The organism is Aromatoleum buckelii, from assembly GCF_012910785.2.
GTDB classification, from domain to species: Bacteria; Pseudomonadota; Gammaproteobacteria; order Burkholderiales; family Rhodocyclaceae; genus Aromatoleum; species Aromatoleum buckelii.
This window is the reverse complement of sequence record NZ_WTVH02000010.1, coordinates 1,139,462-1,195,967: the sequence shown is the minus strand read 5'-3', so window position 1 is coordinate 1,195,967 and position 56,506 is coordinate 1,139,462. Positions and strand designations below refer to the sequence as shown.

The 56,506-nt window shown below is 66.8% G+C and carries 53 protein-coding genes and 1 tRNA gene (2 of these 54 cut by a window edge); 22 read left to right on the top strand and 32 right to left on the bottom strand.

All coding sequences use genetic code 11. The features are described from left to right. The 4 genes from GO608_RS16275 to GO608_RS16260 form a co-directional block, all read right to left on the bottom strand. Positions 1-983, bottom strand: the 5' portion of a protein-coding gene (locus GO608_RS16275) for a DNA topoisomerase IB (RefSeq protein WP_169198651.1). Its footprint begins 163 nt before the window's first position; 983 of the gene's 1,146 nt are visible here — the first part of the coding sequence; it begins with the start codon at positions 981-983; its stop codon lies off the left edge, out of view. Further along, positions 967-3,246 (bottom strand): glycogen debranching protein GlgX, encoded by a 2,280-nt coding sequence (gene glgX / locus GO608_RS16270; RefSeq protein WP_169198650.1) that lies wholly within the window; start codon positions 3,244-3,246, stop codon positions 967-969. The genes GO608_RS16275 and glgX overlap by 17 nt, the downstream gene beginning before the upstream one ends. 88 nt (positions 3,247-3,334) lie before the next feature. Next, positions 3,335-4,456 carry a mechanosensitive ion channel family protein gene (locus GO608_RS16265; protein ID WP_169198649.1) on the bottom strand — a complete coding sequence of 374 codons (1,122 nt, stop codon included), beginning with the start codon at positions 4,454-4,456 and terminating at the stop codon, positions 3,335-3,337. Positions 4,457-4,591: 135 nt separating this feature from the next. Then, complete coding sequence (locus tag GO608_RS16260) at positions 4,592-5,290, bottom strand: DUF4142 domain-containing protein (RefSeq protein WP_247003228.1); 699 nt, start codon at positions 5,288-5,290, stop codon at positions 4,592-4,594. Positions 5,291-5,716: 426 nt separating this feature from the next. Between GO608_RS16260 and GO608_RS16255 the strand changes: the two genes are divergently transcribed. From GO608_RS16255 to GO608_RS16240, 4 genes are read left to right on the top strand one after another with little or no spacing between them, the layout of a single operon-like run. Continuing rightward, entirely contained in the window at positions 5,717-7,159 is a 1,443-nt protein-coding gene (locus GO608_RS16255) for an RNA polymerase factor sigma-54 (RefSeq protein WP_169198647.1), read from the top strand. Between the two features lie 14 nt (positions 7,160-7,173). Continuing rightward, positions 7,174-7,749, top strand: coding sequence for a hypothetical protein (locus GO608_RS16250; RefSeq protein WP_169198646.1), 576 nt, complete (start codon positions 7,174-7,176; stop codon positions 7,747-7,749). 55 nt (positions 7,750-7,804) lie between these two features. Next, positions 7,805-8,926: a glycosyltransferase gene (locus GO608_RS16245; RefSeq protein ID WP_169198645.1), complete on the top strand. Its 1,122-nt coding sequence runs from the start codon at positions 7,805-7,807 to the stop codon at positions 8,924-8,926. Beyond that, positions 8,923-9,708 (top strand): DUF2334 domain-containing protein, encoded by a 786-nt coding sequence (locus GO608_RS16240; protein WP_247003226.1) that lies wholly within the window; start codon positions 8,923-8,925, stop codon positions 9,706-9,708. Before GO608_RS16245 ends, GO608_RS16240 begins: the two co-directional genes overlap by 4 nt. On the opposite strand, the gene GO608_RS16235 is transcribed toward GO608_RS16240, so the two are convergent. After that, positions 9,692-10,180: a phosphatase PAP2 family protein gene (locus tag GO608_RS16235; protein WP_247003224.1), complete on the bottom strand. Its 489-nt coding sequence runs from the start codon at positions 10,178-10,180 to the stop codon at positions 9,692-9,694. The genes GO608_RS16240 and GO608_RS16235 overlap by 17 nt on opposite strands. A 37-nt stretch (positions 10,181-10,217) precedes the next feature. Next, positions 10,218-11,399 carry a glycosyltransferase family 4 protein gene (locus GO608_RS16230; protein ID WP_247003222.1) on the bottom strand — a complete coding sequence of 394 codons (1,182 nt, stop codon included), beginning with the start codon at positions 11,397-11,399 and terminating at the stop codon, positions 10,218-10,220. A gap of 300 nt (positions 11,400-11,699) precedes the next feature. Between GO608_RS16230 and GO608_RS16225 the strand changes: the two genes are divergently transcribed. The 5 genes from GO608_RS16225 (at position 11,700) to GO608_RS16205 (ending at position 16,869) form a co-directional block, all read left to right on the top strand. After that, positions 11,700-12,275 carry a ferritin-like domain-containing protein gene (locus GO608_RS16225; protein WP_169198642.1) on the top strand — a complete coding sequence of 192 codons (576 nt, stop codon included), beginning with the start codon at positions 11,700-11,702 and terminating at the stop codon, positions 12,273-12,275. Positions 12,276-12,295: 20 nt separating this feature from the next. Beyond that, positions 12,296-14,524 carry a VTT domain-containing protein gene (locus GO608_RS16220; protein ID WP_247003372.1) on the top strand — a complete coding sequence of 743 codons (2,229 nt, stop codon included), beginning with the start codon at positions 12,296-12,298 and terminating at the stop codon, positions 14,522-14,524. Next, positions 14,496-15,311: an endonuclease/exonuclease/phosphatase family protein gene (locus GO608_RS16215; RefSeq protein ID WP_169198640.1), complete on the top strand. Its 816-nt coding sequence runs from the start codon at positions 14,496-14,498 to the stop codon at positions 15,309-15,311. The genes GO608_RS16220 and GO608_RS16215 overlap by 29 nt, the downstream gene beginning before the upstream one ends. 50 nt (positions 15,312-15,361) lie before the next feature. Continuing rightward, positions 15,362-15,760 (top strand): ChaB family protein, encoded by a 399-nt coding sequence (locus GO608_RS16210; RefSeq protein WP_169198691.1) that lies wholly within the window; start codon positions 15,362-15,364, stop codon positions 15,758-15,760. Positions 15,761-16,239: 479 nt separating this feature from the next. Next, complete coding sequence (locus GO608_RS16205) at positions 16,240-16,869, top strand: hypothetical protein (protein WP_211159392.1); 630 nt, start codon at positions 16,240-16,242, stop codon at positions 16,867-16,869. Positions 16,870-16,936: 67 nt separating this feature from the next. Here GO608_RS16205 and GO608_RS16200 read toward each other — a convergent pair whose 3' ends face one another. After that, positions 16,937-17,212: a hypothetical protein gene (locus GO608_RS16200; protein ID WP_169198638.1), complete on the bottom strand. Its 276-nt coding sequence runs from the start codon at positions 17,210-17,212 to the stop codon at positions 16,937-16,939. A 458-nt stretch (positions 17,213-17,670) separates the two neighbouring features. Between GO608_RS16200 and GO608_RS16195 the strand changes: the two genes are divergently transcribed. Further along, positions 17,671-19,218: an NAD(P)/FAD-dependent oxidoreductase gene (locus GO608_RS16195; protein ID WP_247003219.1), complete on the top strand. Its 1,548-nt coding sequence runs from the start codon at positions 17,671-17,673 to the stop codon at positions 19,216-19,218. A gap of 24 nt (positions 19,219-19,242) precedes the next feature. On the opposite strand, the gene GO608_RS16190 is transcribed toward GO608_RS16195, so the two are convergent. Next, entirely contained in the window at positions 19,243-19,416 is a 174-nt protein-coding gene (locus GO608_RS16190; protein ID WP_169117706.1) for a DUF1328 domain-containing protein, read from the bottom strand. A 388-nt stretch (positions 19,417-19,804) separates the two neighbouring features. Between GO608_RS16190 and GO608_RS16185 the strand changes: the two genes are divergently transcribed. After that, a complete protein-coding gene (locus tag GO608_RS16185) occupies positions 19,805-20,167 on the top strand; it encodes a hypothetical protein (protein ID WP_169198637.1) in 363 nt (120 codons plus the stop codon). Positions 20,168-20,179: 12 nt separating this feature from the next. Further along, complete coding sequence (locus tag GO608_RS16180; protein ID WP_169198636.1) at positions 20,180-21,361, top strand: AI-2E family transporter; 1,182 nt, start codon at positions 20,180-20,182, stop codon at positions 21,359-21,361. 72 nt (positions 21,362-21,433) lie between these two features. On the opposite strand, the gene GO608_RS16175 is transcribed toward GO608_RS16180, so the two are convergent. From GO608_RS16175 to GO608_RS16160, 4 genes are all read right to left on the bottom strand, one after another. After that, complete coding sequence (locus GO608_RS16175; protein WP_247003217.1) at positions 21,434-22,684, bottom strand: phospholipase D-like domain-containing protein; 1,251 nt, start codon at positions 22,682-22,684, stop codon at positions 21,434-21,436. Positions 22,685-22,871: 187 nt separating this feature from the next. Then, a complete protein-coding gene (locus GO608_RS16170; RefSeq protein WP_247003215.1) occupies positions 22,872-23,177 on the bottom strand; it encodes a BON domain-containing protein in 306 nt (101 codons plus the stop codon). Between the two features lie 190 nt (positions 23,178-23,367). Further along, positions 23,368-23,745: a BON domain-containing protein gene (locus GO608_RS16165; protein WP_169198633.1), complete on the bottom strand. Its 378-nt coding sequence runs from the start codon at positions 23,743-23,745 to the stop codon at positions 23,368-23,370. A gap of 76 nt (positions 23,746-23,821) precedes the next feature. Beyond that, positions 23,822-23,983 (bottom strand): DUF1328 domain-containing protein, encoded by a 162-nt coding sequence (locus GO608_RS16160; protein WP_041646618.1) that lies wholly within the window; start codon positions 23,981-23,983, stop codon positions 23,822-23,824. 260 nt (positions 23,984-24,243) lie between these two features. Here GO608_RS16160 and GO608_RS16155 point away from each other — a divergent pair, with 260 nt between their 5' ends. Beyond that, positions 24,244-24,402 carry a DUF3309 family protein gene (locus GO608_RS16155; protein WP_169198632.1) on the top strand — a complete coding sequence of 53 codons (159 nt, stop codon included), beginning with the start codon at positions 24,244-24,246 and terminating at the stop codon, positions 24,400-24,402. Positions 24,403-24,509: 107 nt separating this feature from the next. On the opposite strand, the gene GO608_RS16150 is transcribed toward GO608_RS16155, so the two are convergent. Then, the gene (locus GO608_RS16150; protein WP_169198631.1) at positions 24,510-24,935 is read right to left on the bottom strand and encodes a CBS domain-containing protein; all 426 of its coding nucleotides are present in this window, start codon (positions 24,933-24,935) and stop codon (positions 24,510-24,512) included. Between the two features lie 153 nt (positions 24,936-25,088). Here GO608_RS16150 and GO608_RS16145 point away from each other — a divergent pair, with 153 nt between their 5' ends. From GO608_RS16145 to GO608_RS16125, 5 genes are read left to right on the top strand one after another with little or no spacing between them, the layout of a single operon-like run. Then, complete coding sequence (locus GO608_RS16145) at positions 25,089-25,301, top strand: hypothetical protein (RefSeq protein ID WP_169198630.1); 213 nt, start codon at positions 25,089-25,091, stop codon at positions 25,299-25,301. Between the two features lie 17 nt (positions 25,302-25,318). Next, a complete protein-coding gene (locus GO608_RS16140) occupies positions 25,319-26,056 on the top strand; it encodes a cysteine peptidase family C39 domain-containing protein (RefSeq protein ID WP_169198629.1) in 738 nt (245 codons plus the stop codon). Further along, entirely contained in the window at positions 26,053-27,522 is a 1,470-nt protein-coding gene (locus GO608_RS16135) for a RimK family protein (RefSeq protein WP_169198628.1), read from the top strand. Before GO608_RS16140 ends, GO608_RS16135 begins: the two co-directional genes overlap by 4 nt. Next, positions 27,519-28,826: a carboxylate-amine ligase gene (locus GO608_RS16130; protein ID WP_169198627.1), complete on the top strand. Its 1,308-nt coding sequence runs from the start codon at positions 27,519-27,521 to the stop codon at positions 28,824-28,826. The genes GO608_RS16135 and GO608_RS16130 overlap by 4 nt, the downstream gene beginning before the upstream one ends. Next, on the top strand, positions 28,787-29,590 hold the full coding sequence (locus GO608_RS16125) for an N-formylglutamate amidohydrolase (protein WP_169198626.1): 804 nt from the start codon (positions 28,787-28,789) through the stop codon (positions 29,588-29,590). The genes GO608_RS16130 and GO608_RS16125 overlap by 40 nt, the downstream gene beginning before the upstream one ends. Here the strand turns inward: GO608_RS16125 and GO608_RS16120 are convergent. The 5 genes from GO608_RS16120 to GO608_RS16100 all read right to left on the bottom strand — a co-directional run bounded on the left by GO608_RS16120 (position 29,569) and on the right by GO608_RS16100 (position 33,936). Continuing rightward, complete coding sequence (locus GO608_RS16120) at positions 29,569-30,363, bottom strand: hypothetical protein (RefSeq protein WP_247003211.1); 795 nt, start codon at positions 30,361-30,363, stop codon at positions 29,569-29,571. The two genes, GO608_RS16125 and GO608_RS16120, sit on opposite strands and share 22 nt — an antisense overlap. A 225-nt stretch (positions 30,364-30,588) precedes the next feature. Next, the gene (locus GO608_RS16115; protein WP_169198624.1) at positions 30,589-30,933 is read right to left on the bottom strand and encodes a four-helix bundle copper-binding protein; all 345 of its coding nucleotides are present in this window, start codon (positions 30,931-30,933) and stop codon (positions 30,589-30,591) included. 95 nt (positions 30,934-31,028) lie between these two features. Then, on the bottom strand, positions 31,029-31,895 hold the full coding sequence (locus GO608_RS16110) for an SDR family oxidoreductase (protein ID WP_169198623.1): 867 nt from the start codon (positions 31,893-31,895) through the stop codon (positions 31,029-31,031). 62 nt (positions 31,896-31,957) lie between these two features. Then, the gene (locus tag GO608_RS16105; RefSeq protein ID WP_169198622.1) at positions 31,958-32,704 is read right to left on the bottom strand and encodes a ferritin-like domain-containing protein; all 747 of its coding nucleotides are present in this window, start codon (positions 32,702-32,704) and stop codon (positions 31,958-31,960) included. A gap of 71 nt (positions 32,705-32,775) precedes the next feature. Continuing rightward, positions 32,776-33,936 carry a hypothetical protein gene (locus tag GO608_RS16100; protein ID WP_169198621.1) on the bottom strand — a complete coding sequence of 387 codons (1,161 nt, stop codon included), beginning with the start codon at positions 33,934-33,936 and terminating at the stop codon, positions 32,776-32,778. Positions 33,937-34,315: 379 nt separating this feature from the next. On the opposite strand from GO608_RS16100, the gene GO608_RS16095 reads away from it, so the two are divergent. After that, positions 34,316-34,984, top strand: a complete 669-nt coding sequence (locus GO608_RS16095) for an acyloxyacyl hydrolase (protein WP_247003210.1) — start codon at positions 34,316-34,318, stop codon at positions 34,982-34,984. 173 nt (positions 34,985-35,157) lie between these two features. On the opposite strand, the gene treS is transcribed toward GO608_RS16095, so the two are convergent. From treS to GO608_RS16065, 6 genes are all read right to left on the bottom strand, one after another. Further along, positions 35,158-38,499 (bottom strand): maltose alpha-D-glucosyltransferase, encoded by a 3,342-nt coding sequence (gene treS, locus GO608_RS16090; RefSeq protein WP_211159390.1) that lies wholly within the window; start codon positions 38,497-38,499, stop codon positions 35,158-35,160. A gap of 12 nt (positions 38,500-38,511) precedes the next feature. After that, the gene (locus GO608_RS16085) at positions 38,512-40,554 is read right to left on the bottom strand and encodes an alpha-1,4-glucan--maltose-1-phosphate maltosyltransferase (protein ID WP_169198620.1); all 2,043 of its coding nucleotides are present in this window, start codon (positions 40,552-40,554) and stop codon (positions 38,512-38,514) included. After that, a complete protein-coding gene (gene glgB / locus GO608_RS16080; RefSeq protein WP_169198619.1) occupies positions 40,535-42,442 on the bottom strand; it encodes a 1,4-alpha-glucan branching protein GlgB in 1,908 nt (635 codons plus the stop codon). Before glgB ends, GO608_RS16085 begins: the two co-directional genes overlap by 20 nt. A 13-nt stretch (positions 42,443-42,455) precedes the next feature. Beyond that, positions 42,456-42,905: a YgaP family membrane protein gene (locus tag GO608_RS16075; RefSeq protein ID WP_169198618.1), complete on the bottom strand. Its 450-nt coding sequence runs from the start codon at positions 42,903-42,905 to the stop codon at positions 42,456-42,458. A gap of 123 nt (positions 42,906-43,028) precedes the next feature. Beyond that, positions 43,029-44,036 carry an L-histidine N(alpha)-methyltransferase gene (egtD, locus tag GO608_RS16070; RefSeq protein ID WP_169198617.1) on the bottom strand — a complete coding sequence of 336 codons (1,008 nt, stop codon included), beginning with the start codon at positions 44,034-44,036 and terminating at the stop codon, positions 43,029-43,031. A 156-nt stretch (positions 44,037-44,192) separates the two neighbouring features. After that, positions 44,193-45,062, bottom strand: coding sequence for a PRC-barrel domain-containing protein (locus GO608_RS16065; RefSeq protein ID WP_169198616.1), 870 nt, complete (start codon positions 45,060-45,062; stop codon positions 44,193-44,195). A 296-nt stretch (positions 45,063-45,358) separates the two neighbouring features. On the opposite strand from GO608_RS16065, the gene GO608_RS16060 reads away from it, so the two are divergent. Beyond that, a complete protein-coding gene (locus GO608_RS16060) occupies positions 45,359-46,417 on the top strand; it encodes a glycosyltransferase family 9 protein (RefSeq protein WP_169198615.1) in 1,059 nt (352 codons plus the stop codon). Between the two features lie 57 nt (positions 46,418-46,474). Here GO608_RS16060 and GO608_RS16055 read toward each other — a convergent pair whose 3' ends face one another. The 4 genes from GO608_RS16055 to GO608_RS16040 all read right to left on the bottom strand — a co-directional run bounded on the left by GO608_RS16055 (position 46,475) and on the right by GO608_RS16040 (position 49,839). Beyond that, on the bottom strand, positions 46,475-47,965 hold the full coding sequence (locus GO608_RS16055; RefSeq protein WP_169198614.1) for a DUF4254 domain-containing protein: 1,491 nt from the start codon (positions 47,963-47,965) through the stop codon (positions 46,475-46,477). After that, positions 47,958-48,188 (bottom strand): DUF2795 domain-containing protein, encoded by a 231-nt coding sequence (locus GO608_RS16050; RefSeq protein ID WP_169198613.1) that lies wholly within the window; start codon positions 48,186-48,188, stop codon positions 47,958-47,960. Before GO608_RS16050 ends, GO608_RS16055 begins: the two co-directional genes overlap by 8 nt. A gap of 127 nt (positions 48,189-48,315) precedes the next feature. Then, positions 48,316-49,422, bottom strand: a complete 1,107-nt coding sequence (locus tag GO608_RS16045; protein ID WP_169200201.1) for an NAD(P)/FAD-dependent oxidoreductase — start codon at positions 49,420-49,422, stop codon at positions 48,316-48,318. A 327-nt stretch (positions 49,423-49,749) separates the two neighbouring features. Continuing rightward, positions 49,750-49,839: transfer RNA gene (locus tag GO608_RS16040), tRNA-Ser, on the bottom strand. A 212-nt stretch (positions 49,840-50,051) separates the two neighbouring features. On the opposite strand from GO608_RS16040, the gene mltF reads away from it, so the two are divergent. Then, positions 50,052-51,437, top strand: coding sequence for a membrane-bound lytic murein transglycosylase MltF (gene mltF, locus GO608_RS16035; RefSeq protein ID WP_247003207.1), 1,386 nt, complete (start codon positions 50,052-50,054; stop codon positions 51,435-51,437). Positions 51,438-51,441: 4 nt separating this feature from the next. On the opposite strand, the gene serS is transcribed toward mltF, so the two are convergent. Beyond that, on the bottom strand, positions 51,442-52,725 hold the full coding sequence (serS, locus tag GO608_RS16030) for a serine--tRNA ligase (protein ID WP_169200199.1): 1,284 nt from the start codon (positions 52,723-52,725) through the stop codon (positions 51,442-51,444). Between the two features lie 261 nt (positions 52,726-52,986). Here serS and GO608_RS16025 point away from each other — a divergent pair, with 261 nt between their 5' ends. Further along, complete coding sequence (locus GO608_RS16025; RefSeq protein ID WP_169200198.1) at positions 52,987-53,250, top strand: hypothetical protein; 264 nt, start codon at positions 52,987-52,989, stop codon at positions 53,248-53,250. Between the two features lie 27 nt (positions 53,251-53,277). Here GO608_RS16025 and GO608_RS16020 read toward each other — a convergent pair whose 3' ends face one another. The 3 genes in view from GO608_RS16020 to GO608_RS16010 are tightly spaced (at most 13 nt apart) and all read right to left on the bottom strand, a layout consistent with a single transcriptional unit that may run on beyond the window. Further along, positions 53,278-54,606, bottom strand: a complete 1,329-nt coding sequence (locus GO608_RS16020; RefSeq protein WP_169200197.1) for a replication-associated recombination protein A — start codon at positions 54,604-54,606, stop codon at positions 53,278-53,280. Between the two features lie 13 nt (positions 54,607-54,619). Next, positions 54,620-55,270, bottom strand: coding sequence for an outer membrane lipoprotein periplasmic chaperone LolA (gene lolA, locus GO608_RS16015; RefSeq protein ID WP_425532306.1), 651 nt, complete (start codon positions 55,268-55,270; stop codon positions 54,620-54,622). Further along, positions 55,267-56,506 carry the 3' portion of a DNA translocase FtsK gene (locus GO608_RS16010; RefSeq protein ID WP_169200196.1) on the bottom strand. 1,061 nt of this gene lie beyond the right edge of the window, so 1,240 of the gene's 2,301 nt are visible here — the last part of the coding sequence; its start codon lies beyond the right edge, outside the window — the gene reads right to left on this strand; its stop codon occupies positions 55,267-55,269. Before GO608_RS16010 ends, lolA begins: the two co-directional genes overlap by 4 nt.

Sequence of the window (56,506 nt, the reverse complement as noted above, 5' to 3'; positions counted from 1 at the left end):
CGCAGCGCGAGCTCGTTGCGCGACAGGCCGCATACGCCGTCGTCCGCAGCCTCGGCCTCGGGGACGTAATCGTCGAGCACCTCGCCGCCAAGATAGCGGTCGAAGATCACCGGACAGATGTAGCTCGAGCGCGTCACCGCCGCGGTGTTGCCCAGTTCCGCGGCCACCGCCTTGACACAATCGACGAGCACGCGCGACGCCGCGCGGTCGCTGTCGGCCGGACCCGCCGCGGCGAGGAATTCCGCTGCCCGCAACGTTCCGCCCCAGGTACGGAAATCCTTCGCGGTGAAAGGACCGATGGCCTCGCGCAGATACGCGTTGAGATCGGTCGCCTGCACCGCGCGCCGCGTGCCGTGCTCATCCTCGTACTGGAACAGCGCGCTGCCGGGCAGCGCGAGCAGGCGTGCGATGTTGGCGGCGAGGCTGCGGTCGCGCAGCTCCCGGTACTGGTGCACGCCGTGCTTGCCCCGATACGAGAAAACGACGCGCTGGCCTTCGAGGCGCACGTGCCGCTTGCGCAGCGTCGTCAGCCCGTAGCTGCGGTACTGGCGTAGGTAGCTCTCGCTGCCGACGCGGAAATACACGCGATCCAGCAGCCGCGTCAGCAACGCGAGAACTTTGCGGCGCGGCATCCCCGACAGGCGCAAATCGGCAGTCGTGATTTCACGCAGCCTCGGCAGCGCCGCGGCGAAACGCGCCAGCCGGCGCCACTTGCGCATCGCGTTGTTCTGCACGAAGCCGGAGTGATAGCGGTACTGCAGGCGGCCGCGCGCGTCGCGTCCGAACGCCTGCAGTTCGTCGTCCGCGTCGGGGCTGACGAACACATCGGTGTAGGCCGGCGGCACCGCGAGCGATGCGATGCGCGCGAGCCCTTCGGCGTCGCGATATGCCGTGCCGTCCGGCCACACGTAACGGAACCCGCCTTCATCGAGCGGAATGCGGCGCAGATAGCTCGCCTGGAGCACTTCAGTCCGGTTGGGCATCGCCCCCCCTTTGCCCTTCTCCACGACCTTCCCCGTCTCCTTCCGTCTCGTCGACATGCAGGCGTGACCTCGCGCCGCGTGCCGTCAGGCCGACGAGCAACCCGTCGATGAACATCGCCGAGGGCTTGTCCGCCCCCGCCGCGAACAGCAGCAGCGAGCGGGCGCCGATCGCATCCCGGTGGCCGGCCGCGAACGCGGGAAACGCCGGCTCGTCCGGGGAGCCCGTGTCCACGAGGCGCGTCCAGTGCCCCGCGCCCCGCACCTGCGGCAGCGTCCATTCGACCGTCTCATGCCCGGCGTTGACGATCAGCAGCACGATGACGTCGCTGCCCGGGTGCGGCACCACGGTGTGCTGCGCGCGGCCGTCGGCGAGCATGCCGAAGCAGCGCATCTGCGGATCGGCCCACTCCTTCTCTTCCAGTTCGGTGCCGGCCGGGGTCAGCCACGCGACGTCGCGCACCTCATGGGTCGGATGCATCTCGCCGGTCGAGAAACGCCCCGGGCGCAGCACCGGCAGGGCGTCGCGCAGCACTAGCAGGTGGCGTGCGAACGCCAGCAGTCGCCTGCCATTGGCGTCGATATCTGCCCAGTTCACCCAGCTAATGTCGTTGTCTTGGCAGTACGCGTTGTTGTTGCCGCGTTGCGTGCGGCCGAACTCGTCGCCGGCGAGCAGCATCGGCGTGCCGTGTGCGAACAGCAGCGTGGCGAGGAGGTTGCGCTTTTGCCGCTCGCGCAACGCGATGATGTCCGGATCGTCGGTCGGCCCTTCGGCCCCGCAATTCCACGAACGGTTGTCGTCGTGGCCGTCGTTGTTGGCCTCGCCGTTGGCCTCGTTGTGCTTGTCGTTGTACGAAACCAGGTCGTGCAGCGTGAAGCCGTCGTGCGCGGTGATGAAGTTGATGCTCGCCCACGGCCGCCGGCCACGACGGTTGAAGCGATCCGCCGACGCCGCGAGCCGCGTCGCCAGTTCCGGCGCGCGCCCCTCGTCGCCTTTCCAGAACGAGCGCACCGCGTCGCGGAAACTGTCGTTCCACTCGCCCCAGCCCGGCGGAAAGGCACCGACCTGGTAACCGCCGGGGCCGCAGTCCCACGGTTCACCGATCAGTTTGACGCGGTTCAGCACCGGGTCCTGGCGGCAGGCATCGAAGAAACCGCTGCCGGGATCGAAACCGTGCGCCTCGCGGCCGAGGATCGTCGCCAGGTCGAAGCGAAAGCCGTCGACGCCCATCTGCAGCACCCAGTAGCGCAGACTGTCGAGCACCATCTGCAGCACGCGCGGATGGTTCAGGTTCACCGTGTTGCCGGTGCCGGTGTCGTTGATGTAGTAGCACGGCTCGTCCGGGTTCAGGCGGTAGTACGACGCGTTGTCGAGCCCCTTGAACGAGAAGGTCGGGCCCAATTCGTTGCCTTCGGCGGTGTGGTTGTAGACGACGTCGAGAATCACCTCGAGGTCGGCGTCGTGCAGGCGCGCGACCATGTCGCGGAACTCGACGATCGCGCGTCCGGCGAGATAGCGCGGATCGGGCGTGAAGAAGCCGAGCGAGTTGTAGCCCCAGTAGTTGCGCAGCCCTTTTTCGGTGAGATGCGTGTCGTCGACGAACAGGTGGATCGGCAGCAGCTCGACCGAGGTCACGCCGAGCGACTTCAGGTGCTCGATGATCACCGGCGTCCCCATCCCCGCGAAGCTGCCGCGCAGGCGCGGCGGCACCGCTGGGTGGAGCCGCGTCAGGCCGCGCACGTGCGCTTCGTAGAAAACCGTGCGCTCCCACGGCACGCGCGGGCGCTCGGGCAGCGGGAGTTCCGGGGCGGGTGCGACGACGCGCGCCTTGAGCATGAAAGGGGCGCTGTCGCGCTTGTCGAAGCCGTGGCCCGGCTTCTTGCCGCGCAGCTCATACGAGAACAGCGCCGACCCCCACCTGAGCCGGCCGACGACTTCGCGCGCGTACGGGTCGAGCAACAGCTTATGCGGGTTGAAGCGGTGCCCCTGCTCGGGCACGTACGGCCCGTGCACGCGGTAGCCGTAGACGAGTCCCGGCCCGGCGCCGGGAAGGTAGCCGTGCCAGATCTCGTCGGTGAACTCGGGCAGGTCGACGCGCGTGACCTCGATGCGCCCGCTGTCGTCGAAGAGGCACAGCTCGACCCGTGTCGCATGCGCGGAAAACAGCGCGAAGTTGACGCCTTCGCCATCCCAGGTGGCGCCGAGCGGATACGGCAGCCCCTCCTTCATCGAAGCGAGAAAGCCGTGCATCAGGCCCCCCATCATCGCGCCACCTCGCTGTTCGCGGTCGATGTTGCCGGTTGGGATGACTGGGGGGCGGGTCGGTGTTGCGGCACCGTATGGAGGCTGCGGTTCATGGCGTGATCGGCTCCTCGCGCACTGCGGGGCCTTCCGGCATGCCGACGCGCGCCGCCGCAGGCTCGCTCGCCTCCGCGTCGCGCAGCAGCGCCGTGCGCAGCTGGGGCAGGTACTGCGGATAGTCCTGCTGCATGTATGCGATCAGCTGCTCGCGGACCTTGCAACGCAGCTCCCAGCCGTTTCCCGCATCGGCGGTGCTGACGAGCACGCGCAGCTGCATCGCCCGGTCTGACACATCGGTGACTTGCAGCACGCACACGCGCTGATCCCATTCGGGAGCGGCCTCGACGATGCGCTGGAGCTCCTCGCGCAGCGGCGGCATCGGCATGCGGAAATCCACCCACAGGAACACGGAACCGATGAGATCCGACGTCTGGCGCGTCCAGTTCTGGAACGGATGCTGGATGAAATACTCGAGCGGCACGATCAGCCGCCGGTCGTCCCAGATCCGCACGACGACGTACGTCTCGGTGATTTCCTCGACGCGCCCCCATTCGTTCTCGACAATCAGCACGTCGTCGATGCGGATCGGCTGGGTCAGCGCGATCTGCAGGCCTGCGATCAGGTTGCCGAGCACCGGGCGCGCGGCAAAGCCGGCGACGATGCCGGCGAGGCCTGCCGATGCGAGCAGGCTCGCGCCGAGCTGGCGCACGTTCGGAAACGTCATCAGCACCGAACCCACGCCAAGGACGCCGACGATGAACATCGCGATGCGCGCGAGCACCCGGACCTGCGTCTGCACGCTGCGCGCGCGCAGGTTGTCCGCGACAGTGGTCGGGTGACGCAGGGCGACGACATCGGCCGCGGCCGCGATGAGCCGCACGACGAACACCGTCACCAGCAGGATGATCGCGATCGACAGCGCCTGACGCAGGCCGATGAGGAAACCCGCCGGCAGCGGCGCGTCGGCGAGCGAAAGATGAATCAGCAACAACGGAATCAGGAACTGCGACGTGCGTCGCGTATACGCGACGATCCGCTCGGCAAGAACGAACCGCGCTGCCGCACGACGCGCCACCAAGTGCAGCACGAAGTGCAGCGCCAGGCCGGCCAGCGCTGCGCCGACGATCTGCAAAGTCACGGCGATCCATGGATGGCTCGCCAGGACGTCTCTCATCGCCGCCTCCCCCGAGCGACTGGCATGGCGATCGGGCTGCTTTGCGTCGTCCGGCCGCCACCATGCGCTTCAATGATCCACGTGCAGCTCATCGGCCCGTCGGAACGGAGGCCGACAGGGACGTGCTCCCCGCTCTCACTGCGCCGCCGCGCCGGCCGGCTGCAGTTGCTGCGCCAGTTCGAGATGGCTGCGCAGCACGCCCAGCGTCTCTTCGGCGAACGCTTTCAGGTCCGGGTCCTGCGCGTCTTGCGCCTGGCGCTCGAACAGCGTGATCGTCTCCTTGTGTGCGCTCGCGCCGAAGTTTTCGAGGTACGCGCGGTCGAGCTCCGCTCCCGACAGCTTCTCGAGCTGGTCGAGCTTGCCCTGAACCGCAGGATCGATCGTCGTGCTCACCGTCATGCCTTTGCTAGTGGCAAGGCTCTGCAGCTTCTGGTTGGCGTCCGTATGGTCCTTCTGCAGCTTCTCGGCGAAGGCCTTCACTTTCGGATCGGCCCCTTTCGTCGCCGCGAGCCGGCTGGCCTCGACTTCGGCGAGTCCGCGCGACATCGCTTCGGAAATGAACGAACGGTCGGCGCCGGCGATCGGTCCGGCGGTCGGCGCGCCCGGCGCCGCTGCGGTTCCTGCCGCGCTGCCGGCTGTTCCATCCGGCGGAGGCGTCGGCGTCGGCGGCGGGCTCGGCACGGTTGCAGGGTTCACGGGCTCCGGAACGTTCGGAGTGTCGGTCGGATTCGGCGGTGGAACTTCCTCCGCCCGCTCACAGGCGGCCACGCCCACTATCAGGCCGGCGGCGAGCGCAAGAATCTTCGCTCGGGCTTGAATTCGACTTTTTGCCATGGGACCTCCTGTCGTTATTCCGGATCCACCCGTCGCGGGTTCCGTGCGCGGCCATGAGGCCGTGAAAGCTCCTGCACGGGGCGCTCCCCCTGCTCGAGCAGTGAGCAATGATGCATTTCGCGTGCCCGCTTTTAAGGAGGCACGGAAAGCGCGACCCATTTCGGGGGGTTTTCGCATTGCGCGGCGCGGTGTTGCAGCACCGCGAAAGCAACCCCGCCAGTGGGTTGACGGAGCGCGCCGGGCCGGGGCAATTCTTACTCCCGAGATGTAAAACGTGCGTGCGTGAAAGGGCATTGCCGGGAGCGACAGACGCCCCAGAGCGAGGCATCACGGAACCTCCGTTGTCTGGCACGGCTTTTGCGGCGAGACGACGAGCGCCCGACGTAAAAGGGAGGTGCAATTTTTCCCCAGCCAGCAGGAGATGCCATGAGTCTCGGAATGGAACTTCGTTTACGCCAGCACCTGGCGATAACGCCCCAGATCCAGCAGGCGCTTCGTCTTCTTCAGCTCTCGTCACTGGAATTCGCCCAGGAGGTCGAGCAGGCCGTTTCGACGAATCCCTTCCTCGAGGACGAAAACGAAGCTCCGTCAATGCCGATGGAATCGCGCGAAACCACGCCCGCGTCGCCGGTCGAGGGCGACGGGGCGGAGCGGGAACCGGAGGAGCCCCTCCCCGCGCCGGCCTATGACGAGCGGCGGCAGACGCAGTCGCACGGAGACGAAAACGACTGGACCGAATGGACCGAAGCGCCGGTGAGCCTGCGCGAGAACCTGCGCACCCAGCTGCTCCTGTCGCCAATGAGCGAGCGCGATCGCATTCTCGCGCACATGATCGTCGACGAGCTGACCGACGCCGGCTACCTGGAAACGCCGCTCGAAGAGCTTGCGGAGATGATCCTCCCCGAGGAACACGTCGATGTGCGCGAGCTCGGCGCTGCACTGCGCTACGTGCAGCAGCTGGAACCGGCCGGCATCGGCGCACGATCGCTGCAGGAGTGCCTGCTGCTGCAACTGCAGGCGCTCGACCCGGAAACGGTCGGACGCGACCTCGCGCTGGCGATCGTCACCGACCACCTCGAGCTGCTCGCGCACCGGGAATTTCCCCGCCTGCAGCAGCTCCTCGGCTGTAACGAGACCGCGCTGCATACCGCGCGCGCCCTGATCCGCACCCTCGATCCGCGCCCGGGGCGCACGTTCGCGCCCGACAACACGCGCTACGTCGTGCCCGACATCATCGTCAGGCAGGTTCGCGGGCGTTGGGTCGCGACGCTCAACCCGGCGGTTCAGCCGAACGTGCGGCTGAATCGTGCGTATGCCGAGATCGCGGCCGGCCGCAGTTCGGGCGATGCGTCGTTCCACCGCTTGCTGCAAGAGGCGCGCTGGCTGTTGCGCAACGTCGAGCAGCGTTTCAGCACGATCCAGCGCGTCGCGAACGCGATCGTCGCGCACCAGCGCGTGTTCTTCAGCTACGGTGAAGTCGCGATGAAGCCGCTCGCGCTGAAGGACATCGCAAGCGAGCTGAAGCTGCACGAATCGACGGTCTGCCGCGTGACCAACGGCAAGTACATGGCTACGCCGCGCGGTCTGTTCGAGTTCAAGTATTTCTTTTCGCGTCAGCTCGCCACGGACGATGGCGGCACGTGCTCGGCGATGGCGATCCGCGCGCTGCTCAAGGAGCTGATCGCCGCCGAAGATCCCCTGCACCCGCTGTCGGACGCCCAGCTCGCGCGGCTTCTGGCCGAGCAGGGGCTGCGACTCGCGCGGCGCACGGTGACGAAGTACCGCACGCTGATGCGCGTGCCGAGCGTCGAATTGCGGCGCGTCGCGCAGCGGCCGGTGATGCCGGTCGGTGTGCTTGGCAATGCCTGAAACGGAGAACGTCGATGTCGTCGATCATCGTTGGTCACTTTGAGCAGGCCGAACAGCTCGAACACGCCCGCGCAGCGATCGCCGCGCGGGACTTCGCCGCCGACGAATATTCCTCGTACTACCTGAATCCGCCGGGCCAGCACGGCCTGCGACGCTTCGGCGGGGACTCCGCCAGCGACGAGGGCGCGAGCGAGGCCGGCAAAGGCGCAGCGACCACCGCACTGATCGGCGGCGCTGCGGGGCTGGCCCTCGGCAGCATCGGCGGACCGATCGGCGCGCTCGCGGGTGCCGGCGTCGGCGCCTACGTCGGTTCGCTGGCGGGTGCACTGGGCCGCACCCACTCTGCGCATCCCGAACAGGCCAGCGTCGAGCACCCGGCCGAGCCGCCGGCCGGACCGGTGCTGTGCGTGCGCGTCGACCGCCCCGGCAGCGAAGCCGTCGCGGTGTCGGTTCTCACCGACTGCGGCGCGCGGCAGATCGAACGCGCGACCGGGACATGGGCGGAAGGCGACTGGCAGGACTACGATCCGCGCCACCCGGTCGAAATCCTGTATCGTGCGACGCCGTCGGGCGCGCCAACCGGAGCGTGAGCGACAGCGGCGGCGATTTCGATTTCCGCCGGCCCGCCGAACCCGGAGCACGGCGATGCACGTTTGCGACGTGACGATGTTTTATGCCCCGCAAAGCGGCGGCATCCGCCGCTACCTGCAGGAAAAACGACGCTGGTTGCAGGCCCGCCCGCCTTACCGCCATTCGCTGGTGCTGCCGAGCGGAGCCGCAGCGGGCGACGCGTCCGTCACGGAAGTCCCGAGCGTGCCGCTGCCGTTCTCGCACGGCTATCGCCTGCCGATCGCCACGCAACCTGCAGTGCGCGCGCTGGTCGCGCTGCGCCCGGACGTCATCGAGGCCGGCGATCCCTACCATCTCGCATGGGCGGCGCTCGACGCAGGCCAGGCGCTCGGGGTGCCGGTTACAGGCTTCTATCATTCGGACCTGCCGCGCCTCGCGCGCAAGCTCGGCGGCGCCCCCGCCGAGCGGCTCGCGGAAAGGTATGTGCGCCGACTGTACTCGCAGTTCGACGCAGTTCTCGCGCCGAGCGCGTGCATGGTCGAGAGGCTGCGGGCGCTCGGCATCGGACGCGTCCATCAGCAGCCGCTCGGCGTCGACACCGCGGTCTTCCGCCCCGAGCGCCGCGACGAAGCGTGGCGCACGTGCCTTGGAGTGCAACCCGGCGACAGGGTGATGGTTTTCGTCGGCCGATTCGCCCCCGAAAAGAACCTGCCCGACCTGTATGCCGCCCTCGACCGGCTCGGACCGGGGCACGTGCTGGTGCTCGTCGGCAGCGGGCCGGCGGCTGCGCGGTCCGACGTGCGCGTCGTGCCGTTCATCGGCGACGCGCTGCGGCTCGCCAGCCTGATCGCAACCTGCGACGTGTTCGTCCACGCCGGCGACCAGGAAACGTTCGGCCTCGCCGCACTCGAAGCGATGGCGTGCGGCGTCCCGGTGGTGGCCGTGCGCGCCGCTGCGCTGGCGGAACTCGTCGATGACGAGGTCGGCGCAACCGTGCCGCCCCACACGCTGCCCCATACGCCGCGCGGCGTCGCGATCGCCGACGCGATTAGCGCCGTTCTCGCGCGCGACCCCGCTCCGCTGCACCTCGCCGCGCGCCGCCGCGCACGGCACCACGACTGGCAGCGCGTGATGCCTGAAATCGTCGCACGCTACGCGGCGCTGTGCGGCGGAGCGACGCGGGCGCTGGCGTGTTGAGCGACTTCGCGCCTGTCCGCCCGGCCGTCTGCGTTTCGCTCCACGACGTCGCGCCGGCGACTTGGAGCCGCTGCGAGACACTGCTCGCGGCGCTCGCGAAAGTCGCCCCGGTGCCGCGTACCCTGCTGGTCGTGCCGGACTACCATCGGCGCGGCGACGGGTTGGCGCCGTGGTATCGCGCCGCTCTCGCCGCGCAGCTCGAAGCCGGCGACGAACTGACACTGCACGGTCTTTTCCATCTCGACGACGCGCCCGCGCCGACCTCGCTGCGCGACTGGCTGCACCGGCGCGTCCTGACCTGCGGGGAAGGGGAATTCGCCGCCCTGGCCCACGAGGAGGCAGCTGCTCGGCTGCGCGTTGGCGAGGCCTGGTTCCGCGATGCCGGCTGGCCGCTGTACGGCTTCATCGCGCCGGCATGGCTGCTCGGCCCCGACGCCTGGCAGGCGCTCGACCAATCGGCCTTCACCTACACGACGACGCACGGACACTTCCACCTGTTGCACCCGTGGCGCGCAGTGCCCGCACCGTGCATCGTCTACAGCACGCGCAGCCGCTGGCGCCTAGGGCTGTCGCTGGCGCGGAACGCGTGCCTGACGCACCGCGAGGCCCCGCTCGTGCGCCTCGCGCTGCACCCGGACGACGCGCTCCATCCGACCGTCGTGCATCAGGCGCAGCGGCTCCTCGAAAAGCTGCTGCAGGAACGCGTCGCGATGACGAAAATCGGGTTCGCGTTCGCGCTCCGGACCGCGCTGGCATCGGCGCCTTTCACAGCGGCGGCATGAACGCCAGCGACAGCGCCGCGACAGCGCCTCCGACGGCGACGCCGGCAAGCACGTCGCTCGGGTAATGCAGGCCGAGCACGACGCGCACAACCCCGGTCAGCACCGCAAAGAGCACCAGCACCAGACCCAGCGCAGGAAAGTAGGCCGACACGACGATCGCGAACGCGACGGCATGGAGCGTGTGGCCGGACGGGAAGCTGAATTCGTCGAGCGGCGGCGCGCACAGGCGCAGCCCCTGCAGCCGGACGTAGGGCCGCGGGCGGCACGCGCGGCGCTTGATCAGCAGGTACAGCGTCAGTCCCGCGGCACCTACCGCGATCAAGTGCAATGCGCAGCGCGCGCCGAGGGGCCCCTGCAGCACCGCCAGCGCGACAACCAGCACGACCCACGACTCGCCGTCGCCGAGCCGGCTGATCCACCGCGCGCACTGCGTGCAGCGTTCGCGCGCCAGCACGCGATTGAGGGCGACCACGCAGGCGCAGTCCAGCGCCAGCAGTCGATCGAGCCGCTCAGGCCACCGTTGCGACGTCGCCGGTGGGAACATTGCGGGTGGCCTGTGCGGCAAGGTGAGCTTCGAAGCGGTCGAGGATGCGAGGCCACGCGATTTGCTCGGCGACCTGCCGGGCCGCGGCGCCGAACGCCCTGCGCGTGTCGCCGTCCGCCGCCAGCGCGCAGGCCGCTTCGATGAAGCCTTCACTGCCGGCGGGCGGCAGCACGCGCGCGCACACCCCGTCGACGAGGTGTTCGCGCGCGGCCCCGAGGTCGTAGGCGACGATCGGCAGACCGCTCGCCATCGCTTCGAGCGTAACGTTGCCGAACGTCTCGGTCAGGCTCGGGAACAGGAACAGGTCGGCCGAAGCGAAATGCTCGGCGAGGGCCACGTCCCGCTGCACGCCGGTGAAAACCTGATCGGCTGCATCACGCTCGAGCTGTCGGCGCAGCGGGCCTTCGCCGACCCACACGAGCCGTGCGCCGGGATGCGCCTGCCGCACGGCGCGAAACGCATCGAGCACGACAGCAGGATTCTTCTCGGGCGCAAGGCGGCCGACATGGAGCACCGCCAGCTGCCCGGGCCCGACGCCCCAGCTCGCGCGCAGCGCGGCGCTGCGGCGGCGCGGGGAAAAAAGGTCGGTGTCGACACCGCGGCCGACACACGCGAGATGGCGGTAGCCGCAGCCACACAGCTCGTCGGCCAGCGCCGCGGTTGCGACGAAAGTCAGGTCGGTGCGGTTGTGAAAGCTGCGCAGCGTGGCGTCGATCAGTTGCGCGAGATGCCCGAGGCGGTAATAGCCGCTGTATTTCTGGAAATGCGTGCGGTAGTCGCTCGTCACCGGAATGCCGAGTTGGCGCGCTGCAAACAGCGCGGACCACCCGAGCGGGCCTTCAGTGACGATATGCACGACATCCGGCCGAGTCTGCCGCCAGTGCCGCAGCAGGCGCAGCGGCGCCGGCAGCCCCAGTTGCAGGCCCGGATAGCGTGGCAGCGGCAGTCCGCGCACGCACAGCGTATCGGCCCCAGCCGTCGCCGCCGGCATGCCGACGCGATCGGCTGCCTGCCGCGGGCGCACTAGCCCGACGCGATGGCCGCGTTCGAGCAGGTGACGCAACGCTCGTTCGACGGTTAACGCCACGCCGTTGAGCTCCGGGGGATAGGTTTCGGTGACCAGCGCGATCGACAGTGCTGTTTTCATTCGCATTCTCCTCGACTGCGGCGCGGCGTTTCCGCCATTCGTCGGGGCGGAAGCGTTCGAACGCGGGCAAGCCTCATGCCCGGAGCCGAGCCGCCCGGGCCCGGGCACGCTGTTCGCATGGAGCGTCGCGAGGGCCCCGGAACGAAGACGACGAGTCTGGCGAGGTCGTCCAGCGACGCAAGCGTTCGCCGTCCTTCCCCCGGGACGCCGATCGCAGACTGATCCGCTGGAAGCCGGGAGTCGTGTTCGGTGCCGGGTGCCCTCGCTCCGTTTCATTCCCACAATCGACAGGAGCCCTACATGCCCAGCCAGCCCGACCCGCAGACCTCCCCCGCCCCGGCGATGCTGTCCGATGTGAAGACGCTGCGCGAACGCGCGCGACGGCACATCGAGGAAGGCGCGCTGACCGAAAACTACGCTGGCGACCGGGACACGATCCTGCGGCTGCTCAACGAAGCGCTCGCGACCGAGATTGTGTGCATCCTGCGTTACAAACGTCATTACTACACGGCGAAAGGCCTGACATCGGCAAGCGTCGCGGAAGAGTTCCTCGAGCACGCGCACGAGGAAGAGGAGCATGCGGATCGCATAGCCGAGCGGATTACCCAGCTCGGTGGGGAACCGGACTTCTCGCCCGATACGCTCACTGCCCGCAGCCACGCCGAATACATCGAAGGCGCGTCGTTGATCGACATGATCAAGGAAGACCTCGTCGCCGAGCGGATCGCGATCGACAGCTATCGCGAAGCGGTGCAGTACATCGGGGCGACTGACCCGACGACAAGGCGCCTGCTCGAGGACATCCTCGCCGTCGAGGAGGAACATGCCGACGACATGCAGTCGCTGATCGAGCAGATCGGCCGGCGTCCGGGTTGAGGGAGGGCGTCTTGCAACCGGTGGACGCGCCGGCGTTGAATGAAAGCCGGAAACACCGGGATCCCGGGGATAGCCTGTTCCGGCCCGGCGTCAACTGTTTTACCGTCGCGCGTGCAGCCCGGGTCGGGCTGCTCGTTGATGGCGAGGCGTACTTCAAGGCCTTCGCAGCCGCGGCCGAGCGCGCAACGCGCTCGATCCTGATCCTGGCGTGGGACTTCAGCAGCAACACCCGCCTGCACTTCGACCCCGAGACCCGCGACGGCCCTCCGGCCCGCCTCGGCGACTTCCTGAACTGGCTCACGCGGCGCCGGCGCGACCTGCACGTCCATATCCTCGACTGGGACTACCCGCTGGTATTCGGCGTGGATCGTGAACTGCCCCCGACTTACGGTTTCGGCTGGCGCGCGCACCACCAAGTGCACCTTGCCTACGACAACACGCATCCGGTCAGTGGCTCGCACCACCAGAAAATCGTCGTCATCGACGATGCGCTGGCTTTCATCGGCGGTTTCGACCTGACCGAACGACGCTGGGACACCCCCGCCCACAGCCCGGACGAGCCGCACCGCCTGTGCGGCACGGCGCGCTACCCCCCGTTCCACGACCTGATGATGGCCGTCGATGGCCCGGCAGCGCTCGCGCTCGCCGGCATCGCACGCGCACGCTGGCTGGGCGCAACGGGCCACGCGCTGCCGCCTCCGGCACCCCCGGGGGCTAACTCGTCGCGCTGGCCAGCGTCGCTGGACATCGATTTCACCGACATCGATGTCGCGCTCGCGCGCACGTTGCCCGAAACGACGCTGCAGGCCGGCATTCACGAAGTCGAGGCGTTGTACCTCGACACGATCGCCGCCGCCCGCGGGCTGATCTACATCGAGAACCAGTACTTCACCGCGTACCGCATCGGCGAGGCGCTCGCGGCGCGGCTCGCGGAACCGGACGGGCCGGAGATCGTCGTCGTCGTCCGCCTGTTCAGCCACGGCTGGCTCGAGGAGCACACGATGCACGTGTTGCGCACGCGCCTCATCCAGCGCCTGCGCGCCGCAGACCATTACGGCAAGTTCCACATCCTCTACCCTCACATCGACGGCCTCGACGAAAACATCTGCATCGACCTTCATTCGAAGCTGATGATCGTCGACGACGAGATCCTGCGCATCGGCTCGGCGAACCTGTGCAACCGCTCGATGGGGATGGACACCGAATGCGATGCGGCCCTCGAAGCGCGCGGCGACCCGCAGGTGGCTGCGACGATCCACGCGTTTCGCAACGAGCTGCTCGCCGAACACCTCGACGTCGCGCCCCAGCAGGTCGAGGACGCGTTCCGCCAGCAGGGAACGCTGCGCGGTGCAATCGACGCCCTCGCGGGCCGCACTCGCACGCTCAAGCCGATCGAACGCCTACCGGAGTGGTCCGAGACCGTCATCGAACTGGCGAGCGTGGGCGACCCGGCGGCGCCGGTTTCGCTCGACCGCCTGATCGAGGAGTTCAGTCCGGAAGTCGCAGTCGAGGAAGAGGTCGCGCCGCGCGATCGGCGCAAGTTCGTCAAGCGCGTTGCGCTGAAAGTCGGGCTGTTCTTCGCGGTGGTCGGGGCGCTCACCGCGATGTGGCACTACACCCCGCTGGCGGCGTGGGTCGACGCCTCGCGCATCACCGCCTGGGCGGAGGAATTCGCCGGCCGCCCGTGGGCGCCGCTGGTGATCCTCGCTGCCTATACGCCGGCGTGCATCGTGATGTTCCCGCGACCGCTGATCACGCTCGCGGCGGTGGTCGCGTTCGGTCCTTTCCTCGGCTTCGCCTACGCGCTGTCGGGCATCCTGGTCGCGGCGCTGCTGACTTACGTCGCCGGTATGTATCTGCCGCGCCACACCGTGCATAGCTTCGCCGGTCGCCCGCTGCGCCGTGTCACCGAGACACTGCGTCGCCGCAGCCTGCTGGCGGTGACCGCGCTGCGGCTCGTGCCGCTGGCGCCTTTCGCAGTCGAAGGCCTCGTCGCTGCAGCGATCGGCATCCGCCTGTGGCACTTCATGCTCGGCACGCTGATCGGCATGCTGCCCGGCACGCTGGCGACGACGATTTTCGGCGACCAACTCGAAGCCGCGCTGAACGACCCGGCGCAGATCAACTACACCGTGCTCGCCGCTGCCGTCGTCGGCGTGAGCCTGCTGACGCTGGCAGTCCGCCGCTGGCTGGTGAGCCAGCACAGGGAGACCGTACCGCATGGCGACACAGGCAACCGGCCTCGCTAGCTGGCGCAATCTCGACGAGGCCCTCGGCAGCGACTGTCTGAGGATCTCGACGTACAACATCCATCGCTGCATCGGCAGCGATCGGCGCGAGGACGCGTCGCGCGTCGCACGTGTCATCGCCGAGCTGAACTGCGACACCGTCGGGCTGCAGGAAGTCGATAACCGGCCCGACCGCGGCCACGATTCGATGCAGCTGGACTTTCTCGCGCACGCCGCGTCGATGACCGCGATCCCCGGCCATACGATCGTGCGGCACGAAGGCGTGTTCGGCAACGCGCTGCTGACGCGGCGGCCGGTGCTCGGCGTGCGCCAGCACGATCTGAGCTTCAACCGGCGCGAGCCGCGCGGCGCGCTCGAAGTCGACCTCGACGTCGAAGGGGAGGTCGTGCGCGTCATCGTCACGCATCTCGGCCTGCGGCCCGCGGAACGTCGCTTCCAGGTGCAGAAGATGCTGAAGCTGCTGCATCATCTGCCGATGGACCAGATCGTCGTCGTGCTCGGCGACATCAACGAATGGCTGCCGCTCGGCCGTCCATTGCGCTGGCTGCACGGCATCCTCGGCCACGCGCCGGCGGAGCGCTCGTTCCCGGTGTGGCTGCCGATGTTCGCGCTCGATCGCGTGTGGGTGCGGCCGCGCCACAACCTACTGGCGTTCGAGACGCACCGTTCGCCCACTTCGCGCAAGGCCTCCGACCACCTCCCCGTGAAGGCGATCATCGCCACCGGCAGGCGTCCCGTGATCCCGCACGTCCGCGTGCGCGATGCGGCAAGTGCGATGCCGGCATGAAACTTGAACGCAAAACGGTGCGCCGCCAGGAACGTCAGGAGGAACCCGAGATGCCCAGGAATCGACACGTGGAACTGCCCGGCACGCTCAAGCGCTCCCCGCCGAAAGCGCAGCGTACTTACGCGAAGACTCTCAGGAGCGCAGAGGAAGAATACGGTCCGGGCGAGCGCGCGAGTCGCACGGCGATCGCGGCGCTCAAGCACAGCTTCGAAAAAGTCGGCGACCACTGGGAGGCCAAGGCGAAACCCGGCCCGTCCGACCCGCAAGCCCGCCGCAGCACTGCCGACCGGGGCGGCAAGCGCGCCAAAGGCGAGACTTTCGGCGGCGTGGACGTCCTCGGGCATACGCGCCAGGAGCTCTATGAGCGTGCCGTGGCGCTCGGCATCCGCGGACGCTCGCGCATGACCAAGGAAGAGCTGGCGCGCGCGATCGCCTCCAAGCAGGACTGAGGGGTCGGCCTGCCCTCGTCGCGCGCGCATGCGCGCGACGGGTTGGTGCATGCGCTGGCCGCGCGGGTAGGATTTTCCGCGAGCTGTATCTTTTTCACGAAAGCTCGCCTGCCGAACCACGACGCGCAATTCCTCGATCACCTCCGATCCCGGGCGCAGCACCGGATCGGGACACATTTCCCGCTCCTGCCCAAAACGGGCCTCGATGTTGCTATGCAACAGCAACCTTCGGAAGCGAGGGTGACCAGCAGCGAAATGGCCGGATTACGGCCATTTCGCATCTTTCAACTCTGTGCAGGAGTATTCAGATGGCCCAGCAACGGCAAACGAATGAAGACCCTCGTCGACAAACGGCGGAGCGCCCAGGTCGGCAGAATGAAGACGTACGCCAGCAGAGGAACGAGGAGATGAATGCTGAATCCTCTCGCCAGCAAGGACGGCAGGAAAGCTCCGGCGGTCGCGGGCGGGAATCGGTGGACATGGCAGCAACGACGCTGCGCGGGTTCGGCCAGCTGTACGACATGGAGGCGGCAAGCGCGCGCATCTTCATGCGCGCGCAGGCTCGCGCCCTGTCGGCGATGGGTTTTCCCGACTATTCACATTTCTTCGAGCTGGCCGACGAGCGGGCGAAGCGCCTGTTTTCGACCACGACCGACACGCTGCTGCAATCGAATCGCCACGCGAACCGCACCGCCGGAGAGATTCAGCGCCATCTCGGGCGCCTGTGGGAACAGCAGACGATGGATCTGACCGAAGCGTGGCAGACCGGCTTGCAGGAGTTGCAGCATCAGGCGACCGAAAGTCTCGACGATCTCAAGGAACTGGTACGCCAGCAGGCCGATGAGCTTGCAATGGCGACGGATTCCCTCAGCGAGTCGACGCGTGAAACCTTGCGCGAAGGTGGTGAACAGTTCCGGGCGACGGTTCGGGAAGGTTTCGAACGCAGCCGGGAACTCACCAGCCGCCACGCCGAAGCGGCGCGGCGCCAAGGTCAGGAATTCGCTGAAGAGGCGCGTGAAGCAGGCGAGGAAGCGCGGGAAGAAATGTCCCGCGGCAGCGAGGAGGCAACACGCTCCGAGCGTGGTTCACGTTCGCACAAGGCCGCATGACCACCGTGGCACGCTCCTGGAAAATGGCGGGAGCGTGCCACCGGGTGTTGAAAACGGGGAGCGCGGGTTAATTCCCGCGCTTTCGCATCCGCCGCTGCTCGAACGTCGTCAGCGGAACGACTACTGCCGGACTGGCGTTGCAGCTGCGACGGGGAGGCGCTTCCGCCCGACCTCCGGTCAGACCCAAGGTCGCGAGTTCCCACCACAACGCCATCGAAACGAACGGGGCCTCCCACACGGACGGACCCAAGTCCAGCGTGTCATCGGCCTTGCGCGACAGCCAGTAGCCGCCCGAGTGAAAAACCATCGTCACGTCTTCGCTCGGTACACCGGCGTCCGTCATCCTCGCCATCGTGGGCTGCAGTTCTTCGAGGCGGGAGATCAGGCAATAAATTGAACAATGCATAATGGTCCTCGGCGTTCACTCGCACCACGACCTGCGTCTACACGGCGACCGGTGAATTGGCCCTCGCGAGCGCACCCACAGCAAACGCGCTGATTCATCGTGCGGCCGGCTCGGGAGCGCCGGCTCATACTCAGTTCCAGCAGGATTCGAGCCAGCTTCTCTCATATACCCCAGACCGAAGACCCAACTTGGGGCTAGAGTACCGTTACCATTTTTTTGTCACAAGACATGAAAACCAGTATTTCCGCCTGATTTCGCAACTTTTTGCGTGGTGACGACGTATTTCCCGAAACGGATCCTGCACCTCCTGCGCGTCCCGATTTCGCGCTCCCGGGCTGCAGGAACACGTCTTGCCAAAGGGACGGAATTACAATCATTTCCCCTAAGGTACAGCGATGACGGGACTGGCAGCCAACTTTCCGCACGCCTCACTTCCGCACGCCTCACGTCTTCTCGGCCCCGCCCTGTTGAGCGCGTCGCCAGCGTCCTCGCCGACACCGTTCGCCGCGTGGCCCGACGCGATGCAGACCTCTATGGTCGGCGCCGCGCCGCGCACGTATTTCCTCGGCACCCCGGGACAGGATTTTCTGCCCGAGGATGACGAAAGGCGCGACAAACCCACATCGAACCCGGCCTGGCCCGGCGCCTGCGCCGACACCACGTCACACCGCATCGTCATCGTCGGAGGCGGCGCCGGGGGGCTGGAACTGGCAGCGCGTCTCGGCGACGGCGTCGGCCGGCGTGGCGAAGCCGAAGTCGTCCTGGTCGATCCGATGCCTACCCATTTATGGAAGCCGCTGCTGCACGAAGTCGCGGCGGGCACGCGCAGCCCGCACGAACAGGCGCTCGACTACCTGCAGCAGGCGCGACAGCACCATTTCCGCTTTCATCCGGGGCGGATCGAAGGGCTCGTGCGCCACCGTCGCGAAATCTGGCTCGCGCCGCTCGTCGACGAGGAAGGCATCGAGATGGCAGCGCGCCGGCAGCTCAGGTACGACACGCTGGTAATCGCGATCGGAGCCACCGATGACGACTTCGACACACCGGGAGTGCGGCGCCACGCAATTTCGCTCAACAGCGTGGCGGACGCGGAGCACTTTCGCAGCCGGCTGCTGTCGTTGTGCGCCGGCGCCGCCCAGCGCGCCCCGCGGCCAGTCCAGCTGGTGATCGTCGGCGGCGGCGCGACCGGGGTCGAGCTCGCGGACGAACTGACCGGCGCGGTCGAGGAGATCGCCTCGTGCGGGTACCTGCTGCGCCAGGCCGGCGAGCCGGTGAAGATTCGCATGCTCGAAGCGACGGGCCGGCTGCTCGCGTCGCTTCCGGCGGAAGCTGCCGAGCGCATCCATCGCGAACTGGTGCGGCGCGGCATCGACGTGCGGTTGAACCGCCGCGTTGCCGAAGTGCGACCCGACAGTGTGCTGCTTGCCAACGGAGAGGTCGTCGTTGCGGACCTGGTCGTATGGACGGCCGGCATCCGCGGGCCGGAAGTGCTCGCGTCGCTCGGCGCTCTCGACACGAACGAGCGGCAGCAGTTGCTGGTCCGCACGACCCTGCAGACCTTCCGCGACGACAACATTTTCGCCATCGGTGACTGCGCGAACTGCGTCTCGTCCGAAGGCGAGACGCTCGCACCTCCGCTCGCGCGCGCCGCCCAGCAGCAGGCGAAGCTGCTGGCCCGTTCGCTGGAGCGCCGCCTGGCCGGCAAATCGCTGATCCCGTTCCGCTACCGCGAACCCGGCGCGCTGTCGCCAGTACGCAACGAAGCGCCCGGAGGCGATGCGGGCGGCGATCGAAGCGGTATCGGCGGCCTGTTCGCGCGCCTGAGCTACTGGATGCTGTACCGCCGCCACCTGACGGTCCTGCTCGGTGGCATGCGGACGCTGCTGATGACGCTCGGCGAATGGCTGCCGCGGCGTGCGCGGCCGCGCATGAAACTCCACTGAGCGCGGCCGGCGCCGCGCGGAGGCTCAGAACACGAGCACGCCAAGCAAAACGCCGAACACCAGGACGATGAGGAAGATCGCCAGCGCAATGTAGAACAGCACTCTCGCAATGCCCGCGGCTCCTGCCGCGATGCCTGTGAAACCGAGCAGGCCGGCGATGACGGAGATGACGAAGAAGATGATCGCCCACTTGATCATTTTGTTTACTCCTAGTGGCGGATCGGGAGCGATCCGGGAATCGCGACACTGACGACACTGCTTTCGTTTTTTTTGAACGGGAGAACCGGGAGGAATTACCCGCCGACGGGAAGTTTTTCCGCCTTTCGCCCGCATCGGCAGCACGACTTGCGTCCCGCCCGGTACCGCAACCGGCAGCAAACGCCGTACCCATTGAACGTGCTTCGCCGATAGGCATGGAGCTTGCATTCGGACTGGTACGACGAGTTCTAGCGGAGACGACGTCATGCTAGGGGAAATCATAACGACATTTGCCGGGGCCGGTCTTGTCATCGGCGTGGCGCTGGCGGGCGAAACGATCCATCGGACAATCCCTTCGCCCTCAACGCAGGGGCCGCAGCAGGCCTGGATGAGCGCGGCAAAACCGGAGCGCGCAGCGATGATTTCCGGCTCGGGCGACGAATTGCCTTCGCCGCACGATCGCCACAGCGACGTGGCCTTGCCCGAGTTGCCGACCGGATTGGTGGCAGGGCTCATCATCAGTGCGGACATGTTTGTCGGAAATACTGACAGCGACCGGCACACGCTCACCGTCCGCCCTCCGGACAGCAGGCGCGAATTCAAGGCCAAGGTCGTCGGCATGCCGGAGGACGACGCGGGCACGCCCGGCGAGCGAGCGCCGGTCGCTCCCGCGTCGACTCCTCTTTCGGTGTCGCATGGAGGGGTCCCGTCGGGGCTCGACTGGAGAACTCCGGCGAAAATTCGCGCCTGACGAGGCCGCCGCTTGAAACCCGGGCACACGCCGCCAGCGCGCCGCCTCGCACGCGCTGCCGCCCGACCGACCGAAGCTGCCCTGCCCACGCCACCGAGACCCACGCGTGACGCAGACGCCCGTCGTGCGGACCGCTCGATCGTCATCGTCTCGATGGTTCTGCTGCTGGTTGTCTTCGGCCTGCTGGTGTGGACCATCGCCGACGTGTTGCTGCTGGTGTTCGCCGGCATCCTGGTCGGGGTGTTCCTGCGCGGGCTCAGCGATGGCGTGAGCGCCCTCACCGGCCTGTCCGGAACAGTGTCGTTCGGTATCGTGCTCGCGACGCTCGCCGCGGTGCTGGTCGTCGGAGGAGTCCTGTTAGGCAACGAGATGGCGACCCAGCTCGATCAGCTCGGGCCCAGCCTGCACTTGGCATGGGAGAAGTTGCTGAACGGCGTCTACCGCTACGAGTGGGGGCGGATCCTCTTCTCGGAGCGCAACCTCAGCGCGCTGCTCCCCGAGGACGGGAGTTGGCCCACGCTGCTGGGAGGCGCATTCTCGATGACGATCGGTGCCATCGGGGGGTGGTTGATCGCGGTGTTCATCGGGCTCTACGGCGCTGCGGCACCGGCAGTGTATCGGCACGGCCTGCTGCTGCTGGTTCCCGCCCACGCCCGCTCGCGCGCCCGGGAAGTGCTCGATACGGTGACGACGACGATGCGCTGGTGGCTGATCGGCACGTTCGCGCGCATGGCGGTCGTCGGCCTGAGCGTCACCGTCGGCCTGTGGCTGCTCGATATCCAGCTCGCGCTTGCGCTCGGGCTGATCGCCTTCGTGCTCGATTTCGTTCCCTACCTCGGCCCGATCCTTGCCGCGCTGCCCGCGCTGCTCGTCGCGCTCGCGACCGGCCCGAGCGACGCGTTCTACGTGCTGCTGCTCTTCCTTGCCGTGCAGGCCGCCGAAAACTACGTCGTCACGCCGCTGATCGACCAGTACAGCGTGCACTTGCCACCCGCGCTGACGATCAGCGCCCAGGTGCTCCTCGGCGCGTTGCTCGGGGCGCTCGGCGTCGTGTTCGCGACGCCGCTGACGGCGATCGCGCTGGTGCTGGTGCGCATGCTGTACGTCGAGGAGGATGCGGAAACGTCTGCGGGGACGCAGGAGCCGACCCTCTCGTCGCTGCCGCCGCAGGAAACGGGGCCTCCCGGGAGCTGACCGTTCTGCCGAGTGCGGCTACGAAACATTCCGTTCCCGCCCGGCTGCGGGAGGCCGGCTACAGGAGGCTGGCTACAGAAAGTACTCCCAGCGCCGCGCAAGCCATTCGAGCAGCCGGGCCCGCACGCCGCGATCCTTCCACTGCTCGAGCCTCACTTCATGGGAGGCAGATTGGTCGAGGCTGAAGAGCTCTTCCATTTCGTCCGCGAACACGCCGTCGAGCACCAGCACATCGGCTTCGAAGTTATGCACGAAGCTGCGCCAGTCGAGATTCGTCGAGCCGACGCTCGACCACACCCCGTCGATGACCGCAGTCTTCGCATGCAACAGCGCGTCGCGCCGTTCGAAGATACGCACCCCCGCACCCAGCAAGTCCTGATAATGCGAACGACCGGCGTGGAACGGCGCCCAGAAGTCGCTGAACCCCGGCAGCACGAGCCGCACGTCGACTCCCCGTTGCGCCGCGTCGCGCAGCGAGTGCAGGGTGCGTTCGTCCGGCACGAAATATCCGTAGGTCAGCCACGCGCGCTCGCGCGCATGTTCGAGTGCGGACATCAGCGCAACGTACAGTTCGCTGCGTTCCGACACCGGATCGGCGGCCACAAGGCGCATCGCCATGCTGCCGACGGGCTCGGTGAGGCGGTTTTTCGCCTGCCGCACTACCGGAGCCGGGCAGCGCTGGTCGCGCCATGCGTCGTTGAACAGTTCTTCGAACTGCGCCACGACCGGCCCCCGCACCATCACGTGCGTGTCGCGCCATCCCTCGTCGCGCGTCGGGACGCGTCGCTTGCTGCCGAACGAACCGGCGCGATACACGCCGCTGATGTTGATGCCGCCCGTAAAGGCAACTTGCCCGTCGATGACCAGCAGCTTGCGATGGTCCCGGTTGTTGAGGCTCAGTCGCGGATCGCCTGCGAGTTTCAGCGGATTGACTGGGTTGAATTCGCACACTGCGATGCCCGCCGCGGCTAGTCCCTCGAAATAACGGGGAGGGGTTTCGAGCGAGCCGACACTGTCGTACAGGACGCGAACTTCGACGCCCTGCTGCCGCTTCGCCGCAAGCAGACCGGCAAGGCGGTCGCCCTGCTCGCCCGACTCGAGGATGTAGGTTTCAAGATGGACATGGCGCCGCGCTTTCTCGATCGCCTCGAACATCGCCCGGTACGTCGCCGGGCCGTCGATCAGGAGGTGTGCGTCGTTGCCGAGGACCAGCGGCGCTGCGAGGACGTCCTCGACATGCGCGAGATGGTGTACGAGCAGCTCCTTGCCGACCCCGTCGGCTTCGAGCTGTTGTGCAAGCCTGGGCGAGGAATGCGTGCGCACCTCGCCGTCCGCGTGCTGGACGCGAACTTCGACCGAGGTCGGCGAAGCGCGCGCCGCAGGTGGCGCTACGGTGTCGACAGCGGGACCCGTAACGCAGGCCGCGAGCACGAATGGAACAGACAGCGCGCCCCACCCGCTCCCGAAGAATTCGCGCCCGCGGTCGAAGGAAGCGTTTCCGAAGCAGCGTTCAGGACGCCGGCTTGACCCTGATGTCATTCCTGACCGACTTGACGCCAGGGACTTTGCGCGCGATCTCGACCGCACGCTCCGCATCACTGGACTGCGCGACGAAGCCGCTCAGCTGCACCACACCCCGGGAGGTCTCGACGTTCACCTCGCGCGCCTTGACCTGCGGGTCGTCGATCAGTGCGGCTTTCACGCGCGTCGTGATCGTCGCATCGTCGATGTATTCGCCAGTCGATTCGCGTGACCCGCGACCCGCACATGCACTGACGACGGGCAGGGCAAGCGCCGCGAGAGCGGCAGTCAGCATTGTTCTTCTGCTTGTCATTTTCTGTGGTCCTCCGTTCTGGGAAATCACCGGCATCGCCGGAACGACGACACCTTTCACGCTTACCCGGCGCCGAACAGCGCCGCGTTCGCCTCGCCGAAATTCCGGCAAGAGCAACTAGTGCCGGCCGCTGTCCTTTCGTGCTCGCGCATGACAGGAGCCGATATCGGGGTCAGGACGCTGGCGGCGCCTTCAGCGCATTGACCACTTCCTGTACGCCTTCGACCTTGCGGGCAACGGCGTCGGCGCGCGTGATCTGGTTGGCCGGAATGGCCCCGCTCAACGTCACGACGCCGTTTTCCGAGCTGACGCTGATCGAGCCCGCGTCCAGCCCCTCTTCGGCGAGCAGCGCCGTTTTGACCTTCGTCGTAAGGACCGCGTCGTCGACCGCCTGACCGGCGCGGTTGGCGTTCGTCTCCACTCTTTCCGTGGTGTCCGCGGTGGCAGGCGCCGCCCCGGTCGTCGTGCCCGGCTCGGCCGGACGGTCGTCGCATCCTGCGAGGGCCGCAAGGCCCAGGCTGGCAACAAGAATCGGGAATCGAAGCTTCATGAGCAGACCTCCTTTCGATGTCCGCGCTCCGCGCACTCCACCGCAACGGCGCTGCGGTGAGCGCAGGCGCGACGTTCTATTTCTGCATGATCCCGAGGATCAGGGAGATCACTGCGATAACGAGGAAGATGTAGAAAAGGATCTTGGCGATGCCGACTGCACCGCTTGCGATTCCGCCGAACCCGAACAGGGCGGCGACGATCGCGATCACGAGGAATATCGCTGCGTAATACAACATGGGACACCTCCATTCATGCGCAGGGGGAATTTCCCGCTGACGACAGGGAGGAGGCAAACCGCGTGCCCGGAGCGCGGCAGCATCATGGCGTAAATGACATCCGGGAAAATTGCATGATCGCCACCGACGTTGTAACGCTTACATGCACCAACGCGTCCCCCGGACGGGAGGCTGCAGCACCGCTTGAGGCGTTCCGGGCACGGAAGCTGCCTGTCGTGATTACCGCGGCGTGAGCCGCCTGCCTTCAAAGGACGACGATCATGGCCTTATCGACGATACTCCTCATCCTGCTGGTGCTGCTGGTGATCGGCGCGCTCCCTACCTGGGGCTACAGCAGTTCCTGGGGCTACGGTCCGAGCGGACTGCTGGGGGTAATCCTGGTCGTACTTCTGGTGCTGGTGCTGCTCGGCGCTTTATAGAGCATGGAGCGCTCCGGACGCCCAATGAAAACCGGACCCTCTCGAGGGTCCGGTTTCGTGTTGCGGCGCGATTTTTCGTCGTGCCAGCGCAGGCTCCAAGGAGCCCATTAGTGAGTGGAACCGGTGGGTTCCGAAATGCCGCATATCGCTTCGCCCGCAGGCTCGGCGCCTTCGGTGTTTGCGATGTCGGCAAGCGCAACGATCCCCACGAGCCGCTTGTTGCGATCGAGCACGACCAGCCGATGGATCTGCTCGTCACCCATGTTGCGGGCAACGTGAGCGATATCCTCGTCCTCGAAGCAGTATTTGACTTCCTTCGTCATGACGTCACGAACGCGGGTGTCGGGACTCTTCCCGCTCGCAACCGCGCGGACCGTGATGTCGCGGTCGGTCACCATGCCGATGAGCTTTTCGCCATCGTTGACCGGCAGTGCTCCCACGTTCCACTCCGCCATCATGCGGGCTGCGTCCTCGATGGTCTGCTCCGGATCGAGCATTCGCACGTCCATCGTCATTGCCTCGCTTACTTGCATGATTCACCTCCTCAATCAGGAAGCAGGCACCGCCTGCGTCCCTACACAATGCAAAAACGGGGCCCGGAACTCCGGCAGCTCCAGGAGGCCCGTGCGGGCGGGCATGACGTTTGCCTCTCCTGACGATACCTTCCCTTCCCTCTGGAACTCATAATGAAATCAGCCCTGATCGCGATCGGCACTCTTGCCCTGGGCGCCAGCGCCCTGTATTTCCTCGACCCGGCACGCATGCGCGCACGCGTGCGGCGCCTGCCCGTCCCTTATCGCAGTCCGATTTCCATGAAGCAGCGTTCCTCGCCGCCCGCCGAGCCCGGCGAGGTCGAAGAGATCACCGGCACGACCGTGCCGCCGCACTCGGGCTATTGACCGGAGGCTCGCAATCCGTGCTGCCGGCGTCGCTGCGACTGAACGTCGACCTCCTGCCCCAGCCGACCGAGACCACTTGCGGGCCGACCTGCCTGCACGCGGTGTATCGGTACTGGGGCGAGGACATCTCGCTCGATGCGGTGATCAGGCGCACGCGCGCGCTGGTCCATGGCGGCACTTACGCAGTGTTCCTCGCCTGCGACGCGCTCGCGAACGGCTTCGAAGCGACGATCTACACGTACAACCTCACCGTGTTCGACCCGACGTGGTTCCGCGACAAGCTGGACGTTGCCGAGCGGCTGCAGGCACAGCGCGAAGTCAAGGACAACCCGCGCCTGCTGCACGCGACCGAGGGTTACCTCGATTTCCTGCGGCTCGGCGGCCGGTTGCGGTTCACGGACCTCTCGCCGCCGATGCTGCGCGGGCTGTTGCGTCGCCGCCATCCGATCATCACCGGGCTCAGCTCGACGTTCCTGTACCGCACGGCGCGGGAATTCGGCCCGAACGACATTCCGGACGACGTGCGCGGCACGCCGTCCGGGCATTTCGTCATCATCGCGGGCTACGACCGGCCGGCACGCCGGCTGCTCGTCGCCGACCCGTATGGCCCCCATCCGTACGGCGGCATGCGCGAATACTGGATCCGGATGGACCGCGTCATCGCGTCGATACTTCTCGGCATCGTCACCCACGACGCGAACCTACTGGTGATCTCGCCGCGCAAGCCCACGTCTGCCGACCCGGAGCTGCCGTGAATTCACTGATCGTCGTCGAAGACCCCGACGACTGGCCGCTGGGCGAGAGCGGCCCGCCGGTTGTTCCCGCCCGGAGTTACCTGACCGACCCGGCCTACGGCGAAGACCGCTCCGCCCGCGTGTTCAACCTGTGCCAGTCGTTCCACTACCAGAAGCTCGGCTACTACGTTTCGCTGCTCGCCGAGGCGCGCGGACACCGGCCTTGGCCGCCCGCCGGCACGATCGAGGACCTGCAGTCGCAAAACCTCGTACAGGTGCTGACGAGCGAGCTCGCACAGCTCGTCGAGCAGACGCTCGCGCCGCTGAAGTCCGCGCAGTTCGAGCTGAGCGTGTATTTCGGGCTGAACGTCGCGCAGCGCTACAACGTGCTCGCCGGGCAGCTCTTCAAGCTGCTGCAGGTGCCGCTGCTGCGCGCCCGCTTCGAGCGCGTCAAGGGCCACTGGCAGACGCGCTCGATCGACCTCATCGGCATCAACGACATCCCGCCGGAGCATCGGCAGTTCGCATTCGACGCCGCGGCGCGGCACTTTGCGCGGCGCAGCACCGGCCCCCAGAGCGCCGCGCGGCGCTTTCGCATCGCGATCCTGCACAATCCGGAAGAAGCCCACCAGCCGTCCAACGCCCCAGCGCTGCGCAAGTTCGCCGCGGCCGCCACTGCGCTCGGCATGCAGCCCGAGTTCATCCTGCCCGGCGATTTCGGCCGCCTGCCGGAGTTCGACGCGCTGTTCATCCGCGACACCACTTTCGTCCACCATTACACCTACCGCTTCGCACGGCGCGCGAAAGCCGAGGGGCTCGTCGTCATCGACGACCCCGACTCGATCCTCAAGTGCAACAACAAGGTGTACCTGGCCGAGCTGCTCGCCCACCACAACCTGCCGGCGCCGCGCACGCTGCTGATCCACCGCGACAACATCGACCAGATCGTCCCATTGCTCGCGCTGCCGTGCGTGCTCAAGCAGCCGGACAGTTCGTTCTCGGTCGGCGTCGACAAGGTCAGCGATGAAAGGGAACTACGCGCGAAAGTCGCCGAACTGCTCGAGATGTCGGACCTGATCGTCGCGCAGGAGTGGCTGCCGACCGAATTCGACTGGCGCGTCGGCATTCTTGACGGACGGGTGATCTTCGTCTGTAAATATTACATGGCGCATGGCCACTGGCAGATCATCGATCACAACAGCGAAACCGGCCGCAACGAAGGCCCGACCGAAGCGCTCGCGATCGGCGAAGCGCCGGAGGACGTCGTGACGATCGCGCTGCAGGCGGCGAACCTGATCGGCGACGGCTTCTATGGCGTCGACATCAAGCAGAGCGGCAATCGCTGCTGCATCATCGAGGTTAACGACAACCCGAACGTCGACGCCGGCAACGAGGACGGGGTGCTGAAGGACGCGCTCTATCGCGAGGTGATGGGCGTGTTCCTGCGCCGCCTGGAACAGGACCGCAGTGGAGGAAATCCGACATGAGTCCGGAACACCCGACCCACGTCCGCACGAGCCCGCATGGTGCCGGGCAGAGCGGCGAGAGCCGCGCCCCGGTGCTGGATGCGTTCGGCGGCTACGGCGTCGAGATCGAATACATGATCGTCGACCGCGACGGACTCGACGTCCGCCCGATCGCGGATGAATTGCTGTGCCTCGGCGCCGGACATCCTGCCGCCGACGTCGTGCGGGGCGACATGGGATGGTCGAACGAGCTCGCGCTGCATGTGCTGGAGGTCAAGAATCGCGTCCCGTCCGCGACCCTCGACGCGCTGCCCGAAGCTTTCCATGCCGAGATCACCGCGATCAACACGCTGCTCGGGCGGCACGGCGCGCAGCTCCTGCCCGGCGGCATGCATCCGTGGATGGACCCGCACGCCGAAACCCGGTTGTGGACGCACGAGAACTGCACGATCTACAGCACCTACGACCGCATTTTCGACTGCCGCCGCCACGGCTGGGGAAACCTGCAGAGCGTGCACCTGAACCTGCCGTTCGGCGACGATGAACAGTTCGCGCGCCTGCACGCCGCCATCCGCCTGGTGCTGCCGATCCTGCCGGCGCTCGCCGCTAGCTCGCCGATCGCCGACGGGCACCTGACCGGCTTCATGGATTATCGGCTCGAAGTGTATCGCGACCACCAGCGCCAGCTGCCCTCGTCGATCGGCGAGTGCATTCCGCGCCCGAGCGCTTCCCCGGCCGAATACCGCGCGCAGATCCTCGCCCCGATGTACCGCGAGGCGGCCGAATACGGCGACGGCGGCGTGCTGCAGCACGAATGGCTGAACGTGCGCGCGGCGATCCCGCGCTTCGAGCGCAACGCGATCGAGATCCGCGTCCTCGACGTGCAGGAATGCCCGCAGGCAGACTTGGCGATCGCCGCCGTGACCGCGGCCCTGGTGCAGCGTCTCTATGCTTCGTACCACTCCGCTCCCGATGCCGACGCCACGATTCGCACCGCTGCCCTCGTGAGGACGTTTCGCGCGTGCCTGTGCGACGCCGAGCGGACACAGATCGACGACGCGAGCTATCTCGCGCAACTCGGGCTCGACTGCGGCCCCTGCCGGGCGCACGAGCTATGGGCGCGCGTCATCGACCTGCTGGTCGCCGAGGACCGGCTCGCGCCGCGCTGGCACGCACCGCTGCAGCTGATCCTCGAGCGCGGCCCGCTCGCCCGCCGCATCGTCGCCGCGCTCGGCGAGGACGCCGGCCGGCTGCAGATGCGCGAAATCTATCGAGAGCTGGGCGAATGCCTGCGCGACAACCGCCAGTTCGAGGGGACCGCGTAGCGTCCGCGGCAGCGGATGCGGCCGGGAGCGACGGCCGGGTCGCTTTCGTCGTTTCGTGTGAGCACGGCGGCAACCGCGTGCCGGCGCGTTACCGCGAGCTGTTCGCGACGGCGCAGGCGGCACTCGCCAGCCACCGCGGCTACGATCCGGGCGCGCTCACCGTCGCACGCGAGCTGGCGCGGAGGCTGGGTGCGCCGCTCGTCGCGGCGACGACCACGCGCCTGCTCGTCGACCTGAACCGCAGCCCGGGCCATCCCAAACTCCACTCCGAATGGGTTCCCGCGTCGCCCCCCGGCGTCCGCGCGGACATCCGCGCCCGCCACTACCTGCCGTACCGGCGCCAAGTCGAAGAACTCGTCGCCGGCTCGATCGGCCGCGGACAGCGGGTCGTCCATGTCTCGAGCCACAGCTTCACGCCGGTGCTCGACGGCGTCGTGCGCAACGCCGATGTCGGCATCCTCTACGATCCGGGCCGGCCGGGCGAAGTGGCGCTGAGCGCGCGCTGGATCGCGGCGCTTCAGGCGCGCGCGCCGCACGTGAAAGTGCGGCGCAACTACCCCTACCCCGGAAAATCCGACGGATTATGTGCATGGATGCGGCGCCACCACGCTGCCGCCGACTACGTCGGCATCGAACTCGAAGTCAATCAGCGGCATGTCGCGCCCGGGCGCGCCGAGTGGCGCGCGCTGCGGGCTGCGATCATCGCCTCGCTCGCCGAGGCGCTGGAGCTTGAGAAACGCGCTCAGCCCGCAGTCGGCACATGACGACGCGGGGTCGCCGACACGTGACGTTCGTGGCGCTCGGGCACGATCGGGCGGCGCGCACCGCGCGCACCAAGGAGACCGCCACCGGCGCCGGCCAGGAGCGACAGCAGGATCGCCGCGCTCAGCCACGCACTTGCCGCCGACGCAGTCTGAGCGACGTCGATGGGCTCGCCGCCGGCCTGCGCATCGGCTCCGGACGGCGAACGTCCCGTCAGCGCCAACGCCTGCTCGGCGGCACGGTTGGCCTGGTCCGGGTTCATGCCGAAGCGGTTCTGCAGGATATTGACCGCTGCCGCGCGGTCACCGCGTTCGAGGCTCGACAACAGCTCGCCTACGGCCGAGTCGCCGGGCGCTCCGGCTGCCGAAGCTGCCGCCGTCGTCGCCGTATTCGCCGCCATGCCGAACATCCCACCGAGCGCGTTGCCGGTAACCGAACCCGTGAGGATGGCAAAGAACAGCATCGTCGCTCCCCACGACACCACACCGTGCAACATGCCGTCGGAAGTGCGCCGCAGGCCCGACGAGCGGGAAGCCACGTAACCGCCGATGAACGCCGCGATCAGCATGCTGACGGTGTTCCACGTCGCGGCGGCGATCGAGATGCTCTCTCCCTCCGGCCGCTCGCCGGCGCCGACGACGGCAAGACCCGCAGCGATGCCGATCAGGACGAACAGCACATGCACGCCCAAACCGACGGCGAAACCGGCGATGATCGCACTCCAACGGATGCTGTACAGCGGAGTGCCTTCCGGCTCGATGGTTACGCTGCTCACTCGTGCAGGGTCCACGCTTCTGGTTTCCGATCTGATTTCCATGGTCTGTCCTTCCGTTTGTGAGGGTGAAATGCCCGTCCGCAAGCGAACGTGTGATTCCATCAGCAACATCCGTACCGCGTGCGGAAACCCTATCGGGGCAGGCGAAACTCCCCAAAACGGGCGGTCGGGTGACACTCCGGAAGCGCAATTCTTACGCCGCGCTGTAACTTCTACTTACGGCCCTCACACGGAAGTCATTGCTTCGCAACTGTTCTTGCAGCGCTCGCAGGCGAAGATGCATTCCTCCATCTCGTCCAGGTCGCGGCAGCTGCTGATGCACGCATCGCAAATGTCTGCGCAGACTGCGCATACTTGGCGATGCAGCGTCGAGTTGGTCGCCATCACGTTCGCGGCCGTCTGGCAGATCTCCGCGCAAACGATCATCGTGCGTAGATGTTCGGGCTCGACATGGCGGCCGCCTTTCTCGAGACAGTGGCCGGTCGCCATACTGAGGCAGACCATCTGGCAACGCCGGCACAGCTCGATGCAGGCCAGCATTTCAGGCGATAGCGTGGTTTGCTGAGACATCGGAAAATCTCCTTTGGCAAAGGCGCGGCAGTGCCGCCCGTGACGCGGGCCGTTGCAATCGGCGTACCGCGGCCGGTCACGTTCCCGACTGCTCCTTACCCGTTGACGATCTCGCCGCCATTCGGATGCAGCACCTGCCCCGTCATGTAGCTCGAATCGCTGCTGGCGAGGAAGATGTAGCTCGGCGCGACGGCGTCGGGCTGGCCAGCACCGCCCAAAGGCTGCTTTTCGCCGAAATGCTCGACTTTTTCAGCTTCGAAGCTCGCCGGGATCAGCGGCGTCCAGATCGGGCCCGGGGCCACGCCGTTCACGCGTATGCGGCGCTTCGCAAGCGACTGGGCAAGTGACCGCGTGAACGACACGATCGCGCCTTTCGACGCCGAATAGTCGATCAGGTGCGAACTGCCACGGTACGCCGTCACCGACGTCGAGTTGATGATGCAGGCGTCCTCTTTCAGATGCGCCAGCGCGTGACGGGTGAGGTCGAACATCGAGAACAGGTTGGTGCGGAAAGTGCGCTCCAGCTGCTCCCGGGAGATCGCCGCCAAGTCCTCCTGCGGGTGCTGTTCGGCAGCGTTGTTGACCAGGATGTCGAGGCGGCCGAACTTCGCGATCACCTTTTCGACGACGTCCGCGCAGAACGCCTCGTCGCCGACATCCCCGGCCAGCAGCAGGCACTTCGCCCCCTGGGCCTCGATCTGCCGCTGCGTGTGTTCGGCGTCCTCGTGTTCGCACAGGTACACGATCGCGACGTCCGCGCCTTCCTTCGCGAAGCCGATCGACACCGCACGCCCGATACCGCTGTCGCCGCCGGTGACGATCGCGGCTTTACCGGCCAGCTTGCCCGAGCCGCGGTAATGCTTCATTTCGTCTTCGGGGCGCGGCACCATCGGCTCTTCGTGCCCCGGCTGCGTGTCCTGGTGCTGTGCTGGAATCTGCTCAACGGTTGTCTGGTCGCTCATTGCAAGTCTCCGCGTGCGAATCGCGCCACGTCGCGGCCCGCGGCCTGCGATTCATCGGGTGGTCAGCGCGCTTCCCCGAGGACGACCGTCTGCAGCCAGCCGCGGATCTGGCGCACGTGCGCCTTTTCGTTGTCGCGCGCGCTGCGGAACTGGGGCAAGAACTGGTCCTGGTCAGCTTCCGCGGTCAGGCTGATCAGCAGCTCCCAGCTCGCATCGTCGGCAAGCTCGGCGATCAGCATCGCTTCGAGGCAATGCACGAGCGTCGTGCGCGGGTCGGTGAGAACCTGCATCAGGCCGCTGATTGCGACCGCTGAAACCGCCGCGGCGGGTGTCTGCGCGGTCGAGTCCGCGCCGAGCGAATCGAGCGCGGAAGCGAGCACGTGCATGTGCGCCAGCTCGTCGTCGCGCAGGCGCTGCAGATCGTCGACCGAGAACGGCATCCGCTGCTGCGTCGCGAGTGCCGCCGCCTTGTCGATCAGCGCCTGGTAGAGGCGCACGCCGATACGCTCGAAGGCGAGCCGCTCGCCGAGCTTGTCGACCAGCACTTCGGGCTTCCTCGCCCCGAGCTTCGACACCACGGCGGTGAATGCGCTGGTCAGCACGCCCGGCATCGGCACCGAGCCGATGCGTTCGGCTTCGACCGCGTAGTCGCAACGCACGGCGGCCATCTCCTTGCCGTCGGGCATCTCGTCGGGAGCGCTCACTTCCTCCGGCACCCGTTCATCTGCATACAACTGCATGCTGTGGACCGACAGCGGCGAGGATTGCGCACCGGTGCGATTGAAGCCCGGTTCGGTGCCGTCATCCATGATTCTTCCTTCCGCACATTCAGGTTCGTCGAATAACCACCGCAGCAGCGGGTGGATGTCGCGTGTCGAGTTCATGCTGCTTTCAGCGATCGGTTGAGTTCGGTGCCCGACGTCCAGTGATAAGCCGTCGCCACTCGCGTCGAAGGCGACCCGTCGGCGTTGATCCTGCGGCGGTACTCGCGGGATAGGGAACTCTCACGGGCGAGCTTGACGAAATCGACGCCGTTCGCACGCAGGTCGACTTCGGCCGCAAGCACGTCGCGGACGAAGTCGCGCTGGCTCTTGAACTCGAGCGGCGCCGGCAGCGTTCGCGCCAGCACTTCGGCCGGATCGCGCTTCTCGTACTGCCTGAACAGGCCGCACACGTGATGCAGGTGGCCCAGTTCGTAGTCGCAGAAACGCTCCCACATTTCGCGGATGCGCGGATTGCTTTCAGACTGGGCGCAGCTGTAGTAGCCGTAGACCTCGGTGGCCTCATGGAGCAGCCACAGTTCCAGGAAGCTTTGCCGCGGGTCCAGCAGCGAGCCGTACTGTGTCGTGTGCTGCTCCTCGATCGACGCGATCTCCGCGTACAGCTGCCGCGCGACAGGGTCGGCGAACATCGGGCCGATCGTCATGTAATAGTCGTGCGTCTGGTATTCGGCAGCGGTGATCAGGGTCGCGTGCAGCTTCGTCAGGAGTGTGGCGTCACGCCCGTGGGGTAACCGCAGGTCATCGACCGGCGCCCGGTGTCCCTCGACGGTCGGACGGCCCGGGGCGATGTCGGTATGGCCCTGCAGGATATTGTTCGCATCCTTGCCTTCGAGCCGGTCGAGGAGCGCCGAGTAGCGGTAGAGATGGTCGAAATCCTCGAGCAGCCCGAAGCGGTAGACCTGAGCGAGATACGGATCCGGCTCGCGCTGGGCGACCGCTGCGGTCACTTCGACGGCCACCTGTTCGTACGCGATCGTCGTCTCCAGCGGCGAATGATCGGCCGACAACAGCCAGTTCACGGCTGTCGCCTGGTGCTGCTCGATGCGGCGGATCTGGGCGAGCGACTGTCGCAATTCGTTGTTCATCCGCATCCCCATGTGCGACAGCCGCAGCGCGTCGAGCTCGAGCGCGTTCATCAGGAGAATGCGGACGCGCGTGAAAGCCTCGTCGTCGAGCTTGCTGATCGGCTTCCCCGCCATGTCCTTCCACGTCAAAGACTGCTTGTCGATCTGCACCCCTTTGTTTTCCAGCAGGTCCACGGCAATTTCCTCCGGGCGATAAGACTTCGGGAGGCTGGAGCCGGGGAGGCTCGTGCCTCATCATGGGAGAATCGTGCAAATCCCGTGCCTACGGTATCAGCAGGGTCGTCGACCGCGCCGCGCCCTGTGAACGTGGGAATAAAGACCACGTCCCTCTCTTTGCACGCCGTCGCCGCTGCAACGGTCGTGGGAATTTTCTCCACGCTTGCTGTAGAAATTACAGACGCGAGTAGGAAATATGCACCGCTTCTCCTGCAGCGCGCCAACGTCGACAAGTGAAACAACTCTCTCGGCACGCAGGCAAGGAGGTTGCTAAGGTGAATCGTCGTCGCCGCCGTGTTGCGCGATACAAACAACAACAACGGACAGGAGAGTCATCGTGCAAACGATTTCGCCACTCCCCCTCCCCGGCGCGATGCCACGCGTCATCCCGAAAGGTTTCCGGTTCCGGGCAAGGGCGGCGGCGCGCTGCTGTCTGGCAACAAGCGGCGAACCCTGGCGCTTCACGGCCGAGCGGCGACCGCCCGGCTTGGTCGGCATGTCCTTCGGGCTGGCGTTGTTCGCGGCCGCAACCGCGTGCCCGGCGGCGCAGGGCGTCGCTTTGCAGGCCGGAAGCTACGACTCGGTCGATAGCGTCGGAGTGCAGTGGTTGATGCCGGTCTGGTATCGCACCGAATGGAAGAACTGGCGCATCTCCGGCCACCCGGAAGTTCAGTTGAACCTCCTCCGCAGCCACTCGGACAAAGCGGTCCAGGGAGGCGCTTTCGCGACGTTCCGCATCTCTCCGATTCGTACCGGCGCGTACCCGTATCTCGAGGCGGGCCTCGGCCTGAATCTGTTTTCGGAAAAAAAAGTCGGACGCAGGAACCTGTCCACCCGCTTCCAGTTCGGCGAACTCATCGGCGCCGGCGTCGCATGGGGAGGCAGGGCCGGGGGCGAAGGCGAGACGTCAGTGGGCTTGCGGCTGAGCCATTATTCGAATGCCGGGCTGAAGCAACCGAATCACGGCATCGAGGTGTTCCAGCTCACCGTCAGCCATCGCTTCTGACAGGACGGTAATCAAATATAACCGTTACAGCCGTTCGCCCTGAGCCCTTCGACTTGGCTCAGGACAGGCTTGTCGAAGGGCGCTGCCAAAGCTTCGACAAGCTCGACCCGAATGTATTTGGTCGAGTCAATGGCAGCCGCGCCGGCCGGAAATCGTTCGACGCGCGGGCAGGATCAGCTTCCCTGCGGCAACGCCGCAATTTCCGCGAGCGCCGAGAGCGGAACGCGTACCCATTCCGGACGGTTGTCCAGTTCGTAACGCAGTTCGTAGAGCAGTTTCTCGATGACGAACAGCGTCACGAAATCCGCGGCGACGGCCGCGTCCGACGGAACGGAAGGCAGCGGCGCGACGACCTCGCCGTACGCCTGCATGAAGCTCCGGACCACCCCCTCCTTCCACTCGACCAGCGCCCGCGTGAGCGCATCAGCGTGCTCGGGGCGCGCCTGGAGGTGGTGGTATCCGACTGTGCGCACCGCGTAGTCGAACGAACGCAGCATGCCGGCGATGTCCCGCAGCGGCGAATGCTTGCACCGCCGCTCGTCGATCGGCCGGGCCGGCTCGCCCTCGAAATCGACGATGACGAAATCGTTCTGCGCGATCAGCACCTGCCCGAGATGCAGGTCGCCGTGCAGCCGCGTTTTCACGAGGCCGGGTGACGCCAGGTCGAGCCCGACGAGTCTCGCGACCAGCGGGGGGCGCGCTGCAAGCACCTGCCTCGCCTCGTTGCGGACACGCTCGTCCAGACGCGGCAACGCCGCTTCGAGAAGGCTCAGCGTGCGCTCGACATCGCCGATCACCTGCGCACGCCACGTTTCGGCTTCAGCGTCACCGAGCGGTTCCGGGACAAACGCCGGATCAGTGCCGTGCGCGAACGCCGCATGCATCTCGCCGATACGCCGCCCGAGCGTCTGCGCGAGCAGCAGGTAGACTCGGTCCATCCCCTCGGCCTCGGCTTCGTCGACTGCCGCAGCAGGCCAGGTATCGGGAGAAAAGAGCCGGTCCAGATGATTCAGCGTGTAATCCCACGCGTTGCCCTGGTTATCGACGAATTCCTGCAGCATCGCCAGCGCCGCCGCCCGGCCATCGGGCGCGATGTATTCGACCGAACCGGCGACCGCGGCGACGCGAGAAAATCCCGGCGCGCTGCCGAGGAAATAGCCGACTTCGATTTCCGGGTTGGTGCCGAACTGCAGGCGCCGGTAACCTTTCAGGTACAGCCGCGAGCCGAAGAACACGCCGGTGTTGGTCTGCTCCTGCAGCGGCTGGCGCACCTCGTCGTCGAGCGCCTCGGCAAGCCGCGCATAGTGTTCGCTCGCCGTGAAGCGCAGACTGCCGCCGCCCAGCGGCTGCGGTCCGCCCCCGCCGATGCTCTGGCCGAGCGCGCGGCAATACACCGGATCGATGAACGCGTCGTACAGGATGCCGATGCGCGCTTTCTCGCGAACGCGGGCGAGCGCCGCCGCGCCGAAGCGATCGACCGGGTTGTCACCGGCGGTCTCCCACGCGATGCCGAGCGGCAGGAAGTACAGGTGCGACGATCCGCCCGCCAGGCTGACTTCGAGCAGCGCGAGCAGCCAGTTGCCGCCGCCGGCAGCCCATTCCTGCTCCTCGACGACTTCGATGCGCGTCACCGCCTCGCCTTTCGCGGCGAACCACCGTCGCGCCTGCAGATACGGCAGCAGCACTTCGTTCTGCAGCTGGTCGCGGCTCCGAGTGGCGATCGCGCGACGCACCGCGCTGCCGCCCTGATGTCCGCGGAAGAACGTGCGCCAGCCTTCGGTGAGCACGAGGATTGGCAGCTCGGTCTGCGGCAGCCGCTCCTCGTGCCAGTTCGGCGCCGGCGCATCGGCGGACAGCTCGAAGGCGAAAAAGCCGTGGCCGGCGAGCGTCAGCAGATACGGCAGCTTGCCGACGGGCGGGAACGGCACGCGGCCGACGATCTCGACCGGCACGCGGCCCTCGAAGCGCGCGAGGTCGAGTTCGACCGCCTGCGGCGTGCGCGCGAGGTTCGCGACGCACAGCACGCTCTGGTCGCGATATTCGCGCAGGTAGGCGAGCACCTTGCGGTTGCCGGGTTCGAGGAATCGCAGCGTGCCGCGGCCGAATGCCTTCGAGCCGTTCCTCATCGCGATCAGCCGCCGCGTGAAGTTCAGCAGCGAATGCGGGTTGCGCGCCTGCGCTTCGACGTTGATCGCCTGGAAGCCGTAGATCGGGTCCATGATCGGCGGCAGGTAGAGCTGCTGCGGGTCGGCACGCGAGAACCCGGCGTTGCGGTCCGGCGTCCATTGCATCGGCGTGCGCACGCCGTCGCGGTCGCCGAGAAAGACGTTGTCGCCCATGCCGAGCTCGTCGCCGTAATAGATGATCGGCGAGCCGGGCATCGTCAGCAGCAGGAAGCTCATCAGCTCGATGCGGTCGCGGCTGTTCTCGAGCAGCGGTGCAAGACGCCGCCGGATGCCGACGTTGATGCGCATGCGCGGGTCGTTGGCGAAGAACTGCCACATGTAGTCGCGCTCGCGGTCGGTGACCATCTCGAGCGTCAGCTCGTCGTGGTTCCTCAGGAAGATCGCCCACTGGCAGTTTTCGGGGATGTCCGGCGTCTGGCGCATGATGTCGACAACCGGGAAGCGGTCTTCCTGCGCGACCGCCATGAAGAGCCGCGGCATCAGCGGGAAGTGGTAAGCCATGTGGCATTCGTCGCCGTCGCCGAAATACTCGCGCACGTCTTCGGGCCACTGGTTCGCTTCGGCGAGCAGCACGCGGCCGCGGTAGTGCGCGTCGATGCATTTCCTGATCTCGCGGATCACGTCGTGCGTCTCGGGCAGATTCTCGTTGTTCGTGCCTTCGCGTTCGCGCAGGTACGGCACCGCGTCGAGGCGGAAGCCGTCGACGCCCATGTCGAGCCAGAAGCGCATCGTGCGCAGCACCGCCTTGAGGACGTGCGGGTTCTCGAAGTTGAGGTCCGGCTGGTGGCTGAAGAAGCGGTGCCAGTAGTACGACTTCGCCACCGGGTCCCACGCCCAGTTCGACGTCTCGGTGTCGGTGAAGATGATGCGCGTGCCGCTGTAACGCGTCGGATCATCGCTCCACACGTAGTAGTTGCGCTTCGACGACCCTGCCGGGGCGCGGCGTGCGGCCTGGAACCATGCGTGCTGGTCGGAGGTGTGGTTGACGACGAGCTCGGTGATGACGCGCAGGCCGCGCCGATGCGCTTCGCGGACGAACTGACGGAAATCGGCGCGCGTGCCATATGCCGGCAGTACGCCGTGGTAGTCGGCGACGTCGTAGCCGTCGTCCTTCAGCGGCGACGGGTAGAACGGCAGCAGCCAGATCGTGTTGACGCCGAGGTCGCGGATGTAGTCGAGCTTGCGCGTCAGACCGTTGAAGTCGCCGACGCCGTCGTCATTGGCGTCGAAGAACGCCTTGACGTGCAGCTCGTACACCACCGCGTCCTTGTACCAGAGCCCGTCGTCGGTTTCCTTGTCCGGCGCGGCCATTGCGGGCAACAGATCCATCGTCGACAGCCCTTACAGGAAGTAGTCGAAATCGCGTTCGCTGCGCACGCGGCGGCGCAGCACGAAAAGGTGTGCCGGAACGCGCTGCGGGTCGAGCCGCACGAAGTTGCGCGCGCTGCTCCACAGGTAGCGCGCGCCGGACAGCAGGTCGTGCATCTGGAAGCTCGTCCCGGCGACGATGCCGAGCGCGTCGAGGTCGAGTTCGAGCCAGCCCGAATGGACGTTGTGCGGATCGAGATTCGCGACGACGACGATGATGTTGTCACCTGCCTCCGCCGTCTTCGAGTACGCGATCAGCTGGTCGTTGTCGATGGGCAGGAAACGCAGCGACGTGTTGTCATGCAGCGCCGGATTGTCGCGGCGCACGCGATTGACGCGCCCGATCAGCGCGGCGAGGCTGTCGGGCCGATCGAGGTCCCATTCGCGCAGCTGGTATTTCTCGGAATTGAGATATTCCTCGCTGCCCGGCTCGCGCGGCACGTGCTCCATCAGCTCGAAGGCGGGGCCGTAGATGCCGTAGGTCGCTGCGAGCGTCGCCGCGAGCACGAGGCGCACGACGAAGGCCGGCCGCCCACCCAGCTGCAGATATTCGGGCAGGATGTCGGGCGTATTGGGCCAGACGTTCGGGCGGAAGTAATCGGCGCCTGGGCCGTGCGCGAGCTCGGTGAAATACTCGGTGAGCTCGGCGCGCGTGTTGCGCCACGTGAAGTACGTGTACGACTGCGTGAAGCCGAGCTTCGCGAGCCGGTGCATGACGCGCGGCCGCGTGAAGGCTTCGGCGAGGAAGATCGCGTCCGGATGATCACCGCGGATGCTCGCGATCGCCCATTCCCAGAACGGAAAAGCCTTGGTGTGCGGATTATCGACGCGGAATATTCGCACGCCGTCTGCGATCCAGTGGCGGAAGATGCCGGCGAGCGCTTCCCACATCGCCTGCCAGTCGCCGGTCTCGAAGTCGAACGGGTAGATGTCCTGGTATTTCTTCGGCGGGTTCTCGGCGTACTGCACACTCCCGTCGGGCCGGCGGCGAAACCATTCGGGATGCTCGGCGACCCACGGATGATCCGGCGCGCACTGCAGCGCGATGTCGAGCGCGAGCTCGACGCCGTGCTCTCGCGCACGCGCAATCAGAAAGCGCAAATCGTCGACCGTGCCGAGCAGCGGGTGCACCGCAAGGTGTCCGCCTTCCGCGGCGCCGATCGCCCACGGGCTGCCGACGTCATCCGGCCCGGCGGCGAGCGTGTTGTTCGGCCCCTTGCGCCGCTCCCGGCCGACCGGATGGATCGGCGGCAGGTACAGCACGTCGAAGCCCATCGCGGCGATATCGGCGAGACGGTCGGCGCAGCTGCGCAGCGTTCCGTGCGCCCCGGCGACCGGCGCGGTCGACCGCGGGAAAAGCTCGTACCACGCGCCGAAGCGCGCGAGCGGACGGTCGATATCGAGCGGCAGCATCGGGTGGACGGCAGCGAAGCGGCGGTCCGGATGGCGTGCCGCGATCTCGCCGAAGCGCGCATCGAGCCCCAGCGCCTTGAGCGCCTGCGCATCCGCGCCTTCGGCCTGGCTCGCGTCGCGCAGCCGCCGCGCCCACGCCGCGAGCCGCTCGCGGTCGTCGCCGATCGTCGCGCGTTCGGCGGTCTCCTCGATCAGGTCGGCGCCGATCAGGCTCGCCATGCGGATGTCGTCGGGCTCGACACGCCGCGCGAGATCCCGGCGCCACGACTCGAACGCATCGACCCACGCCGTGACGGTGTACCAGCAGCGCCCGATCTCGCCGAGCCTGATGCGCCCGCGCCAGCGGTCGTTGCCGATCGCCGTCATCGGCACCGCGTGCCACTGCTCGTCCTCGTCGCGCCGCCAGCACAGCATCGCGAGCACCGCGTCGTGACCATCCGCGAAGCAGTCGGCCTCGACGTCGAACTCGTCGCCAACGACGCGCTTGACAGCGAAGCGACCGCCGTCGACCTGCGGCGTGACCGATTCGATGACTGCGCGAATCCGCCCTTCGTCCGGCACGCGGCGCGCATCCTCCATTACGTCAGGTGTCCGGGCGCGCATCGTCGACCTCCGGAATCAGGAACAGCACTGCGAGCGGCGGCAACGTCAGCGTCAGCGACTGGTAATGGCCGTGCGCAGGCACCGGCACGGTTTCGGCGCCGCCGAGGTTGCCCGCCCCGCTGCCGCCGTACAGCGTCGCGTCGCTGTTGAGGGCTTCGCGCCAGAACCCGGCGCGCGGCACGCCGAGCGTGTAGTTCGGCCGCGTCACGGGCGTGAAATTGCATACGACGAGGACGGTCGCGCCATTGCGCGACTTGCGCAGGAACGACAGCACGCTGTTTTCGCTGTCGTCGCTGTCAATCCACTGGAACCCGGCTTCGTCGAAGTCGAGCTCGTGCAGCGCGGCGCGTTCGCGATACAAGCGGTTCAGGTCGCCGACCCAGTGCCGCAATCCGGCGTGTTCCGGCCGGTCGAGCACCCACCATTCGAGTTCGCCCTCGTGCGTCCATTCGCGCCGCTGGCCGAACTCGCCGCCCATGAACAGCAGCTTCTTGCCCGGATGCGCCCACATGTAGCCGAACAGCGCGCGCAGCCCGGCGAACTGCTGCCAGTCGTCGCCGGGCATCTTGCCGATCAGCGAGCCCTTGCCGTAGACGACTTCGTCGTGCGACAGCGGCAGCACGAAGTTCTCGTGGAACGCGTACCAGATCGAGAACGTGATCCGGCCGTGGTGGAACTTGCGGAACAGCGGGTCGTGGCGGAAATAGTCGAGCGAGTCGTGCATCCAGCCCATGTTCCATTTCATGCCGAAGCCCAGGCCGCCGACATACAGCGGGCGCGACACCATCGGCCACGCGGTCGACTCTTCGGCGATCGTCTGCACGCCGGGGTGGTCGCGATACACCGCCTCGTTGAGCCGCCGCAGGAACGCGACCGCGTCGAGATTCTCCCGGCCGCCATAGCGGTTCGGCACCCACTCGCCGTGCTGGCGACCGTAGTCGAGATACAGCATCGACGCGACGGCATCGACGCGCAGCCCGTCGATATGGAAGCGTTCGAGCCAGAACAGCGCGGAAGACAGCAGGAACGCGCACACCTCGTGGCGCCCGTAATTGAAGATGCACGAATGCCATTCCGGGTGGAAGCCCTGGCGCGGGTCCGCATGCTCGTACAGGTAGGTGCCGTCGAACTCGGCCAAGCCGTGCGCATCGCTCGGAAAATGCGACGGCACCCAGTCGAGGATCACGCCGACGCCCGCCTGGTGCAGCGTGTCGATCAGGAACATCAGGTCGTCTGGCGTGCCGTAGCGCGCGGTCGCGGCAAAATAGCCGGTCGTCTGGTAGCCCCACGAGCCGTAGAACGGATGCTCCGAGAGCGGCATCAGTTCGACATGCGTGAAGCCGCACTCGACGACATACGCGGCGAGTTGCGGCGCGATGTCGCGGTAGCCCGGCAGCGCGCCGTCCGGCCCGCGACGCCACGAGCCGAGGTGCAGTTCGTAGATGCTGAACGGCGCATCGAGCGCGTTCGCGCCCGCCCGCCCGGCCATCCACGCGTCGTCCTCCCAGCGGTAACTGCTGCGCCACGCGCGCGAGCCGGTCGCAGGCGGGACCTCCGCATACAGCGCGAACGGGTCGGCCTTCTCGGCGATGTGCCCGTCGTGGCCCGCGACGCGGTACTTGTAGATGTCGCCGGCCGCGACGCCGCCAACAAAACCTTCCCAGATGCCCGAGCCATCGTCACGCGCACGCAGCACTGCATCGTCGCGCCACGCATTGAAGCTCCCGATCACCGATACCGCACGCGCGTTCGGCGCCCAAACGGCGAAATGCGCGCCGGCCTCGTCTAGCTGGCAGCCGAGCTTTTCGTAGAGGCGGCCGTGCGAGCCTTCCCGGAACAGGTAGATGTCGTGCTCGGAGAGGCGGCTGTGCGTCGTCGTGGCGTCCATCCGGCCCCCCTCGTCAGCGGATCCGCTCGATCGCGGCGCCCGCGCCGTGGACAGGGGAACCGGTCGCGCGGGGCGTGCCATTGCGCATCGCTTGCAGCGCGCGGCGCTCCTCCTCGATCTCGCCCGCGGTGCGCACGCCCAGGCGCCGGAACAGCGGCAGCGGCGGGCACCAGCCCTGCAGCGCATGCTGCAGCAGAAACGCGCCGACGAGCGCGGGCAGCGCCAGGAAGCGACGATCGACGAACAGCGCCAGCGCGGTGCCGGCGAGCATCACCGAGGCCGCATTCGCCTCGAGCGTGCGCTCGATGTCCCACTCCTCGTCCAGTTCCGCCAGCCGCCGGTCGATTTGCGCCGGCCCACCGAGCGACGCGCGCTCGATGTTCTCCCGGGTAAGCTGTCGGATCCGCTGGTTGATGTGGGCGGCGGTGTGCGCCGGGACGCGGTCTACGGTCGATGACAACATGGCTGCCTCCTGAAAGCTGAAAGCGCTAAGAGCGGACGCGAGGGCCGGGCCGGCAAAGCAGCAGCCTCGCCGTCGCGGCCCTGTCGCCGTTCGCAAGCGCCGTGCCTTGGCGTCCCAGGCCGGTCAGGCCACTTCGAGCCAGTGCAGACTGAACAGGCGTGCCGCGTCGGTCCAGTACCTGCGCGGCACAAACCCCGCCTGTTCGGCCAGCGAGCGGAACCCGTCGATCGTGTACTTGTAGGAATTCTCGGTATGCAGCGTCTCGCCGGCGGCGAAACGGAATTCCCGCCCGGCAACCCGCACCCGCTGCGCGGCGAGACTCACCAGATGCATTTCGACGCGTCGCGCAAGCGGCTGGTAGAACGCGTAATGGGCAAAACCGTCCTCGGCGAAGTCCGCACCGAGCTCGCGGTTTGCCCGCGCCAGCAGATTCTTGTTGAATGCCGCAGTGACGCCCTGCGAGTCGTTGTAGGCGGCGTGCAAAAGCGCCGGATCCTTGACCAGGTCGACGCCGATCAGCAGGCCGCCGCCGTCCAGCAACGCAGCGGCCATGGCGAGGAATCCGGTGGCCTCTTCCGGGGCGAAATTGCCGATCGTCGAGCCGGGGAAAAAACCGACACGCCGCCGCACCGCGGAGATGCTTGGCGGAAGATCGAACGCATGCGTGTAGTCGGCGACGATCGGCCGGACGTCGAGCCGCGGGTAATCCGCGCTCAGCCGGCTCGCGGCCTGCCGCAGATGTTCGCCCGAGATGTCGACCGGAACGTACGCGCGCGGCCGTTGCAGCGCGTCGAGCAGCCGCCGCACCTTGCGGCCCGACCCCGCGCCGAACTCGACGAGTTCGACGTCTGGGCCGATGAGCCCGGCCAGTTCGGCTGTGTGGCGTTCGAGAAGGTCGAATTCCACGCGCGTCGGGTAATACTCCGGCAGCGTGCAGATACGGTCGAACAGCGCCGAACCTTCGGCGTCGTAAAAAAACTTGCACGACACCTGTTTCGGTGTCGCTGCGAGGCCGGCAAGCAACGCACTGCAGAAGTCGTCGTCCTCGGCTCCATCCCGCAGCGGATGCCGCGCCCCATCTGTCGTCGGTGCTTTCCACAGCGGGCCTTTGCCCGGGTCACTCATCTGCATCGGCGTCCCCTTGCAATCGTCCGGCACCGGCCGCGGAAGGGGCCAGCCCTCGGGCGCATGGCAAAACCATGGCCCGATTTTCCCAGTGTAGTAGGACAAGCGCGCAAGCGAACCCGCAGCATCGCCCCGGGGCCAGGGTATGCCCAAAAGCCTGGCCTACCTGCGGTCCCGCTCGCGCTCGCCCGGAGACTTGTTCATGTCACCGCGCAAGGCGGGATCGTTCATGTCGGGCCAGTTCTTCTCGTCGAAGCCCCGGCTCGTGTCCAGGCCCTCGCGCGACTCCTTGAGCACGATCTTCTCGTCGTCCGTCGAAAACTCGAACGACGACAGGGGAAGCGGAATCAGCTTGTCGTCGGCGCTCCACGCCTTGTCGAGATCGACCACCGCATACGGCACCGTTCCGTCCGCGAGGCTTACGACGAGATCCTTGATTTCGCCCGCGTTGCGCTTCTCGCGGTCCTCGACCTTGACGTCGAGCAGCTTGCTGGCTTGCATCAGCTGCGGATCGGGTCCGAGTTCGGCGGGCCGGTCGGTCTTGAAATACTCATCGACGCTGCGGCGATACGAATCGACGTCCCAGTCCGGCCAGTTGCTCGGCCCGAACCCAGGAGCCGCTTCGAGCCTCGAGCGTTCGATGTCGAGTATCAGCTCGTCCTTGCCCGGCCCCCACCGGAGCATGCTCACGGGATAAGCAAAGAGCTTGTCGGCGATCCCCGCGATGCCGCCGAACGACAGCACTGCATAATGCGCCGTCGCGTTTCGCACATCCACGATGAGGTCCTTGATTTCGCCAAGCTTTTCGCCCACCGGATTCTTGACTTCGGCGCCGATCAGCTTGCTTGCCCGGGCAACACGCGATTGGGCCGCTGCGGCGTTCGGGGCAGCGGCTGGCGGCGCTTCGCGCGTCGACGTCGCGGGGGGTGCCGGACGTTCTTCGGCTGCGTGTCCCACGTAGGCAGGCAGCCCCACGGCCGCAGCCGCGATCGCAGCGATCAATTTGCGCTTGGTCTTGGTATTCATATTCATCTCGATCCCTCCTTATGACGCAGTGCGATGGAGCGCCACCCCCTCCCCGGGTCGAGCTCCCGCCCCTGCCTCGCCGAAGCAAGCGGAAGGCCCGCCTGTCATTCGCGCGGCGCAATCGTCCTGCAATACCGGGTGCAACAACTACACGGCCTTGTAAGAAGCGCCTGGCGACCTGCTCGGCCCGCGCCAATCACGCGTGCCCGTCCCCGCAGCATCCGACCGATTCTGCAATGCGGCCAATTCGGCCCGGCATCCCGATTGCAGCAGCGCAAGCTCGTCCTTAGCAGGAAACCCGAATGCCGCATCCCTTGCTGGAAGTTCTGCAGCCGCGGACGATCGTCGTGTTCCGCGCGCTGCAACTGGGCGACATGCTGTGTGCGGTGCCCGCGCTGCGCGCGTTGCGCGCAGCCTGTCCGCACGCGCACATCACGCTCGTCGGCCTGCCGTGGGCCGCGGCGTTTGCCGCCCGCTACCCTCGCCATCTCGACGATTTCGTCGCCTTTCCCGGCTTTCCGGGCCTGCCGGAACAACCCCCCGATTCCGCCGCGCTGTCCGAGTTCCTCGACGGGATGCGGGCGCGGCGAGCCGATCTGGCGATCCAGATGCATGGCAACGGCACGATCACGAACCCGCTCGTCGCCCAGTTCGGCGCGCGGTTCAATGCCGGCTTCGGCGCTCCGGGCAGTGGCGACAGGGCGTTCCTGCCCTATCCCGACGACGGCGCGGAGATCCGGCGTCTGCTGGCGCTGATGCGCTTTCTCGGCGCCCCGCCTGTCGGGGAACACCTGGAGTTTCCGCTCACCGCTGCCGACCACGCCGAACTCGCGGCGAGCAGCGTCGCTGAAGGCCTGCGGCCGGATGGGTACGTTTGTCTGCACGCTGGCGCACGAGCAGCGGAACGGCGCTGGCCGCCCGAGCGGTTCGCCGCGGTTGGCGATGCCTTGCATGACGACTGCGGCTTGCCGCTGGTGCTGACCGGCTCGCAGTACGAGACTTCGATCACCGCTGCGGTAAAGGCTGCGATGCGCGCTCCCGCGATCGATGCTGCGGCGCCGATCTCCGCCGGTGCCCTTGCGGCCCTGCTGGGCGGCGCGCGGCTGCTGGTGTGCAACGACACCGGCGTCGCGCATCTCGCCGCGGCGCTCAAACTGCCGTGCGTGATCCTCTTCCGGGCGTCGGAGATCGCGCGCTGGGCGCCGCTCGATCGGGCGCTGCATCGACCGGTATGGGCGCCGGCGCGCGACCGAGGGGCTCAGGGCGGTGGCGACGAAGACCTCAGCGAGGTGCTGGCGCAGGCGCGGGCACTGCTGGCAATGCCTGCGTATCGCGCCGCAGCTCCAGCGCCAGCTCCGTGACTTCGGCAGCCGCAACTTTGGCGAAACGCGAGGGCGCAGCCTTGCCTGCCGAACCCGTCATCGTGCCTCCAGCTTCGTGCGCAGCACGCGTGGCGCATCGACGTCACGCCGCGGTACCGTCGTCGCCAGTTCCTGGTGGTAAGCGCCCGACGGGATGATGCCGCAACCGCCGTCGCGTGCCATGACCCGCAGCTGCGCGAACACGTCCTCGCCGCAGTGCTCGGGGGGCAGCTCGCGCCAGAATTCGAATCCGCCCGCAGCCTCGAGCTTCGCCCGGTCGAACAGCACGCAGCCGCCGACCCACGCGACACGATAGAGCCGTTGCCGGTCCGGCGTCAGGCCGAGATTCGTCTGCACGTGGTACAGGTTGGCAGCACTGTGCAACTCGTGGCGCGCCCACGCCGGACTGTCCGGCAGCACCTCTTCGGGCTCGACCGGACCATCCCAGAACTCGATGTTCTGCTGGTGCGGCCGTCGGTCCGCGGCATGGCTCAGGCCGATCAGGGCGCTGCCGACGAAGCCGCAGCCCTGCTCCCGGATCGCCTTCAGCAGACGCTCGACGAGATCCGGCTCGACGACGACATCATCGTCGAGAAACAGCACATACGGCGCCTGCGCCTGCGCGAGCAGGAAATGGCGCTGCTCGGCGAGACCGCGGCGCGGCAGGTGACGGTGGAACTCGACAACATGCCCTTTAGCGGCGAGAAGCCGCACGACCGCCTGCACTTCGGACGAGGCCTCGGCGCTGCGACGCTCGCCCTGGTCGGACACCACGATCCGCAGTGCACCGAGGCTTTGCGCGAAAAGCGAGGTCAGCGTCACGGCGAGCGCAGCGGGCCGGTCGCAAGTCGGGATCAGCACATCCACGGCGAAGGGCGTCTTCGCCGCCGCCGTATCGTTCGCCGGGCGCGAGCGGCGGTACAGCTCGGGGTTCAGCGACGGATCGTTGTACATCTTGAACTGCCGGTACGTCCTGAAACGCGCGACTCCGCAGCTCGCTTCCTGCAGCAGGCGGTCGAGACAAGCCGCCAGGTCCTCGCGCTGCGCGACCAGCGTCGCGAGCTTGTCGGAGCACCGCTGCATGTGCTCGACCCCGGCCTCGCGACGTTGCGACGCTTGGCGCATGTGGTGGATCTTCAGCGCCAGAATCGACAGCCGGTCGATGATCGCACCCGCGGTCTCGCTCGACAGCCGCGCATCGGGAGCGGGTGTCGGCACGACCCGCTCGAGGGCCGCAAGAAGACAATCGTCCAGCGCCTCGACCGCGTCGTTGCGCCGCTGGTTCAACGCGTCGATGTTGCGCTTGCAACGCACGATCTCGTCGTCCGGCACGTCGGTGCGCCGCGCCCGGTCCTCTTCGCGCCACAACGCCGTGTTGCTGCGGTGGTTTTCCTCGATCCACTGCCACCAACCGGCCGGCTCGGCAGGCAATGGGGCGTCCCGGCCGGCAAGGAGACCATCGTGAAACGCGACGATGAAGCCGGATTGCAGTTCCAAGCGCGAAGCGAGGTTTGCCGAAGCAGTCGCGGCTGCGGTTCCCTCAGCCAAGTTTGCCAATCTCCGCAGATACCGAGACGGGGCTCTCATACTGCCGATCCGGGATCCGCTCGAGCGCGTCCATCACGTTCGCGTCGGCGCCTTTCTTGCGCGCCTGTTCGACAAGCTCCTGCTTCCCGACGGGGTAATCCAGGCCGCCGAGAAACTTCTGAACCTGAACCGGGTTCGGTACTGCCTGGTCCGACGTCGTTTCGTCTTTCTGCTGGCTGGCCATGATTGTCTCCTGGAGTGGCACGGGGCCAGCCTCGTGCAATCGGAATGCCCGCCGCGCTCCTGCCCCCGCCCCAAGTCCCACGCCCCAGCCTGAAAACCCTTACAACACCGCCGCCAACCTTACACGGTCACCGCCCCGCAATCCCGCGCACGACATGGCGTCCGATCGCCATTGCCGCCGTGAGGCCGGGCGATTCGATGCCGAACAGGTGAATGAGTCCCGGCACGCCATGCCGATCGGGCCCGTCGATGCGAAAATCCGCATCCGGCATGCCGGGGCCGGCGATCTTCGGGCGCACGCCGGCATATCCCGGCACGAGCCGTCCGTCTTCGAGCGCCGGCCACCAGTTGCGGATCGCGGCGTAAAAACGCTGCGCTCGCGTCGGATCGACGTCGTAGGCGGGCGCGTCGATCCATTCGACATCCGGTCCGAACTTCGCCTGCCCGCCCAGATCGAGCGTCAGATGCACGCCAAGCCCGCCGGGCTCGGGGATCGGATAGATCAGCCGCGAGAACGGCGCCTTGCCGCTCAAGGCGAAATACATGCCGCGCGCGAACCACGCCTGGGGCAGACTTTCAGCGGTCGGGCCGCCGAGGCGATGGCCCAGCGCCACGGCGTCGAGGCCGGATGCGTTGATGACCCAGCGCGCGCGCAGATCGGTCTCGTGCTCGCCGCCGACCTGCAGCACCATGCCTTCTGAATCGGAATATCCGCCGAGCACCGGACTGCCGAACGCGAACATCGCCCCGTCGCGCTCGGCGTCGCCGAGCAGCGCGAGCATCAGCGCGTGGCTATCCACAATGCCGGTCGAAGGCGACAGCAGCGCCGCGTAGACGTCCAGCGCCGGTTCAAGCGCGGCAACTGCCGCACGATCGAGCTCGCGCAGGTCGCCCACGCCATTGGCTTCGGCGCGCGCGCGGATCTGCCGCAGCGCTTCGACTTGTTCGGCCCGCGCGGCGACGACGAGCTTGCCGCAGCGCGCGTACGGGATCGCCCGCTCCTGGCAGAACGCGTAAAGCATTTCGCGTCCCTCGACGCATAAGCGCGCCCTGAGCGAGCCGGGCGCATAGTAAAGACCGGCGTGGATCACTTCGCTGTTGCGCGAGCTCACGCCGGTTCCGAAAGTCGATTCGCGCTCGATCACGACAACTTCGCGTCCGGCCCCGGCGAACGCGCGGGCGCACGCGAGGCCGACCACGCCTGCCCCGATGACCGCGCAATCGATGGTCTCCATCCCCTTCCTCCACGAGTTCTTTCCAGTGGCGCAGATCGCACGCCAGAGATACGCAGCCACGAACAACGGTCTCCCGTCGACCATGGCCACGGAGCTGACTGGATTTGAAGTCCGGTCAATGCCGGAAAATCCGGGAACATCCGCCTCAGCCCCGATCGCCTGGAGGTCTTCTGAGTGCCAGGGACATCCCGAGCGGCTTTAGGAGAGGACAGGCATCACCGCAGGACCGTCATCCAGGATGGTGGCAAGAGGAGGTGGCATACAATGGGAAGAGCCACATTTTCCAAGTCCTTGATAGAACTGAAAAATGTGGCTCTTGAATGCTTATGGCGGAGAGGGTGGGATTCGAACCCACGGTAGGCTCGCACCTACGCCTGATTTCGAGTCAGGTACATTCGACCACTCTGCCACCTCTCCGCGTCCCGCGATCGTCTCACGGGAGGGCGCATTATACGTACACGATCGGTATCAAACAAGAAATAACTTCGCATGGCGAACGGTGTTTCAGTGTCTTGCCCGGAAAGCGAACAAGGACCTGCGCGCCGCTGACGAAGATTGGTGCCCCGAGTGTCGTTGCCTCCCGACATATGCTCGCGCAAAATCCGGGGTCGCCTCTGGGGAGTGCCTTCTTGCCTGTCTTTCTGTTCATTGCGCTGTTCGCGCTGTCCGGATGCACACCCGAGGCGACTCCGCAACGGGTCGGGGACTATCGGGCGGCCGGCGAACTGCGCGTCGCGACTCGGCTGGATGCGATTTCCTACCGTCAGGAGGCGCAGGGCGAGGCGTCCGGATTCGAACACGACCTGCTGCAGAAACTGGGGCAACGCCTCGACGTGCCAGTGCGTTTCATCGTGTATCCCGATGCCCCGCGGGCGCTCGACGCGGTCCTCAACGGCGAGGTGCATCTCGCCGCGGCCGGAATCGCCCGCAACGAACGCTTTCCGTTGCGGTGGTCGGCTCCGCTGCGAGAGGTGGACTATGTACTGGTCGGGCGTTCGGACGGCCGGGAGATCGGCAGCGAGGACGATCTCGCCGGTCGAACCATAAGCATGCGGCGCGGTTCCCCGCCCGTCGAGGCACTCGAGCGAGTCCGCAAGCGCGTTCCCGGCCTCACTCTGCACTTTCCGGCCAAGCTTGGCGATGAGGCGCTGCTCGAGGAGTTGGGACAGCGCAAACTCGATCTCGTCGCCACCGACCGGGTGCATTTCGCACTGGCAGCACAAACCGAGCCGACCGTCGTAATTGCCTACGACCTGCCGGTTCGGTCGGAAATCGCATGGGCCCTGCCGATCGACGAGGAGAGCCTGGGCGCCGAGGTCGACGCCTTTCTCGCCAGCGCCCGCGAAAGCGCGCTGCTCGCCCGGATCGCCGATCGCTACTTCGGCCACATCCGCCGCCTCGACGACCAGGACGTGGCGGTTTTTCTGGACCACATGCGCACGCGCCTACCCGCCTATCGCCGGCATTTCCATGACGCGCAGGCACGCACCGGCGTCGATTGGCGCTTTCTCGCCGCTCTCGCATACCAGGAATCGCGGTGGGACCCGCTCGCGACGTCGCGCACCGGGGTGCGGGGAATGATGATGCTGACTTCCGAGACCGCAGACCGGCTCGGCGTGGGCGACCGCCTCGATGCGCGCGAGAGCATTCTCGGCGGGGCGCGCTATTTTTCGATGCTGAGGGACCAGTTGCCCGGTGGGATTGCCGAACCCGACCGCTCTTGGATCGCGGTGGCAGCATACAACCTCGGCATGGGCCACATGAACGGCGCACGGGCGATCGCCCGCGGCATGGGCCGGGACGACACGACGTGGTGGGACATGAAAGCCGTCCTTCCGCTGCTGTCGCGAGCCGAATACGCGGCGCGGCTCAAGGCTGGCCCGGCGCGCGGCGGCGAGGCGGTGATCATGACCGAGAACATCCGCAACTTCCACGGCATTCTCGCGCGCCTCGAACCGCCCTACACCGCGCCGCTGCAGCCATCCGGCCTGAAGCTCGGCGGTGCCGGCGACTGAGATTTCAGCCGCGCGGCTCAAGCACCTCGATCCCGCCCATCCACGGCACCAGCGCCTTCGGCACGACGACCGAACCGTCGGCTTGCTGGTAGTTCTCGAGCACCGCGACGAGCGTCCTGCCGACTGCCAAGCCCGAACCGTTCAGCGTGTGCACCAGCTCGTTCTTGCCCTGCGCGTTGCGGAACCGGGCCTGCATGCGGCGCGCCTGAAACGCTCCGGTGCACGAGCACGACGAAATCTCGCGGTAGGTTTTCTGCGCCGGCAGCCACACTTCGAGGTCGTAGGTCTTGGCGGCGGAAAACCCCATGTCGCCGGTGCATAGCACGACTTTTCGATATGGCAGATCGAGCTTGCGCAGGATCGCTTCAGCATGGCCGGTGAGTTCCTCGAGCGCCGCCCATGACGCGTCCGGATGTTCGATCCGCACCAGTTCCACCTTGTCGAACTGGTGCTGGCGGATCATGCCGCGCGTGTCGCGACCGTAGCTACCTGCTTCGGAACGGAAGCACGGCGTGTGGCCGACGAACTTCAGCGGCAGCACGTCGTGCGCGAGCAGCTCGTTGCGCACGATGTTGGTGATCGGGACTTCCGCAGTCGGGATCAGGTAGAAACGCCCGTCGTCCTTCATGACGGAGAACAGGTCGGCCTCGAACTTGGGCAGCTGGCCGGTGCCGAACATGCTCTCCGGGTTGACGAGATAGGGGACGTGGACCTCGGTGTAGCCATGTTCGCGGGTATGCACGTCGAGCATGAACTGGGCGAGCGCGCGATGCAGGCGCGCGAGGCCGCCGCGCATCAGTGCGAAACGCGACCCCGAGATCTTCGCCGCGGTTTCGAAATCAAGTCCTCCGAGCCCGCTTCCGAGGTCGACGTGATCGCTCACCTCGAAGCCGAATTCCCGGGGCGTGCCCCAGCGGGCGACCTCGACGTTCGCCGACTCGTCGCGCCCCGGCGGCACGCTGTCGTGCGGGAGGTTCGGCAACCCGGCGACGAACGCATTGATCCGCTCGAGGAGCGCCGCCAGCGCCTGCTCGTTGGCCTTCAGCTCGTCGCCGATGCCCCCGACTTCAGCCATCACCGCCGAAGCGTCCTCTCCCCTGCCTTTCAGGACGCCGATCTGCTTCGACAGGCTGTTGCGGCGTGCCTGCAGGTCCTGGGTGCGGGTCTGCAGCGTCTTGCGCTCGTTCTCCATGGACTGAAACGCCGCAGCGTCGAAATTTGTTCCCCGTGCGGCAAGCGCTGTCGCGACGGCGTCAATCTGGGTGCGTAGAAGTTGGATATCAAGCATGACAATTCCGGAATTCGAGTGGATTCAATGGGAAAGCGGGGTTTTCTGGCAGGACATCTTCGGGGACCGCGCCGCTTTGTTCGCCGGCCTTTCGTCAGCCTCGCGAAGAGCTTGCGGCGATGCACAAATCCATTAATGGAATCAATCGTTTATATTCTTGGCGATCGATAAACTTTCCTTGCATTCGGCGCCCTGTATCTTAAGCTTAGTAAGCCAACACCGCGGAAGACGGTGTCCGCAACACTAGAGGAGAAGAGGCCGATGTTGTCCATTAGAGACTGCCTTGATTATTGCGATTTGACGGATGACGAAGTTGCGCTCGTTGCAGAACACGAGGGCATTCCCGAGGGTGCCGCTGCGCAAGTCGTGTGCGGCATGGTGCAAACCCCGGAAGGGGTGCTGATGTTGACGACCTACATGCAAGACCTCATCGAGCGAGCCACCGAACGTGGGGATCTCGAAAGGGCCGAGCGGGCCAAGAATGTACGCGCCCGCTTCATGGCCGACCACCCTCTCCCGCACTGAAAGCTGCTCCTCCGCATTGATCGGCTGTCAACTCGCGTCCTTCGGGACGCGCATAGCCATCTGCTCGTCGAGTTCGCGCAGATGCTCGAGTTTTGCCGCGATCCGCGCTTCGAGTCCGTACTGCGTCGGGCGATACCATCCTGGCGCCTTCATGCCGTCGGGCAGGTAGTTTTCGCCAGCGGCGTACGCTTCGGGTTCGTCATGCGCGTAGCGATAAGCCTTGCCATGGCCCAGTTCCTTCATCAGGCGAGTGGGAGCGTTGCGCAGATGTAGCGGCACCGGACGCGAGACGTCCTGCGCGACGTGTTTTCGCGCAGCGTTGTAGGCTTTGTAGACCGCGTTGGATTTCGCCGCGCAGGCAAGGAAGACCGTCGCTTCGGCAAGCGCCAGTTCCCCTTCCGGAGAACCGAGCCGTTCGTAGGTCGCGCATGCGTTCAACGCGATTTCGAGGGCGCGCGGATCGGCGAGCCCGATGTCCTCGGTCGCCATGCGGATCAGGCGCCGTCCGAGATAGAGTGCGTCCGCTCCGCCGTCCAGCATCCGGCACAGCCAGTAAAGGGCGGCATCCGGATTCGAACCCCGCACCGATTTGTGTAGTGCCGATATCTGGTCGTAGAACGCTTCGCCTCCCTTGTCGAAACGTCGCAGGCGAGTCGATAGCGCCTCGTCGACAAACTCGGGCGTCACCGTGACTATCCCTGCGGTTTCCGCAGCAACCTCGACCTGCTCGATGAGGTTCATCAAGCGCCGCGCGTCGCCGTCGGCAAAGCCGATCATGCGTTCACGCGCGGCCGGCGCAAATTCCAGCTGCGGACACGCCAGCAGGCGGGCGCGCTCGAACAGTTCCCCCAACGCTTCGTCGTCGAGGGGTTCGAGCACATAGACCGCCGCGCGCGACAGCAGCGCCGAATTGACTTCGAACGACGGATTCTCGGTCGTCGCGCCGATCAGCGTCACGACGCCTTGCTCGACATAAGGCAGAAACGCGTCCTGCTGCGCCTTGTTGAAGCGATGCACCTCGTCGACGAACAGGATCGTGTGGCGTCCGCGCGCCTTTTCAGTCTGCGCGTGCGCGACCGCTTCGCGAATGTCCTTGACTCCGGAGAACACCGCCGATAGTGCGATGAATTCCGCATCGAAGGCCTGCGCCATCAGGCGTGCGAGCGTCGTCTTGCCCACACCCGGAGGTCCCCACAGGATCATCGAATGCAGCTTGCCGGATTCGAAGGCGAGCCGCAGCGGCTTGCCGGGACCGAGCAGATGGCGCTGGCCGGCGACCTCGGCGAGCGTCGTCGGGCGCATCCGCTCGGCGAGCGGTACGCGCGGCGGCTCGACGTCGTCGAAAAGATCCGCCATCCGGGATCGCGCGTCAGTCGCCGATGACGTCGGCGCCCGCGGGCGGGACGAAACGGAACAGCGACGGATCGGGACGCGCGTTCGGTTCCAGCGACCTGAACACGATCATCGTCGTCTGGCCGAAGTTGTCCTGCAACTCCATGCGCTTCAACAGCCCACCCGCGAGGCCCAGGCGTATCGACTGGAAACCGCTTTCCGCGTGCTTCGGTGTTGCCAGCACCCAGTCGAGCCCGTCGCCCGAGCCCGCTTCAGCGAGATTGAAATCGCGGTCCAGCGTGCCGCTGCCGGCAAGGATAGCGGCCGGCGTGCTCCCCAGGGCGTCGCCCAGGCGCTTCACGGTGACCTGGTTGAGATCCCGGTCCCACGACCACAGTTTCTCGCCGTCGCTGACGAGCAGCTGCGGATACGGCTTGTCGTAGCTCCAGCGGAACTTGCCGGGGCGCAGGAACACGAAGCTGCCGCTCGCCTGCTGCGCCCTGCGCCCCGAAGCGGACGACACGGTCTGTTCGAATTCGCCCTGCGCGCTGCGCGCGGTATCGACGAACTCGCGCAACTGTTCGACGCCGCTCGCCGCTGCCGCCGCTCCCGAGGACGCCCAAGCCGCTGCTGCGCACAGCAGCACGCGTGCAATGAACGCTGCCCGACCCCTGCTCCAATGACTCACTCGGTCTCCTTCACAGGCGCGATCACTTCGCGGTTGCCGTTGCTGCCCATCGCCGATACCAGCCCCGAACGTTCCATCTGTTCGATCAGCCGCGCCGCGCGGTTGTAGCCGATGCGCAGATGACGCTGCACGAGCGAAATCGACGGCCGCCGGGTCTTGACGACGATCTCCACGGCCTGGTCATAGAGCGGATCGGCCTCGCCGTCGCCGCTGTCTGCGCCGCCGAGCGCCCCGTCAGTCTCCTCCTCGGCGGCCGACAGGATCCCTTCGACATAATCCGGCGGACCGCTGCGCTTGAGATGGTCGACGACCTTGTGCACTTCGTCGTCGGCGACGAACGCGCCGTGCACGCGTACCGGCAGGCCGGTGCCGGGCGCGAGGTAAAGCATGTCGCCCATGCCGAGCAAGGCTTCCGCGCCCATCTGGTCGAGGATAGTGCGCGAGTCGATCTTGCTCGACACCTGGAACGCGATGCGCGTGGGCACGTTGGCCTTGATCAGGCCGGTGATAACGTCGACCGACGGGCGCTGCGTCGCGAGGATCAGGTGGATGCCGGCCGCGCGCGCCTTCTGCGCGAGCCGCGCGATCAGCTCCTCGACCTTCTTGCCGACGACCATCATCATGTCGGCGAGCTCGTCGACGACGACGACGATGTGCGGCAGCGTCTCGAGCGGCTCCGGGTTGTCAGGATTGATCGCGAACGGGTTCGTCATCGGCTTATCCGTTTCCGCCGCCTGGGTGACCGCCTTATTGAAGCCGGCGAGATTGCGCACGCCGACCGCCGCCATCAGCTTGTAGCGCTTGTCCATCTCGACGACGCACCAGTTCAGCGCGTTCGCCGCGTGCTTCATGTCGGTGACGACCGGTGCCAGCAGGTGCGGGATGCCTTCGTAGATCGACAATTCCAGCATCTTCGGGTCGACCATGATCAGCCGCACTTTCTCGGGCTCGGCCTTGTACAGCAGCGACAGGATCATCGCGTTGATGCCGACCGATTTGCCCGAACCGGTCGTGCCGGCGACGAGCAGGTGCGGCATCTTCGCCAGATCGGCGACGACCGGCTGCCCGCCGATGTCCTTGCCGAGCGCGACCGTCAGCGACGAATGCATGTCCTGATACGCCTTCGAACCCAGGATCTCGGACAGGCGCACCATCTGCCGCTTCGGGTTCGGCAGTTCCAGCGCCATGCACGACTTGCCGGGCACCGTCTCGACGACGCGGATCGACACCAGCGAC

What these genes read in the sequence shown, in the direction of transcription:
- glgX (WP_169198650.1), bottom strand. Translation starts at nt 3,246, where the DNA reads ATGATGGGGGGCCTGATGCACGGCTTTCTCGCTTCGATGAAGGAGGGG.
- GO608_RS16265 (WP_169198649.1), bottom strand. Translation starts at nt 4,456, where the DNA reads ATGAGAGACGTCCTGGCGAGCCATCCATGGATCGCCGTGACTTTGCAG.
- GO608_RS16260 (WP_247003228.1), bottom strand. Translation starts at nt 5,290, where the DNA reads ATGGCAAAAAGTCGAATTCAAGCCCGAGCGAAGATTCTTGCGCTCGCC.
- GO608_RS16255 (WP_169198647.1), top strand. Translation starts at nt 5,717, where the DNA reads ATGAGTCTCGGAATGGAACTTCGTTTACGCCAGCACCTGGCGATAACG.
- GO608_RS16250 (WP_169198646.1), top strand. Translation starts at nt 7,174, where the DNA reads ATGTCGTCGATCATCGTTGGTCACTTTGAGCAGGCCGAACAGCTCGAA.
- GO608_RS16245 (WP_169198645.1), top strand. Translation starts at nt 7,805, where the DNA reads ATGCACGTTTGCGACGTGACGATGTTTTATGCCCCGCAAAGCGGCGGC.
- GO608_RS16230 (WP_247003222.1), bottom strand. Translation starts at nt 11,399, where the DNA reads ATGAAAACAGCACTGTCGATCGCGCTGGTCACCGAAACCTATCCCCCG.
- GO608_RS16225 (WP_169198642.1), top strand. Translation starts at nt 11,700, where the DNA reads ATGCCCAGCCAGCCCGACCCGCAGACCTCCCCCGCCCCGGCGATGCTG.
- GO608_RS16215 (WP_169198640.1), top strand. Translation starts at nt 14,496, where the DNA reads ATGGCGACACAGGCAACCGGCCTCGCTAGCTGGCGCAATCTCGACGAG.
- GO608_RS16210 (WP_169198691.1), top strand. Translation starts at nt 15,362, where the DNA reads ATGCCCAGGAATCGACACGTGGAACTGCCCGGCACGCTCAAGCGCTCC.
- GO608_RS16205 (WP_211159392.1), top strand. Translation starts at nt 16,240, where the DNA reads ATGGCAGCAACGACGCTGCGCGGGTTCGGCCAGCTGTACGACATGGAG.
- GO608_RS16200 (WP_169198638.1), bottom strand. Translation starts at nt 17,212, where the DNA reads ATGACGGACGCCGGTGTACCGAGCGAAGACGTGACGATGGTTTTTCAC.
- GO608_RS16195 (WP_247003219.1), top strand. Translation starts at nt 17,671, where the DNA reads ATGACGGGACTGGCAGCCAACTTTCCGCACGCCTCACTTCCGCACGCC.
- GO608_RS16190 (WP_169117706.1), bottom strand. Translation starts at nt 19,416, where the DNA reads ATGATCAAGTGGGCGATCATCTTCTTCGTCATCTCCGTCATCGCCGGC.
- GO608_RS16185 (WP_169198637.1), top strand. Translation starts at nt 19,805, where the DNA reads ATGAGCGCGGCAAAACCGGAGCGCGCAGCGATGATTTCCGGCTCGGGC.
- GO608_RS16170 (WP_247003215.1), bottom strand. Translation starts at nt 23,177, where the DNA reads ATGCTGACTGCCGCTCTCGCGGCGCTTGCCCTGCCCGTCGTCAGTGCA.
- GO608_RS16165 (WP_169198633.1), bottom strand. Translation starts at nt 23,745, where the DNA reads ATGAAGCTTCGATTCCCGATTCTTGTTGCCAGCCTGGGCCTTGCGGCC.
- GO608_RS16160 (WP_041646618.1), bottom strand. Translation starts at nt 23,983, where the DNA reads ATGTTGTATTACGCAGCGATATTCCTCGTGATCGCGATCGTCGCCGCC.
- GO608_RS16155 (WP_169198632.1), top strand. Translation starts at nt 24,244, where the DNA reads ATGGCCTTATCGACGATACTCCTCATCCTGCTGGTGCTGCTGGTGATC.
- GO608_RS16150 (WP_169198631.1), bottom strand. Translation starts at nt 24,935, where the DNA reads ATGCAAGTAAGCGAGGCAATGACGATGGACGTGCGAATGCTCGATCCG.
- GO608_RS16145 (WP_169198630.1), top strand. Translation starts at nt 25,089, where the DNA reads ATGAAATCAGCCCTGATCGCGATCGGCACTCTTGCCCTGGGCGCCAGC.
- GO608_RS16130 (WP_169198627.1), top strand. Translation starts at nt 27,519, where the DNA reads ATGAGTCCGGAACACCCGACCCACGTCCGCACGAGCCCGCATGGTGCC.
- GO608_RS16125 (WP_169198626.1), top strand. Translation starts at nt 28,787, where the DNA reads ATGCCTGCGCGACAACCGCCAGTTCGAGGGGACCGCGTAGCGTCCGCG.
- GO608_RS16115 (WP_169198624.1), bottom strand. Translation starts at nt 30,933, where the DNA reads ATGTCTCAGCAAACCACGCTATCGCCTGAAATGCTGGCCTGCATCGAG.
- GO608_RS16110 (WP_169198623.1), bottom strand. Translation starts at nt 31,895, where the DNA reads ATGAGCGACCAGACAACCGTTGAGCAGATTCCAGCACAGCACCAGGAC.
- GO608_RS16105 (WP_169198622.1), bottom strand. Translation starts at nt 32,704, where the DNA reads ATGGATGACGGCACCGAACCGGGCTTCAATCGCACCGGTGCGCAATCC.
- treS (WP_211159390.1), bottom strand. Translation starts at nt 38,499, where the DNA reads ATGGATCTGTTGCCCGCAATGGCCGCGCCGGACAAGGAAACCGACGAC.
- GO608_RS16085 (WP_169198620.1), bottom strand. Translation starts at nt 40,554, where the DNA reads ATGCGCGCCCGGACACCTGACGTAATGGAGGATGCGCGCCGCGTGCCG.
- glgB (WP_169198619.1), bottom strand. Translation starts at nt 42,442, where the DNA reads ATGGACGCCACGACGACGCACAGCCGCCTCTCCGAGCACGACATCTAC.
- GO608_RS16075 (WP_169198618.1), bottom strand. Translation starts at nt 42,905, where the DNA reads ATGTTGTCATCGACCGTAGACCGCGTCCCGGCGCACACCGCCGCCCAC.
- egtD (WP_169198617.1), bottom strand. Translation starts at nt 44,036, where the DNA reads ATGCAGATGAGTGACCCGGGCAAAGGCCCGCTGTGGAAAGCACCGACG.
- GO608_RS16065 (WP_169198616.1), bottom strand. Translation starts at nt 45,062, where the DNA reads ATGAATATGAATACCAAGACCAAGCGCAAATTGATCGCTGCGATCGCG.
- GO608_RS16060 (WP_169198615.1), top strand. Translation starts at nt 45,359, where the DNA reads ATGCCGCATCCCTTGCTGGAAGTTCTGCAGCCGCGGACGATCGTCGTG.
- GO608_RS16050 (WP_169198613.1), bottom strand. Translation starts at nt 48,188, where the DNA reads ATGGCCAGCCAGCAGAAAGACGAAACGACGTCGGACCAGGCAGTACCG.
- GO608_RS16045 (WP_169200201.1), bottom strand. Translation starts at nt 49,422, where the DNA reads ATGGAGACCATCGATTGCGCGGTCATCGGGGCAGGCGTGGTCGGCCTC.
- serS (WP_169200199.1), bottom strand. Translation starts at nt 52,725, where the DNA reads ATGCTTGATATCCAACTTCTACGCACCCAGATTGACGCCGTCGCGACA.
- GO608_RS16025 (WP_169200198.1), top strand. Translation starts at nt 52,987, where the DNA reads ATGTTGTCCATTAGAGACTGCCTTGATTATTGCGATTTGACGGATGAC.
- GO608_RS16020 (WP_169200197.1), bottom strand. Translation starts at nt 54,606, where the DNA reads ATGGCGGATCTTTTCGACGACGTCGAGCCGCCGCGCGTACCGCTCGCC.